The 55,430-nt window shown below is 60.6% G+C and carries 56 protein-coding genes, 3 tRNA genes and 1 pseudogene (2 of these 60 only partly in view); 32 read left to right on the forward strand and 28 right to left on the reverse strand.

What is annotated here, in order from left to right:
* The 3 genes and pseudogenes from AB4Z53_RS14810 to AB4Z53_RS14820 form a co-directional block, all read right to left on the reverse strand.
* Positions 1-554 carry the 5' end (the start) of a metallo-hydrolase/oxidoreductase gene (locus AB4Z53_RS14810; RefSeq protein WP_441596448.1) on the reverse strand. The gene continues 694 nt to the left of window position 1, outside the view, so the window shows 554 of its 1,248 coding nt (coding positions 1-554); its start codon is at positions 552-554; the stop codon falls past the left edge of the window.
* 3 nt (positions 555-557) lie between these two features.
* Positions 558-1,895 carry a restriction endonuclease subunit S gene (locus AB4Z53_RS14815; RefSeq protein ID WP_441596449.1) on the reverse strand — a complete coding sequence of 446 codons (1,338 nt, stop codon included), beginning with the start codon at positions 1,893-1,895 and terminating at the stop codon, positions 558-560.
* Positions 1,892-2,671 (reverse strand): annotated as a pseudogene (locus AB4Z53_RS14820) (HsdM family class I SAM-dependent methyltransferase); the annotation flags it as partial. The gene AB4Z53_RS14815 and the pseudogene AB4Z53_RS14820, both read right to left, overlap by 4 nt.
* Before the next feature lie 286 nt (positions 2,672-2,957).
* Here AB4Z53_RS14820 and AB4Z53_RS14825 point away from each other — a divergent pair.
* On the forward strand, positions 2,958-3,407 hold the full coding sequence (locus tag AB4Z53_RS14825) for a terminase small subunit (protein WP_441596450.1): 450 nt from the start codon (positions 2,958-2,960) through the stop codon (positions 3,405-3,407).
* A 305-nt stretch (positions 3,408-3,712) separates the two neighbouring features.
* Complete coding sequence (locus AB4Z53_RS14830; protein ID WP_441596451.1) at positions 3,713-3,997, forward strand: hypothetical protein; 285 nt, start codon at positions 3,713-3,715, stop codon at positions 3,995-3,997.
* Positions 3,998-4,015: 18 nt separating this feature from the next.
* On the opposite strand, the gene AB4Z53_RS14835 is transcribed toward AB4Z53_RS14830, so the two are convergent.
* From AB4Z53_RS14835 to AB4Z53_RS14855, 5 genes are all read right to left on the reverse strand, one after another.
* Complete coding sequence (locus tag AB4Z53_RS14835) at positions 4,016-5,170, reverse strand: hypothetical protein (RefSeq protein WP_441596452.1); 1,155 nt, start codon at positions 5,168-5,170, stop codon at positions 4,016-4,018.
* A gap of 171 nt (positions 5,171-5,341) precedes the next feature.
* Entirely contained in the window at positions 5,342-5,587 is a 246-nt protein-coding gene (locus AB4Z53_RS14840) for a hypothetical protein (protein ID WP_441596453.1), read from the reverse strand.
* Positions 5,584-5,775 carry a hypothetical protein gene (locus AB4Z53_RS14845; protein ID WP_441596454.1) on the reverse strand — a complete coding sequence of 64 codons (192 nt, stop codon included), beginning with the start codon at positions 5,773-5,775 and terminating at the stop codon, positions 5,584-5,586. Before AB4Z53_RS14845 ends, AB4Z53_RS14840 begins: the two co-directional genes overlap by 4 nt.
* 673 nt (positions 5,776-6,448) lie before the next feature.
* Positions 6,449-7,051: a hypothetical protein gene (locus AB4Z53_RS14850; RefSeq protein WP_162768715.1), complete on the reverse strand. Its 603-nt coding sequence runs from the start codon at positions 7,049-7,051 to the stop codon at positions 6,449-6,451.
* Positions 7,052-7,176: 125 nt separating this feature from the next.
* Positions 7,177-7,809, reverse strand: a complete 633-nt coding sequence (locus tag AB4Z53_RS14855) for a hypothetical protein (protein ID WP_441596455.1) — start codon at positions 7,807-7,809, stop codon at positions 7,177-7,179.
* 368 nt (positions 7,810-8,177) lie between these two features.
* Between AB4Z53_RS14855 and AB4Z53_RS14860 the strand changes: the two genes are divergently transcribed.
* Positions 8,178-8,429: a hypothetical protein gene (locus AB4Z53_RS14860; protein ID WP_291154094.1), complete on the forward strand. Its 252-nt coding sequence runs from the start codon at positions 8,178-8,180 to the stop codon at positions 8,427-8,429.
* A 225-nt stretch (positions 8,430-8,654) separates the two neighbouring features.
* Entirely contained in the window at positions 8,655-9,380 is a 726-nt protein-coding gene (lexA, locus tag AB4Z53_RS14865) for a transcriptional repressor LexA (RefSeq protein ID WP_441596456.1), read from the forward strand.
* A gap of 84 nt (positions 9,381-9,464) precedes the next feature.
* Here lexA and AB4Z53_RS14870 read toward each other — a convergent pair whose 3' ends face one another.
* Positions 9,465-9,797 carry a hypothetical protein gene (locus tag AB4Z53_RS14870; protein WP_291154098.1) on the reverse strand — a complete coding sequence of 111 codons (333 nt, stop codon included), beginning with the start codon at positions 9,795-9,797 and terminating at the stop codon, positions 9,465-9,467.
* Between the two features lie 383 nt (positions 9,798-10,180).
* Here AB4Z53_RS14870 and AB4Z53_RS14875 point away from each other — a divergent pair.
* A tRNA-Cys gene (locus tag AB4Z53_RS14875) sits at positions 10,181-10,254 on the forward strand.
* Positions 10,255-10,497: 243 nt separating this feature from the next.
* Here AB4Z53_RS14875 and AB4Z53_RS14880 read toward each other — a convergent pair.
* Complete coding sequence (locus AB4Z53_RS14880; protein ID WP_441596457.1) at positions 10,498-10,854, reverse strand: hypothetical protein; 357 nt, start codon at positions 10,852-10,854, stop codon at positions 10,498-10,500.
* Positions 10,855-10,950: 96 nt separating this feature from the next.
* Between AB4Z53_RS14880 and AB4Z53_RS14885 the strand changes: the two genes are divergently transcribed.
* Positions 10,951-11,640 carry a methyltransferase family protein gene (locus AB4Z53_RS14885; RefSeq protein WP_441596458.1) on the forward strand — a complete coding sequence of 230 codons (690 nt, stop codon included), beginning with the start codon at positions 10,951-10,953 and terminating at the stop codon, positions 11,638-11,640.
* A gap of 228 nt (positions 11,641-11,868) precedes the next feature.
* Here the strand turns inward: AB4Z53_RS14885 and AB4Z53_RS14890 are convergent, their stop codons facing one another.
* Complete coding sequence (locus tag AB4Z53_RS14890; RefSeq protein ID WP_441596459.1) at positions 11,869-12,591, reverse strand: thermonuclease family protein; 723 nt, start codon at positions 12,589-12,591, stop codon at positions 11,869-11,871.
* 183 nt (positions 12,592-12,774) lie between these two features.
* Complete coding sequence (locus tag AB4Z53_RS14895; RefSeq protein ID WP_113537249.1) at positions 12,775-13,068, reverse strand: hypothetical protein; 294 nt, start codon at positions 13,066-13,068, stop codon at positions 12,775-12,777.
* 158 nt (positions 13,069-13,226) lie between these two features.
* On the opposite strand from AB4Z53_RS14895, the gene AB4Z53_RS14900 reads away from it, so the two are divergent.
* From AB4Z53_RS14900 to AB4Z53_RS14920, 5 genes are all read left to right on the forward strand, one after another.
* Positions 13,227-13,301: transfer RNA gene (locus AB4Z53_RS14900), tRNA-Asn, on the forward strand.
* A 95-nt stretch (positions 13,302-13,396) separates the two neighbouring features.
* Positions 13,397-14,845 carry a cryptochrome/photolyase family protein gene (locus tag AB4Z53_RS14905; RefSeq protein WP_441596460.1) on the forward strand — a complete coding sequence of 483 codons (1,449 nt, stop codon included), beginning with the start codon at positions 13,397-13,399 and terminating at the stop codon, positions 14,843-14,845.
* A gap of 93 nt (positions 14,846-14,938) precedes the next feature.
* Positions 14,939-16,192 carry a class I SAM-dependent methyltransferase gene (locus tag AB4Z53_RS14910; protein WP_441596461.1) on the forward strand — a complete coding sequence of 418 codons (1,254 nt, stop codon included), beginning with the start codon at positions 14,939-14,941 and terminating at the stop codon, positions 16,190-16,192.
* 80 nt (positions 16,193-16,272) lie between these two features.
* Positions 16,273-16,644 (forward strand): SMR family transporter, encoded by a 372-nt coding sequence (locus tag AB4Z53_RS14915; protein ID WP_223727297.1) that lies wholly within the window; start codon positions 16,273-16,275, stop codon positions 16,642-16,644.
* Positions 16,631-16,957, forward strand: coding sequence for an SMR family transporter (locus AB4Z53_RS14920; RefSeq protein WP_113537221.1), 327 nt, complete (start codon positions 16,631-16,633; stop codon positions 16,955-16,957). Before AB4Z53_RS14915 ends, AB4Z53_RS14920 begins: the two co-directional genes overlap by 14 nt.
* On the opposite strand, the gene AB4Z53_RS14925 is transcribed toward AB4Z53_RS14920, so the two are convergent.
* Positions 16,945-17,784: an SDR family NAD(P)-dependent oxidoreductase gene (locus AB4Z53_RS14925; RefSeq protein ID WP_441596462.1), complete on the reverse strand. Its 840-nt coding sequence runs from the start codon at positions 17,782-17,784 to the stop codon at positions 16,945-16,947. The genes AB4Z53_RS14920 and AB4Z53_RS14925 overlap by 13 nt on opposite strands.
* A 305-nt stretch (positions 17,785-18,089) precedes the next feature.
* Between AB4Z53_RS14925 and AB4Z53_RS14930 the strand changes: the two genes are divergently transcribed.
* The 5 genes from AB4Z53_RS14930 to AB4Z53_RS14950 all read left to right on the forward strand — a co-directional run bounded on the left by AB4Z53_RS14930 (position 18,090) and on the right by AB4Z53_RS14950 (position 21,886).
* Positions 18,090-19,130, forward strand: a complete 1,041-nt coding sequence (locus tag AB4Z53_RS14930; RefSeq protein WP_441596463.1) for a cysteine synthase A — start codon at positions 18,090-18,092, stop codon at positions 19,128-19,130.
* 7 nt (positions 19,131-19,137) lie between these two features.
* Entirely contained in the window at positions 19,138-19,887 is a 750-nt protein-coding gene (locus AB4Z53_RS14935; protein ID WP_113537218.1) for an alanyl-tRNA editing protein, read from the forward strand.
* 16 nt (positions 19,888-19,903) lie between these two features.
* Positions 19,904-20,758 (forward strand): 3-mercaptopyruvate sulfurtransferase, encoded by an 855-nt coding sequence (gene sseA / locus AB4Z53_RS14940; RefSeq protein ID WP_441596464.1) that lies wholly within the window; start codon positions 19,904-19,906, stop codon positions 20,756-20,758.
* A 4-nt stretch (positions 20,759-20,762) separates the two neighbouring features.
* Entirely contained in the window at positions 20,763-21,326 is a 564-nt protein-coding gene (locus AB4Z53_RS14945) for a GNAT family N-acetyltransferase (RefSeq protein ID WP_441596465.1), read from the forward strand.
* A 92-nt stretch (positions 21,327-21,418) separates the two neighbouring features.
* Positions 21,419-21,886 carry a DUF1203 domain-containing protein gene (locus AB4Z53_RS14950; RefSeq protein ID WP_441596466.1) on the forward strand — a complete coding sequence of 156 codons (468 nt, stop codon included), beginning with the start codon at positions 21,419-21,421 and terminating at the stop codon, positions 21,884-21,886.
* A 44-nt stretch (positions 21,887-21,930) separates the two neighbouring features.
* Here AB4Z53_RS14950 and ald read toward each other — a convergent pair whose 3' ends face one another.
* The gene (gene ald, locus AB4Z53_RS14955) at positions 21,931-23,049 is read right to left on the reverse strand and encodes an alanine dehydrogenase (protein ID WP_113537216.1); all 1,119 of its coding nucleotides are present in this window, start codon (positions 23,047-23,049) and stop codon (positions 21,931-21,933) included.
* Between the two features lie 157 nt (positions 23,050-23,206).
* Here ald and AB4Z53_RS14960 point away from each other — a divergent pair, with 157 nt between their 5' ends.
* Positions 23,207-23,668, forward strand: a complete 462-nt coding sequence (locus AB4Z53_RS14960; protein ID WP_057255972.1) for an Lrp/AsnC family transcriptional regulator — start codon at positions 23,207-23,209, stop codon at positions 23,666-23,668.
* A 15-nt stretch (positions 23,669-23,683) separates the two neighbouring features.
* Here the strand turns inward: AB4Z53_RS14960 and AB4Z53_RS14965 are convergent, their stop codons facing one another.
* Positions 23,684-24,931, reverse strand: coding sequence for a GGDEF domain-containing protein (locus tag AB4Z53_RS14965; RefSeq protein ID WP_113537215.1), 1,248 nt, complete (start codon positions 24,929-24,931; stop codon positions 23,684-23,686).
* Positions 24,932-25,170: 239 nt separating this feature from the next.
* Here AB4Z53_RS14965 and AB4Z53_RS14970 point away from each other — a divergent pair, with 239 nt between their 5' ends.
* Entirely contained in the window at positions 25,171-27,144 is a 1,974-nt protein-coding gene (locus AB4Z53_RS14970) for a bifunctional 2',3'-cyclic-nucleotide 2'-phosphodiesterase/3'-nucleotidase (RefSeq protein ID WP_441596481.1), read from the forward strand.
* A gap of 167 nt (positions 27,145-27,311) precedes the next feature.
* On the opposite strand, the gene AB4Z53_RS14975 is transcribed toward AB4Z53_RS14970, so the two are convergent.
* Complete coding sequence (locus tag AB4Z53_RS14975; RefSeq protein ID WP_113537214.1) at positions 27,312-27,632, reverse strand: HlyU family transcriptional regulator; 321 nt, start codon at positions 27,630-27,632, stop codon at positions 27,312-27,314.
* 181 nt (positions 27,633-27,813) lie between these two features.
* On the reverse strand, positions 27,814-29,061 hold the full coding sequence (ilvA, locus tag AB4Z53_RS14980; protein ID WP_441596467.1) for a threonine ammonia-lyase: 1,248 nt from the start codon (positions 29,059-29,061) through the stop codon (positions 27,814-27,816).
* Between the two features lie 154 nt (positions 29,062-29,215).
* Here ilvA and AB4Z53_RS14985 point away from each other — a divergent pair, with 154 nt between their 5' ends.
* From AB4Z53_RS14985 to AB4Z53_RS15005, 5 genes are all read left to right on the forward strand, one after another.
* Positions 29,216-30,670, forward strand: a complete 1,455-nt coding sequence (locus AB4Z53_RS14985) for a TrkH family potassium uptake protein (RefSeq protein ID WP_441596468.1) — start codon at positions 29,216-29,218, stop codon at positions 30,668-30,670.
* A gap of 80 nt (positions 30,671-30,750) precedes the next feature.
* A complete protein-coding gene (locus AB4Z53_RS14990) occupies positions 30,751-31,341 on the forward strand; it encodes a hypothetical protein (RefSeq protein WP_441596469.1) in 591 nt (196 codons plus the stop codon).
* A gap of 4 nt (positions 31,342-31,345) precedes the next feature.
* Positions 31,346-32,050, forward strand: a complete 705-nt coding sequence (locus AB4Z53_RS14995) for an HAD family hydrolase (protein ID WP_441596470.1) — start codon at positions 31,346-31,348, stop codon at positions 32,048-32,050.
* Positions 32,051-32,176: 126 nt separating this feature from the next.
* Positions 32,177-32,434: a hypothetical protein gene (locus AB4Z53_RS15000; protein ID WP_113537211.1), complete on the forward strand. Its 258-nt coding sequence runs from the start codon at positions 32,177-32,179 to the stop codon at positions 32,432-32,434.
* Positions 32,435-32,503: 69 nt separating this feature from the next.
* Positions 32,504-32,588: transfer RNA gene (locus AB4Z53_RS15005), tRNA-Leu, on the forward strand.
* Between the two features lie 83 nt (positions 32,589-32,671).
* Here the strand turns inward: AB4Z53_RS15005 and AB4Z53_RS15010 are convergent.
* From AB4Z53_RS15010 to wrbA, 3 genes are all read right to left on the reverse strand, one after another.
* Positions 32,672-32,890 carry a hypothetical protein gene (locus tag AB4Z53_RS15010; RefSeq protein ID WP_077961275.1) on the reverse strand — a complete coding sequence of 73 codons (219 nt, stop codon included), beginning with the start codon at positions 32,888-32,890 and terminating at the stop codon, positions 32,672-32,674.
* A 79-nt stretch (positions 32,891-32,969) separates the two neighbouring features.
* Positions 32,970-33,212, reverse strand: coding sequence for a DUF2188 domain-containing protein (locus AB4Z53_RS15015; protein ID WP_113537144.1), 243 nt, complete (start codon positions 33,210-33,212; stop codon positions 32,970-32,972).
* Between the two features lie 229 nt (positions 33,213-33,441).
* Positions 33,442-34,041 carry an NAD(P)H:quinone oxidoreductase gene (gene wrbA, locus AB4Z53_RS15020; protein ID WP_113537143.1) on the reverse strand — a complete coding sequence of 200 codons (600 nt, stop codon included), beginning with the start codon at positions 34,039-34,041 and terminating at the stop codon, positions 33,442-33,444.
* A gap of 166 nt (positions 34,042-34,207) precedes the next feature.
* Between wrbA and AB4Z53_RS15025 the strand changes: the two genes are divergently transcribed.
* Positions 34,208-34,963: a competence/damage-inducible protein A gene (locus tag AB4Z53_RS15025; RefSeq protein WP_441596471.1), complete on the forward strand. Its 756-nt coding sequence runs from the start codon at positions 34,208-34,210 to the stop codon at positions 34,961-34,963.
* 230 nt (positions 34,964-35,193) lie between these two features.
* Positions 35,194-35,691 (forward strand): xanthine phosphoribosyltransferase, encoded by a 498-nt coding sequence (gene gpt, locus AB4Z53_RS15030; protein WP_034791068.1) that lies wholly within the window; start codon positions 35,194-35,196, stop codon positions 35,689-35,691.
* An 83-nt stretch (positions 35,692-35,774) separates the two neighbouring features.
* Here gpt and AB4Z53_RS15035 read toward each other — a convergent pair whose 3' ends face one another.
* On the reverse strand, positions 35,775-37,250 hold the full coding sequence (locus AB4Z53_RS15035) for an NAD(P)H-hydrate dehydratase (protein WP_441596472.1): 1,476 nt from the start codon (positions 37,248-37,250) through the stop codon (positions 35,775-35,777).
* A 343-nt stretch (positions 37,251-37,593) separates the two neighbouring features.
* Here AB4Z53_RS15035 and AB4Z53_RS15040 point away from each other — a divergent pair, with 343 nt between their 5' ends.
* From AB4Z53_RS15040 to hspQ, 3 genes are all read left to right on the forward strand, one after another.
* Positions 37,594-37,932, forward strand: coding sequence for a P-II family nitrogen regulator (locus AB4Z53_RS15040; RefSeq protein ID WP_003528058.1), 339 nt, complete (start codon positions 37,594-37,596; stop codon positions 37,930-37,932).
* 64 nt (positions 37,933-37,996) lie between these two features.
* A complete protein-coding gene (gene glnA / locus AB4Z53_RS15045; RefSeq protein ID WP_034791062.1) occupies positions 37,997-39,406 on the forward strand; it encodes a type I glutamate--ammonia ligase in 1,410 nt (469 codons plus the stop codon).
* Between the two features lie 293 nt (positions 39,407-39,699).
* A complete protein-coding gene (gene hspQ / locus AB4Z53_RS15050; protein ID WP_057255944.1) occupies positions 39,700-40,029 on the forward strand; it encodes a heat shock protein HspQ in 330 nt (109 codons plus the stop codon).
* A gap of 73 nt (positions 40,030-40,102) precedes the next feature.
* Here the strand turns inward: hspQ and AB4Z53_RS15055 are convergent, their stop codons facing one another.
* Positions 40,103-40,732 (reverse strand): invasion associated locus B family protein, encoded by a 630-nt coding sequence (locus tag AB4Z53_RS15055; RefSeq protein WP_441596473.1) that lies wholly within the window; start codon positions 40,730-40,732, stop codon positions 40,103-40,105.
* 306 nt (positions 40,733-41,038) lie between these two features.
* On the opposite strand from AB4Z53_RS15055, the gene AB4Z53_RS15060 reads away from it, so the two are divergent.
* Positions 41,039-42,820 (forward strand): extracellular solute-binding protein, encoded by a 1,782-nt coding sequence (locus AB4Z53_RS15060; RefSeq protein ID WP_441596482.1) that lies wholly within the window; start codon positions 41,039-41,041, stop codon positions 42,818-42,820.
* 89 nt (positions 42,821-42,909) lie between these two features.
* Entirely contained in the window at positions 42,910-43,572 is a 663-nt protein-coding gene (locus tag AB4Z53_RS15065) for a DsbA family oxidoreductase (RefSeq protein WP_113537138.1), read from the forward strand.
* Between the two features lie 61 nt (positions 43,573-43,633).
* Here the strand turns inward: AB4Z53_RS15065 and mfd are convergent, their stop codons facing one another.
* Positions 43,634-47,137 carry a transcription-repair coupling factor gene (gene mfd / locus AB4Z53_RS15070; RefSeq protein WP_441596483.1) on the reverse strand — a complete coding sequence of 1,168 codons (3,504 nt, stop codon included), beginning with the start codon at positions 47,135-47,137 and terminating at the stop codon, positions 43,634-43,636.
* Positions 47,138-47,143: 6 nt separating this feature from the next.
* The gene (locus AB4Z53_RS15075; protein WP_113537137.1) at positions 47,144-47,449 is read right to left on the reverse strand and encodes an FAD assembly factor SdhE; all 306 of its coding nucleotides are present in this window, start codon (positions 47,447-47,449) and stop codon (positions 47,144-47,146) included.
* Positions 47,450-47,776: 327 nt separating this feature from the next.
* Here AB4Z53_RS15075 and recG point away from each other — a divergent pair, with 327 nt between their 5' ends.
* Positions 47,777-49,882 carry an ATP-dependent DNA helicase RecG gene (gene recG, locus AB4Z53_RS15080; protein ID WP_441596474.1) on the forward strand — a complete coding sequence of 702 codons (2,106 nt, stop codon included), beginning with the start codon at positions 47,777-47,779 and terminating at the stop codon, positions 49,880-49,882.
* Between the two features lie 51 nt (positions 49,883-49,933).
* Here the strand turns inward: recG and AB4Z53_RS15085 are convergent, their stop codons facing one another.
* The 4 genes from AB4Z53_RS15085 to glmU form a co-directional block, all read right to left on the reverse strand.
* Positions 49,934-50,623, reverse strand: a complete 690-nt coding sequence (locus AB4Z53_RS15085) for a DUF502 domain-containing protein (protein ID WP_441596475.1) — start codon at positions 50,621-50,623, stop codon at positions 49,934-49,936.
* Between the two features lie 19 nt (positions 50,624-50,642).
* The gene (locus tag AB4Z53_RS15090; RefSeq protein WP_441596484.1) at positions 50,643-51,140 is read right to left on the reverse strand and encodes a GNAT family N-acetyltransferase; all 498 of its coding nucleotides are present in this window, start codon (positions 51,138-51,140) and stop codon (positions 50,643-50,645) included.
* The gene (gene glmS / locus AB4Z53_RS15095; RefSeq protein WP_441596476.1) at positions 51,140-52,966 is read right to left on the reverse strand and encodes a glutamine--fructose-6-phosphate transaminase (isomerizing); all 1,827 of its coding nucleotides are present in this window, start codon (positions 52,964-52,966) and stop codon (positions 51,140-51,142) included. Before glmS ends, AB4Z53_RS15090 begins: the two co-directional genes overlap by 1 nt.
* Before the next feature lie 197 nt (positions 52,967-53,163).
* Positions 53,164-54,525, reverse strand: coding sequence for a bifunctional UDP-N-acetylglucosamine diphosphorylase/glucosamine-1-phosphate N-acetyltransferase GlmU (glmU, locus tag AB4Z53_RS15100; RefSeq protein WP_441596477.1), 1,362 nt, complete (start codon positions 54,523-54,525; stop codon positions 53,164-53,166).
* A 245-nt stretch (positions 54,526-54,770) separates the two neighbouring features.
* Here glmU and AB4Z53_RS15105 point away from each other — a divergent pair, with 245 nt between their 5' ends.
* Positions 54,771-55,430: the 5' end (the start) of a hypothetical protein gene (locus AB4Z53_RS15105; RefSeq protein ID WP_441596478.1), read on the forward strand. The gene runs 1,098 nt beyond the window's last position; only the first 660 of its 1,758 coding nucleotides appear in the window; the start codon lies at positions 54,771-54,773; its stop codon lies off the right edge, out of view.

Consider the following 55,430-nt stretch of genomic DNA (forward strand, 5'->3'; position numbering starts at 1 on the left):
ACGATTTTGTGAGGCGATTTGGCGCCGCTGAGGAGATGGCGCGCGGCGCGGCTTTTATCGATTGCACGTTCTGGAAACTTGCAGGCCTCTGCAATCGCCTGCCCTAGAGCTCGCTCATTTCCGACTGCTGCGCCGACTGGGCTCAGGGGGCTATCGCCTTCCGAGAACAGATAACGGATTTCGTCCAGGACAAAGGGCACGATTTCGTCATAACCAGCGTCTCCGAGTGAAGACGCCCAAGCGAAAGGTCCCGGCTTCTTCCCTCGCGGCAGTAAGTTGATCCGATACCACTGACCATCGCGAATGCCCCCAATATCTGCAAGGTATTGAAATTTCTCGGCGGTCGTCAAAATCTTCAGCACAACCAGGCGAGACCGATCGGCTCTGTCCGCTATGGTGGCCAGTGCTTCGTCGGCACTCATCCTCGCGTCAATCGAATCGAACTCGAAAGCGACACGATTGGCTTTCTGCAGGACCAAATCGTCGTTGGTGAGAGCCTCTGACCGAACCAACCGTGCGATCAGAGTAATCGGTTCCTCCCTCAAGAAACTCATCACTCAGCCCCCATTGTTTCCTCGCCCGCGCTTTACCTTTGGTCCCGCCTCGTGCTCGGCGCGGATGCGCTCCATTAGAAAGTGTGCCGGCTCGTCATTTTCGTCCTGCGGGACCAGTTCGCCGCGGAAGGCCTTGGCGAGGATCGCCTCGTCCAGCTTGCCCACGAGGTCCAGCGCGCGCCTGGCTTCCTCTGCCAGCCGGTCGATTTTGGCAAAGGCGGATTCGATKCGGCGAACGATTTCGTGTTGCTCTTCGAGGGGAGGATAAGGCACGGCGACTTGCCGAATGTCATCTAATCCCAAACCCGCTCGGGTAGCTCCGCGATTGTTCTTGTGTAATTGGCTTTGTCCCTCTTCGCTGACGAGGTACCAAGCAATGAGAGGTGCGGCCCGTCCATCCTTCAATCTGAGTAAGGCAAGATGCTGGTTGACGTATGCTTCTCCGATATCGTCGCCAATCAAACCAATTCGCCCGAGATCGGCGGTGATCGTTACGACAATATCGTTCGATTGCACTCGCGTGCGAATTCCCTCGGCACCTTCAGGTGGTGTAACGCGCTGTATGTCGCTTCGGTCCAGGCCAACGGCACCTCGAACTGTGTTGCCAATACGGATGAAAAAAGGGCCCGTATCGGAATAATATCGAGCCCAACCGCGGGAGCCACTTGTCACAAATTGGGTGAGGCCGAGCAGCCTTCTGCTTTCAGTATTGAGTTCGCTAAACGCCTTACTGAGCACGACCTGCTTGTAGCGGGAGACGAGGGTTTCGATGCGGGCGAGCTCCGTGCGGGCGCAGGCGGATTTCGCGTTCAGCACATCCAGCTTGGTCACGATGCGCTTTTGCTCGGCGAGGGGTGGGAGGGGAACGTGCATTCTTCGGAGATCGGTTAGGTTCACCCTCAAGCGGCCGACGCCATGGGCCTGCTCTGACAAATGGCGCGCCGCCACCTCCGAGTTCATCCAGCTCACAAAGAAGCCTGGATCGATAGCCACTCCCAAGCGTATTCTGAAGCAATCCGCCTTCACCATCGCGGGGAGCAGATGGGCAGGAACCAGGCAACACCGCCCGATCGGGTCCCCGAGCGCGGCCATCACGATGTCGCCTTCACGGACCTCATGTTTTTGAAGCTCGCGAAAATATTCGCGCGATATGAAGGCTTCCGCCGACGATAGATACCGCCCTCGACCAATGTTCCCCAAGCGGACGACACGTACTCCGCTGTCCGTGTAATGCGAAGACTTCAACTTGCTTCCGTAAGGGCCGTCAGCAAGAGAATTCTTGTCTGCCCCCACAACATCGCTAACGGTTGCCGCAACCCATCCCTTCGGCAACTCGCTCATTCCGCCGCCTCCGGAAACTCGTCGCCTAACTCCGCCATCAGCGCCTCGATCTCTAGCGTTGCAGCCTGCAGATGGCCAAGAATGGCTGCGGCGATGTCGTCGGGTTCGGTCAGGCCCTCTTCCGCCTCGTCCTCCGCCTCGCGCAGCCAGCCGATGTCGAGATTGTCGCCTCGCACCGCGATATCTGCGCGGGTGAACTTACGCCAGCGGCCGGCCTCGCCTTCATCCGGGCCGCGCTCGGCCCCATAGGGGCTCGTGCCGAAGGCCCTCTCGAAGCCTTCAAAATGGGCTTCCGTCAACGGGGTGGTCTTGCCGAATTTCGGCATCTGGGCGCGCAAGTCATAAATCCAGGTGGCCCGGGTGTTGCTGGTATCCGTCTTGCCGCGCGTGAGGAAGATGACATTGGTCTTCACCCCCTGAGCATAAAAGATGCCGGTCGGCAGGCGCAGGATCGTGTGTAGGTCGCACCAGTCCATCAACATCTGGCGCAGTTGCCTGCCGCGCCCGTCTTCGAACAGGACATTGTCCGGGACGACAATGGCTGCGCGTCCTCCGGGCTGAAGCGAACGAATGCAATGCTCGACAAAGGGAAGCTGGTAGGAAGAGACGGTAGCAGTGACAGAAAGATCATCACGCGTCGGCGCGCCGCCTGCAGGCCCGAAGGGCGGATTGGTTAGGATCAGGTTTGCGCGGCCAAGCCCCTTGCCTTTGTCGGAGAGCGTGTCGCCGAGATCGACATGGTCGCTGTCGATGTCGTGCAGGTAGAGGTTCATCAGACGTCATGGGAAATAGATCACAATGCCCCAATTGCGACTTTTCGGAGCTGACCTTAGTGGGCGCAACTCTGGCAAGCAATAGGATTGTGGCGACGATTGCGCATGCACCGATGTTTCAGAACTCGCGAGCCGGTTCGCAACGCGCCCATTGCCGCTTTCGGTCTTTCAGATTGGCGCGCCGGTCGCCCTTGCCCGCCCAATCCTCGGCCCTCAATAGCTTGGCTCAGGACGGGCATCCTTGCACGAGCAAATGGCATTCCGTTGATCGAGCGACTATCCTCGTGCCATGCACAAGCTCACACCGAGACAGGAAGCCTTCTGTCGTCACCTCGCCGAGGGACGCTCGCAGCGCGACGCCTACATCGCCGCTGGCTATTCTGTCGGCACCGGAACCACTGCCTACGAGAATGCTTGCAGGTTAGCAAAAAATGACAAGGTCTCGGCTCGCCTCGCCGAACTGCAGAGGGAGGTGGCGGCACTCAGCGTAAAAACGACGGCTTCACTGGTTGCCGATCTCGACCGGGCGCTGGCCATAGCGGAGGCGGATCGCGATGGGCGGGCGATGGTCGCGGCCATCCTCGCACAGGCTCGATTGCTCGGATTGCTGGACAGCGATCGGTTGGACGAACAGGCGTTGGTGCCGAAGCCGGCCAGCTGGCCAATCGATGTTACCGAGATGTCGCTTGCAGAGTGGCAGGAACGGTTCGGTCCGAAAACTCCGCTGCAATGCCCTTGAGGCTGTCCTGAGCGCGTTTCGACCTTGCCCGGTCATCGGGTCCATCGAGGACGCAGAACCGCCTTTAGGACGCGTTGCGGAGCGACTTCTGCCAAGTCGGCAAACGTCGTCACTTTTGGCGGCATTCTCGCAAAATCCTCGGGCGCGCGAGCCCCGACCGCGAAGGCAATATCAGGCGTCAAAAGCACCTGAAGAACCGCAATCCATAATGGCAAACGGCGTCATCTTCCCAGCCTCCCGTTCGCCCCAAATAATGGATACTTGGCGAGGACGCTCGCGCTCGCCTCCTCAATCAACGAACGAATATGCGCGCGGGCGTCTTCAATTGTCATGGGTTTGTTGGGAAGTTCGAATTCCCCGGTCCGGTGACGAAAGATCGCATTGGCGGTGCGCGCAAAGTGCTTGGTCACACTGTCACGCTTGGTTACGAATTCCCCGGCTTCGAGACATTCGAGGTGAGCGTGAAGATGCGCCCGCCTCACCTCAAAGGCTATCTGATGTGGCGCTGGAACTGGGACCAAGCAACGGACTTTTGGCCGACGGCGGTCGTCGTCGGCGCCGTCGCGCTTCTCGTTCGATTTGCGCTGTAACGTCTGCGAAAGCCGTTGCTATGTATCGCTGGGGTGAAACATTGACCGGGTCACCTGATGTCGCGCCTGCGAGGGCGTAAACATGTTGGGACTATGCCACCTCTCAGCCGTGAAGATGTCGCCCATACCCTTTTCCTCGGCTTCACCGATGATGTTGCGCATGTCCCAGTAGTTCTCGTTCATCGTCCAGGGGTGGTGAGAGATATCGTGCAACAGCCGGATGAACGCCGGGTACTTGGTCTCGGTTTCCCCTCGAAGGAAGTCATAGACCCTGTCCTTCGTCAGGAGGTTCACATACACGTCATCGACGGCGCCAAGCCGCGACAGCATTCGATGACAACCGATGATGTAGTGAAGCTGTTCCTGGTAATGCATGAACGCGAGCGGGTGCCCGGAAAACTGGTGCTGATCGTTGATGAATGAGTAGCGCACGCCCTCTGGATACGCAAGAAACTCAGGTGTGAGGTAGCGGCCAAGTGGCGGGTCTCCCCAGGCATGCGCAACAAACGGCGGACAGGCGAGCTTTGGCCGTCTATCATCGGGAATGTTGTAGAGATCGCCGTAGTGAACAGCGAACGACGCAATTTTCTCTTCGTCGAGATCGGAAGCCTTCTCGACGGACGACAGTTCCCAGTGATGAATATTGTGCTGTCGCGAGAACGACTTGATGTGCTCGACCGCAGCTTCGGTGTTCGTGTTCAGATAGTCCACGATCTCGGTATACGACCGCAGGAAGTCGTCGCTGATCAGCACGAAACACGTGCTGTCCGGGTAGAAGAAATCGATGCCGCTGCGGTCAAGGATGTCGATCGATCCGCGGTTAATGACGATATCGCCGTCGACGCTCAAACGCTTCTTGCCCGTAAGGAACTTGTCGAGCACGAACCAACGCATCGTGTTGTTGAAGAAGAAGTTTCCCCGGTTGTCGTGGGAGAACATCGCGCGGACGTTGGCATATTTCTTTTCGAGTTCGGAAAAGTACGGCGCGCAGTCAATGACCTCATAGCCGTATTTTTCACATTGGGTCTGCTTGAAGAGTTCGTATCCGCTTAGGCAAAGAAGCTTGATCTTGTAGCCGCGCCGACGGTGCACCCGGGCGGCGTCATCGATCGCCAGCCTCGTCGTAATATAGTCCAGGCTGTTAGCCCAAACGACAACACCAATATCCACCACTCGGGTTACTCCCTCGAATATCACTGCCATCGGTTTTATATAGATTGCAGTGATCGGCGCAACCTCTGATAATCCTACCTCAACTTGCGGCCACGCTGCCGTCGGCATCGAGCATCGCCGCGAAACAAATCGCGACCTCAGGCACCAGACCAGAGGCTCCTGCCAATTGCTTCAAGGTGGGGATTTGCTCAGGCTTGATGTCCAGGCGTCGCCCTTCATGCATTCACGAATAGTGAGACGCTCATCGATATCGGCCGACGTAAGTGGCCGGGGCATCCCGAATTGATCGCCTCGATCGAACAATGCCGGCTCCCTTAAGCTGTGCTTGACGATATCCGCGATCGTCAATGGCTTCCCGTTGTCTTCAAAGGTCTGGCCGTCGAAGCCAAGTACAGGAGTGCTCAGTTCAAATTTCATTTGGATCGTTCCTTTTCAGTTAGCGTCTGGGCTACCGCCCCGACACGAGTTGCATTTCGAAGTGCTATTTCTCGAAGACCGTGCACCGCATGAAGATCCTCAATCTGCTTTTTGAGGCCTTCATTTTCGGCGAAGAGCTCCTCATTACTTGGCTCCAGAGGGGGCTGCTTGTCAGTGATGCCAGACATTAAAGTGTTCCTCTTTCCGTGCAGAATGCTGCGATCGCTACGCGCTTCCAGCCGCCGCTCGTCTTCACATAGATGAAGTTGGCATCAGCCACGATTTCGCGCGTGGCACCGTTGGCGTCTGCGGTTCCGGTGGGCGTGTAGGATGTGCGTGCCAAACACAAGATTGTAGATCGTCATCTTGCCGGCAGTGTCGATCTTGAAGGGCCACTGGCTGGTGGCGTTCTGGAACAAACCGAAATCGACCGTACCGTTTCCGCCTGTGTCTGACGCCAGTACGTAGCTTCCAGCGAAGCCTAGACCGAATCTCTTCGACGTAGCGTGGGCGTTTTCAGCGAGATAGATATTCAGGTCGAACGCCCCTGAAATGGCGCCCACTCCCATACAAAACCCATTGGTTACGGAATTTATGATAAACCTCAGTGAGATATGGACCAAATATCCCAAGAAAATTGCGGAGCAGCGGACACCCTGTCCGCCATTTCCCMAAGGAAATATAGCCCCACCAACGACCACAACCCGTGGCGCTGTTTCATCTCGATGGGCTCGCGTAGGCAAGGTTGAGTTGATTTTCCGATACAGCGGCTGGTTCGCCGCCGGCAGATGAATCGGCGTTCTCCGTCCTAACCTCAAACCGATTGCCGGAGGTCTGCAAGAAGTCCGGATTTCGACAATGCTAGAGGCTGAACGGGTCGCGTGCTGAACGCTTCTCGCCCGGCGCATTGAACGGATCGGCCTTCTTCTCCTTGGACTTGCGTCCTTCGTCGGCGATGATCTCATCCACGGCCCGCTGGCACTTCATGAGTTCGTCTGCCGCCGGACCGGTGCCACGCAGACTGAGGTTTACGATGACGCGTTCGTCGAAGGCGATCGCCAAAGCCCGTTTGCGCACGAAGCCTGTGAGGAATTCGGGGTCGGTGACATTCACGAAGAGGAATTTGCCGTTCTCGTCTCCGGCGGCGGTCGCCGAAGCGCTCCAGGGATCGCTCTTGTCGAAGCGAAACGTCAGGTCATAGTCCTTGCCGATCTCGAGCGACTTCCAGTCGTCGCTGGCAAAGCTCATGTAGAGTGGCGATTCGGAGCCCTTGGGATAGAAACCCAGGCGCAGCCTGACCCCGCCCTCGAACATCGACGTAATGAAACACGAGCCTTCCATCGACGTGTCGGAAGCAACAATCCAGCCGCCGACCTCCTTCCACTTGATGATCTCGGACTCTTCAGCCGCGGCTGGCCCCGTCACCATCAGACAGCTCATCAACCCGAACAGCAATCTACGCATGCAAAGCCCCCGTTTGCTCGCATTTTGATGGGTCGCCGCGTGACTGTCGAGGGTGGGCGACCCGTACCCACGCAATATTTTAGGAATATTCACCTCTCGCGCGGACCGGTGCTCACGCCAAGGAATTACATGGCGAAGGGATCCTTCGACGACTTGCTCTGCCCGCCGCCCGCAAACGGGTCATTGTTCGGCGCATTGTTGCCGGCGCCCGCAAACGGATCGGCGGCCTCCCCCTGTCCGCCGCTCGGCATCAGCGTGTTCACGGCCTCCTGGCATTTGAACATCTCGCTGACGGCCTTCATCGAATCACGCAGGCTGAGGCTCGCCACCACACGACCTTCGAACGCCAGCGCCAGCGTATTCTTGCGCACGAATTCGGTGAAGAAGTCGGTATTGGAAAAATTGACGACCAGAGCCTTCGAACCCGTGAGGTCCACGCCGAACGCAACGGCCGGCCACTGGCGGCCGCGGTCGAGCTGCAAGGCAACGTCATACTCTCTTTGCGGCTCGATCGATTTCCAGGTGGCATTGCCGATCGAAAGAAACGCCAGGTTCGCCGATCCCTTTGGATAGAAGCCGATACGAAGAATCGCGCCGGCGTCATAGCTCGTCGCCGCGTAGCACGAGCCGCCCAAGGACGGATCGGAACCGACCGTCCAGGCGTTGATCCGCTTCCAGATATTCGAACGGCCCTCTTCAGCAGAGGCCGCTCCGGCCGCCACCAACAGACCGAGAACCGCCAACGACAATCTATGCATGCAACCACCCCACTTTCCCCGCAAAGTTATCGTATTTTTGCAACCTGTCGAGACAATGCGGCGCGATCACAACAGGGATTTGCGCACTCCAACAGGGAGGACATTGACTGGCACAACCGATGCGAATGCGGGTCGGCCGATCGCACCAGGATCAAGGGCCTTGCCGCCGCGCACCTCTGGCGCAAAACGGTCACAGCCTGAACTCAAAGACCTGTTGAACACATGAGAGTGATCGCCAAGTTTGCTGGACTTCGGAACGAAAGCGCGGTTCACATCGTTAACCGCCCCGTAGTCCCACCCTTGCCTCAAAGTGGACGATCACCGTGCTTGCCGCCCTGCTTCTCGCTTCGATAGTCGCATCGCCTAACATGCCTGACGTCAAGCTCAGTGCCGCCACGGTCGATGAACTGCAGACGGACTTCGAAAGCGCCGTACCCTGCCACCAGATTGATGGACGCAACGTGTGGAAGGGCGCCATTGCGTTCTACATCCAGTCGTTCGTCTATGACGGCGACACGCCCGTGGCAACCGATGCGGCGGACGCGGTGCTTCCCGAAGACAACAGCGCCGAGACGGTGAAGGAATTCGAAGACGCCTGCGCCGCCACGCAGCCGGCCTGACCCTCGCCATCAGAACGCTCGCGATTCGCCCGATGCGGTCCAATGCGGCCGTTGCCGGCCACACAATCATCACCCAAACCCGCTTTGCTCCCGTAAAAGTGACCAATCAGCACGCGCAGTCGCGCCAATTGACTGAATTCACGGAATTTTAGGCACTTGCAGAACACATATGGAACAGATAGTGTCTGTTCTTGATTTGTTTCACGCCTTCTGGAGCGACGTGCCATGCTGACCCGCAAGCAACAGGAATTGCTTCTGTTCATTCACGAACGCATGAAGGAGTCGGGCGTCCCGCCGTCATTCGATGAGATGAAGGATGCGCTCGACCTGGCGTCGAAGTCCGGCATCCACCGTCTGATTACCGCGCTCGAAGAACGCGGGTTCATTCGCCGTCTTCCGAACCGGGCCCGCGCGCTCGAGGTCATCAAGCTTCCGGAAGCCTACGCGTCCAGCCAGCAGCAGCCGCGTCGCGGCTTCTCGCCGAGCGTGATCGAGGGAAGCCTCGGCAAGCCGCCGGCGGCAGCCCCTGCCGCACCACCGAAGCCGGCGCCGGTGGCCGAAAACACATCAGTTTCCGTGCCGGTCATGGGCCGCATCGCTGCCGGTGTGCCGATCTCGGCGATCCAGAACAACACGCACGACATCACCGTTCCGCTCGACATGATCGGCAACGGCGAACACTACGCCCTCGAAGTCAAGGGCGACTCGATGATCGAAGCCGGCATCTTCGACGGCGACACCGTGATCATCCGAAATGGCAATACCGCCAACCCCGGCGATATCATCGTGGCGCTCGTGGATGACGAGGAAGCGACGCTGAAGCGATTCCGACGCAAGGGCGCATCGATTGCGCTTGAGGCCGCAAACCCTGCCTACGAGACACGGATCTTCGGGCCTGATCGTGTGAAGATCCAGGGCAAGCTCGTTGGGCTGATCCGCCGCTACCATTGACCTCCAGAAAAAATCGGCACTCTGAAGAGCCTCGCTGCCGCTTGGGGTAGCGAGGCTCTTCTTGTTTATCCGATAACGCGCCGCTTACTCGTGGATGGTGTATTCACCGAGTTCGCAAAGGTCCTGCGTATCTTCGGTCGTATCAAGGCCCGAGTCCTCTTCGAATTCGAAGCGCATGTCGTACTTGCAGACATCCCGACCGTCAGCGATGGTGATCTCCATGTTCTCGCCGGGGTTCAGAACCTGCCGGCCGAATACATCGTCTTCCCACTCGTTGACGCCCACCGGCGACGTGTAGAAGTTAGTCAGAACTGCATTTGTGTTGTTCTTCAGCTTGAAAACCAGGTCCTCTGCCCGCGCCTCGAATGTGGTCGCAGCAAAGAGGGCCAAGGCCGTCAGGACAAGTTTCGTTTTCATATAAGCCATTGCCTCCGCTTGATGATGACGGACGCTATCGATGCGGCTGATGTCAGCGGAGTCATCGTTCCCCCTCTACCGATTTCACCGAAGCGATAAGATCCGCAGGGGATTTAGAAGACGTGGCTTGTGCGGGCGTGTGGCACGCCTGAGCGAAAGCTCCCAGGTGTCTCAACCCGGAGTAAGCTGAGGAAGGCAATCGTTCCGACCTCCTCTTGAAGCATTGCTGCACGCTGGGCAGGAGCAATCGACATTGCCAGACGTTCTGCCTGTGGAAAGCGCCCGAACCGCAAATTCGCTTTGTGCTTTTTCCGAAAATGCCTCTTGCGGATTTTCTGCAATCATTCTAAATCCCCGCCAACGCTCGGTTATCCGAGCCGTGAGGCCTCGTGGCGGAGTGGTGACGCAGAGGACTGCAAATCCTTGTACCCCGGTTCAATTCCGGGCGAGGCCTCCAAATACATTCACCAATATAATCAATATGTTGCAGTCGTCGCGAAGCGGAAAAACACCGCTTCCGCGTAACGCGATGTTGCTACGAGATTCCCTTGCTTTCCCTGCACTTCCACGCGGCGACGGCGGATCCATACGACATGAAATGCGACATGTTCACAGCGAATCCTGAGCCAGAAACCCGCTCACCAGCTGCAGGTGCTTGAACCCCGCTTCTCCTTCGCGCCGCCTACGAACACGTCGCAGGTCACTGTCTCTGCGGAAGGCTGTCATAGCGCCCTCCGGGCCGCCCTGTGAGCGTCCATGAGGGTCGCGACGGGATCGGTCGCTGCCACTTCATCGCCTTCTGCAAGAAGCGCTCGTCCCTCACATCGATCTCGGCGAGCGCGATTCTGACGACAATCTCGCCGATCTTTTCGAGGCTCAGCACGTACTCCCGATGCTGTCTGCCGCCCCTAAAGAGGCGCGGCCCCTTGTCGAACTTGGACGTGGCGCGGAAAGAGCTCCCACACACCAAACCCTTCAAAGAACGCATAAATCCGTCGACGACGTATTTCGACATCGTGGCCAACAAAACATAGTCGTGCTGCGGCGGCCACAACATGGCGTCGACCTTCCGAATTAAGCAACTTCTAAAGTTACGCTTGAAGCCGCTCGCAACCGTGGCATTCTTACCGGCGATCGAGGGGGAGGTATTTGGATGCTGAAGGGTAGAACGTTGCTCTTCGCCGACATCATCGGCAGGTTCGGTATCTGCGCGTATTTCGCAATCGCGATGTTGCGGCGCATCGTTCACGCCGCGCAAATCGTGGTGAAAGACGAATGGCAGTCGGCTGACGTCTTGGCGTTGACTTCAACCGCCGCCACCGTCCTATTCCTCGGAATGGTCTGCGTGGTAGCCATTACGCGCTTGCCCCCGATCAAAGCAGCCACTGGCTTCGAGCCCTATTTGACCGCGATGGCAGGAACATTTCTTCTCGGGCTGATCGCATACTTACCCGAGCCCGCCGATACAGGCTTGGCGCTTCAAATGGCCGGCACGGCTATGATCGTGGTCGGGATGGTTTCGTCAGCCTTCGTTCTTTTCTGGCTCGGTCGCGCCTTCAGCATCATGCCGGAGGCCCGGACCTTGATAACGGGCGGCCCCTACTCGGTTGTTCGCCACCCGCTCCATCTAACGGAAGAGATCGCCATCATCGGCTTGATCGTCCTCAATCTTTCTGTCTGGTCAGTACTTCTTGGGGGTGTCCAGTGGCTGCTGCAATTTCGCAGAATGATCAACGAGGAACGAGTATTGCAGACCGCGTTCCCCAGTTATGGCGCCTATGCACTCGACGTCCCGCGCATTCTTCCATTCATGAACGCGGGTAAGCTGCGATCAGCACAGTGAAGCCAAGGTGGGATTTGCTCGTTCTGATACCGGATGAACGCGACGCCGGAGCCGTTGCCGCCATAACCGGTTGAGGCGGCGGATCGGCGAGACAGGCGGGATCCAGTCAGAAGGCCATCAGCACACCACCACCGCGTGAGCTGCGGCCTCCGAAAAATCACCACATTGGTGAAGCGTGCTGCGGCAATGTCTTCCTTCGAAGGCATTGCGGTTCTGCAAATATCGGCCTCAGCACCAGGGCGTCGTGTGTCCCGTCCACGGCCGCACCAGTCCCTCGTTTACGAGGACGCGTCCGATGGATTGATCGCCGCGAGTGACCAGCCGCAGCTTTTCACCGGCCTTGGCGTCCTGACGACTGTTCGCCGTTTCCAGCCTGAAGTCACCTGCGTTCAGCAGTTCGCGCAGGCGCTGCTTGGCGTAAAAGCCGCGCGAACGTTCCTTGTCGCAGCTTGCCTGGCGAATACGCGGTGCATCGACGTCCGCCACGCGGATCGTGTCTCCGTGGTAGAGGAAAGTGGCGCCGTCGATCACGCAGTTGTCGTTGCGAATCCCACAGAAATAAAACTGATCCGTGCGGATCGATGCCGTTTTGACTTCCTCATTCGGCCGCACCGCGGGTGTCGGCGCGTTCGCGCCGACGTCCACCGACGGCACGGGAGCTGCAAGCGCAACTCTTGTCACGGGGGTTGGCTTTTGCTTCTCCGCTTGCTGCGCGGGACGCCCGTCCGCTTTCTGCGCGACACGTGCGGGCTTCGGCTTCGAATCATGACGGGACGTGAACGCCACCACATCCGATACCACCGGCCAGTGCTTCAGTTCGGCGCGATGATCATAGGCGACTACGCCGCCGACGATAGCCGCGGCGGCCAGATACCACGGCGCCATACCGCCTTGCTTGCCCTTGCTCCGGCCGGAATTCCTGCTTCGACGTTTCGTAGTGGCTTTGGCCATGCGTCCTCATCCTGATTCGCGACCGCATTATGCGTTTGATGCGTTGCCGAAAAGTTTTCGGCCGCCCCCTCAATAGGCAGATGCAGGTTCGGAATCAGGCGGCAGAAGAATCGAACGAGACAGGTCGGTGCGGTTCGGCGCTGACGAAGACGGCCACCGAGAGACGGAAGCGACGATTTTGGCTCACGACCCCTTCGACGAGTTTGTGCGCCCGCGCCAACGCGCCCACCAGACCGCCAGACGGCGGCGGCGGCGGCGGACGGATGGGAGATCGTGCGAAAGAACGATGAGGCCCAGCGGTATCATCCAGAAGCCGAGCACCGGCAGAAAGCCGAGAAAGCCGCAGAACACCAGGAGCGAGCCCAACAGGATACGCAGCAGTGGCGATTCCGGCAGCGTGATGCGCCATTTGCCGAGCACGATCTGTCGTGTCTGCGGATCGATCCCGAAATGCATCTGCTTCCTGTTTTTGTTCATCATTCCCTATCCGGCGTCTTTTCCCACAATTGGGGACTTCTCCACAGCCTCGCAACCGAACTTGTCACTTTTTTTGAAAAAACCGCTTGGCAAATCAGAAAAGCATGCGTATTAGCAGCCTCACTTCTGAAGCGCACAGCAAACAGCGGCGCGGATGATCCCTGGTAGCTCAGCGGTAGAGCATTCGACTGTTAATCGACAGGTCGCCGGTTCGAATCCGGCCCGGGGAGCCACTTTCTAAAAGAGCCATTTGCAGAGATGCAGATGGCTCTTTTTCATTTTGCACCTAAGTTCCCCGGGTGAGCAATCCCAAACCTAGACGGTATTCATGACAAAGGCGGCGCCCATCATCGTCTGGTTCCGCAAGGACCTGCGTCTTGCCGACAATCGCGCCCTTGCGGCCGCGGTCGGTGAGGCTCCCGTCATTCCGCTCTATATCCGGGAGCCGGACGAAAGCGGCAACGGTCCGCTGGGGGCTGCGCAGCGATGGTGGCTGCATCATTCGCTGGAGGCGTTGAGGGCTCGCCTCGCCCAATTCGGCTCGCAACTCATTTTCCGCTCCGGCGACCCGCTGGACGTGCTCACCGACGTGGCGCGCAAATCAGGAGCGCAGCGCGTTCATTGGAATCGCCGCTACGATCCCTCGGGCATCGCCACCGATACCACCTTGAAGAAGGCGCTCTCAGCTCAGGGGATCGCCACCGAGAGTTTTGCCGGACAGTTGCTGCATGAACCTATGCGCCTGCTGACGACGACCGGCGGCCCCTATCGCGTGTTCACGCCCTTCTGGCGCGCCCTCGATTCAAAGTTTGAACCGGCTCCGCCAATCGACGAACCGCAACAAATCGTGTCACCGGAAACCTGGCCGTCGTCCGAACCGCTTGGCCAATGGTCGCTTCTGCCAACAAAACCGAACTGGGCGGCCACGTTCAGCGAAATATGGACGCCGGGAGAAAAAGGCGCGGCCGCTCGCCTCGACGAATTTATCGACGAAAAGCTCAAAGATTACAAAGTTCGCCGGGACCTTCCTGACGCTGACGGCACGTCCCTGCTCTCTCCCCACCTTGCCCTCGGGGAGATATCGCCGGCGCAGATTTGGCACGCGACACAAGGGTTACAGACCGAAGGCGGTGAAGGTGTCGCCACCTTCCGAAAGGAGGTCGCCTGGCGCGAGTTCTCCTACCATCTGCTGTTTCACTATCCCGAACTCCCCCGGCGCAACCTCGATCGCCGATTCGATCATTTCCACTGGCTTGACCACGAAGGCGACTTTTACCTGTGGTCCAAGGGCCTGACCGGATTTCCGATCGTCGATGCCGGCATGCGCCAGCTCTGGCGGCATGGCTATATGCACAACCGCGTGCGGATGATCGCCGCGTCCTTCCTCATCAAGGATCTCCTGATCGACTGGCGAAGGGGAGAAGCCTGGTTTCGCAACACGCTGGTGGATGCGGATCCGGCAAATAATGCAGCAAGCTGGCAATGGGTCGCGGGATCAGGCGCCGATGCGGCACCGTTCTTCCGAATTTTCAATCCGGTTCTCCAGGGCGAAAAATTCGACCCGGACGGCGCCTATGTAAAGCGCTTCGTGCCGGAACTCGAACGTCTGGAGCCGCGCTACATCCATCGCCCCTTTGCTGCTCCGGCCGCACTCCTCGCAGATGCCGGCATCGAACTCGGCGCGACCTATCCAAAGCCGATTGTCGACCATGCCATGGCCCGGGACCGCGCGCTCGCGGCGTTCCGCGAGATCACAAGCGCGCCGAGAGAACCGTAGCGAATACAGGCCCCCGGTAGAATTCCACGGTTGGCGTCTCAGGCGAATGCCGCTACGCTCACCCTACGGATGCAACAGCTGAGGGGGTGGTGTATGCGTGAGCTGGAAGCAAGTCTCGCCGCGTTCAACGGCGCACAGGAGCTTTCTGCCGAGAATCTCTCGATGGTCCTCAGGGACTTCCCATTGAAGGCACGGATGGTGCTCGGCGCGCTCGTGCATCTTCAGGCCGGGGTCTTGATGCTCACGGCTCCGGATGGCCGCAAACTTGTGATCAGGGGCAAGAGAGCAGGCCCGAGCGCGATCCTCACGCTGAACAACTGGAACCTGCCGCAACGCGCCGTGACAGGCGGCACCATCGGCGCTGCCGAGAGCTATATCGACGGCGACTGGGACAGTCCCGATGTGGGCGCCTTTCTCGAACTCTTCCTCATCAATGCCGAGATCGGCAAGCATTTCCCGAACCGGGCGCGCGGCCTGCTTCAGCTGATCGAAAAGTTCCTGCATTGGCGCAATGCCAACACGAAGTCCGGCGCGCGTCGCAACATCTCCGCTCACTATGACCTCGGCAATGCCTTCTACCGCGAATGGCTCGACCCGAGCATGACCTATTCATCGGCGCTCTACGCAACCGGCGCCAACGATCTCCGCTCCGCGCAGGCGGCCAAATATCGCGCGCTGGCAGAAGCGACCAACCTTCGCGCCGAAGACCACGTGCTGGAGATCGGCTGCGGCTGGGGAGGCTTTGCAGAATTTGCCGCGGGCGAAATCGGCTGCAAGGTGACGGGATTGACGATCAGCCGCGAGCAACTGGCCTTCGCCCGCGAACGCATCCACCGGGCAGGTCTTGCCGACCGCGTCGAACTCAAATTCCAGGATTATCGCGAGGAGAAAGGCACCTATGACCGCATCGTCTCGATCGAGATGTTCGAGGCCGTCGGCGAAAAATTCTGGCCGACCTATTTCTCGCAGCTCAAGCGATGCCTGAAGCCGGGCGGCAAGGCCGGACTGCAGATCATCACCATCAAGCCGGAAGCCTATGAGGAATACCGCGCCAACCCGGACTTCATCCAGAAATACGTCTTCCCCGGCGGAATGCTGCCGACGCGCGAACATCTCATCGATCTCGGTCGCCATGTCGGCCTGCGCATGAGCAACGATTTCGGCTTCGGCATAGACTACGCCCGCACACTTGGCGAATGGCGCCAGCGCTTCTGGTCGGTCTGGAACAAGATCGAGCCGCTCGGCTTCGACCTTCGCTTCAAGCGGCTGTGGGAATTCTATTTCTACTACTGTGAAGCCGGGTTCCGGGCCCGAAACATCGACGTCCGGCAGATCGTGTTCGAATAAGAACGCATCCGGCGCGTCTTTACCGCGCCGCGCGTAGCGCTTAAGAGGCGGTCTATCCAATTCTCAATTGAAGGTTCCGCATGCGCCTTGCATGGTTTTTCCTCGCGCTCGCCATCGCGACCGAAGTGGTGGGCCTGACGGTGATGAAGGCCGCGTCCTCGAGCGGCTCTTATCTCGGCCACATCGTCATGTATGTCTCGATCGCGCTTTCCTACGTCTTCCTCGCCAAGGCCGTGAAGACGATCTCCGTCGGCGTCGCCTACGCCATTTGGGAGGGTTCGGGCGTCGCGATCATCACGCTCGTTTCTGTCTTCGTCTTCGGTCACGTGCTGACCGGACGCGAGATTCTCGGGCTTTCGATGGCGATCGTCGGCATCCTGCTCGTCAATGCGGGAGAGCGCCACGACGAGGAAGAAGCCGCGGCGGAAGGAGCAGCCAATGAGCGCGCCTAACATCTATTTTGCGCTCGCCGTGATGGCAGGCATTCTCGATGTCGCCGCCAACCTGGCCTCGACGAAATCCGAAGGCTTTGCCCGCCGCGGCTGGGGCGCGCTTTCCATTCTGCTGGTGCTTGCCGCCTTCGCGCTCCTCGCCGAGGCAATCAAGGGCATGGAACTCGCGATCGCCTATGCTGTGCTTGGCGCGACCGGCATCTTCGGAACGGCCATCTGCGGACGGCTGCTCTTCGGGCAGAAGCTGAAACCGATCGGCTGGGTCGGGCTTGCCCTGATCTTCGGCGCCGTGCTTGTGCTTCACACCGCCTGACGCCGGCGCTCGCCGGAGCCCGCATGCTTTTTCGCTTCCCTTGCCTCGGCCACGACACCCGTCAGCCGCCGGACAAGCGCGAAATAGAGACTATAGGGCAGCAGACGCAGGAGCTTTACCGCGTAGGTGAAATGCCGCGGGAAGCTGATTTCAAAGCGCCGCGACTTCAAACCCGCAATGATGCGATCCGCGGCCTGCTCGGAACTGACGAGAGCCGGACGTGGAAAGCGTATCCGCGCCGTGCCGGGCGTATCGATGAAACCGGGGCAGATGATCTGCAGGCGGATACCGATCCGATCGAGATCGAACTTCAGGCTCTCGGCCATGTTGATCAGCGCAGCCTTTGAAGCGCCGTAGGCGGCGCTGGTGGGCAGCCCGCCGTAACCGGCGACGGACGACACGATGGCAATGTGGCCGAAGCCCTGCGCCTTCATATGGGCAACGGCCGGCAGAAGGCAGTTGACCACCCCATTGAGATTGACTGCGAAACTCTTCTCGAAGGCTTCGCGATGAAGATCATCGCCGCGCACGGGAACGGCCACTCCGGCATTGAGGATCACCAGCGACAGGTGGCCATGGTCGTACTCGATCGCCGCCAACACGCGCTCCATGTCCTTGGGGTCGGTGACGTCGCCGTCGAGAACCGTGATCCTTCCCTCGCCTGCTGCCTCGTGCTGCAGGTCCACCAGCTTTTCGTGGCTTCTGGCGGTGACGACCACCGAATAACCCTCGCGCACCAACTTGAGCGCCAAAGCCCGGCCAACGCCGACGCTCGCGCCGGTAACCCAAGCCAGTTTATGTTCGGATTTCGCAGACTGAATACTCATCACTCACTCCTCGGCACGCGCCGGGAAACACGCACGCATCTCCTTGTGGGCGAAAAAGACTTGCCCGGCCCTTCATCGCGGCAACGCTTCCTTGCCGCTGAGCCCCACATGCCTTGGAGACGATTTTTGTTCGGGACAGAGCGGCGGTGAAACGCTATTTCTTGCCTGAAGTGCAGGCTGAGCCGAAAACACGCCAACATTTCGGCGGTCCGGGATCGTTGTTGATTTTCGTCAGTCGCCGTTCGTCTTTCCCTGGTACTCGTCGCCCTGTTCCGGCGCCTGTCCTCAAACACGAGGTTCTGAAAATGGCCATTCTACCGTCCGTCCTCGAAGCGATCGGCAACACACCCTTGATTCGGCTGAAGGCCGTATCGGAGGCCACCGGCTGCGCGATCCTCGGCAAGGCCGAGTTTCTGAACCCGGGGCAATCGGTCAAGGATCGCGCCGCGCTGTCTATCATCCGGCATGCGGAAAAAACCGGGCAGTTGCGCCCCGGTGGCGTCATCGTCGAGGGCACGGCCGGCAACACCGGCATCGGCCTGGCGCTCGTCGGCCATGCGCTCGGCTATCGGACCGTCATCGTCATCCCGGAAACCCAGAGCCAGGAAAAGAAGGACGCCTTGCGCCTGCTTGGTGCCGAACTGGTCGAAGTGCCGGCGGTTCCCTACAAGAACCCCAACAACTACGTGAAGATCTCCGGCCGGCTTGCCGAACAACTGGCAAAGACTGAGCCGAACGGCGCCATCTGGGCGAATCAGTTCGACAACGTGGCCAACCGCGACGCGCATGTGGAAACCACGGCGCCGGAGATCTGGCGCGACACGGATGGCAAGGTCGATGGCTTCATCTGCGCAGTCGGATCCGGCGGCACGCTCGCCGGCGTTGCGCAGGGATTGAAGGCGAAGAACCCGGCGATCAAGATCGGCCTTGCCGATCCGCAAGGCGCCGCACTCTACAATTTCTACACCAATGGCGAACTGAAGGCCGAGGGCAGCTCGATAACCGAGGGAATCGGCCAGGGCCGCATTACCGCCAATCTCGAGGGCTTCACCCCGGATTTCTCCTACCAGATTCCGGATTCGGAAGCCGTGCCCTATGTCTTCGACCTGATCGAGCAGGAAGGCATCTGCGTCGGTGGTTCCACGGGCATCAACATTGCCGGTGCGGTCCGTCTCGCAAGGGAACTCGGTCCCGGACATACGATCGTGACGATCCTCTGCGACTATGGTAACCGCTATCAGTCGAAGCTCTTCAACCCGGACTTCCTGGCCTCCAAGGGGCTGCCTGTGCCGGCCTGGTTGAAGACGTCTTCCAACATTGCCGTGCCATACGAATCAGTGGGATAGGAATGCGATGACCAGGACCGTGACTGCCCTCTTCCGTGACGATTTCTACCTCTCGACCTGCGAAGCGAGCGTGACGGGAATTCTGGAGGACGGCGGGATCGAACTGGATCAGACCTGCTTCTACGCAACGTCCGGCGGCCAACCCGGCGACACCGGTTTTCTGGAGCGTGCCGACGGGAGCCGCATCGACATCGCGGTCGCGCGCCATGGCGCGACCAAGGACATCATCGTCCATGTACCGGCTGAAGGACAGGCGGTACCGGACATTGGCGAGAAACTCGTCCTTCACATCGACTGGCCGCGCCGCTACCGCCTGATGCGGATGCACACCGCCTGCCATCTGCTTTCGGTCGTCTGCCCCTTCCCCATCACCGGAGCCTCGGTCGGCGAGGACGAGAGCCGTGTCGATTTCGACATGAGCGAGACGATCGACAGGGACGATGTCACCGCGGCGCTGATGAAGCTCGTCGAAGAAAATCACCCCGTCTACGTCCAGTGGATCACCGACGACGAACTCGCCGCCAACCCTGGCATCGTCAAATCGAAGAATGTGCGCCCCCCAATGGGTCTAGGGCGCGTCAGCCTTGTCTGCATTGGCGAGAATTCGGCGATCGACAGCCAGCCCTGCGGCGGCACACATGTGTCGGAAACGCAGGAAGTCGGCGCCATCCACATCGCCAAGATCGAGAAGAAGGGCAAGGAAAACCGTAGGTTCCGTATCCGCTTCGGCACGCCCGAAGATCGCGCATCAGTTTGAGTAGGGAGTTGCGACCGTGACCAACAACAAGAGCGCCTTTGTCGTTTCCGCCGATTGGCTGCAGGAGCGCCTTGGCGATCCCTCGATCCGGATCCTCGACGCTGCCTGGTACCTGCCGGCGCAGAACCGCAACCCGAAGGCGGAATACGATGCCGGCCACATTCCCGGCGCCGTGTTCTTCGATCAGGACGTTATTGCCGACCACACCAGCGGCCTGCCCCACACACTGCCCTCGCCGGAAGCCTTCGCGTCGGCGGTCGGCGCACTGGGCGTCAGCGAAAAGGACACGATCGTCGTCTATGACGGTCCCGGCATCATGACCGCGCCGCGCGTCTGGTGGATGTTGCGCATCATGGGCGCCAAGGACGTCTACGTACTCGACGGCGGAATGGACGGCTGGAACAAGGAAGGCCGCCCCGTCACCACCGAGGTGCCCTCACCCAAGCCGGCGACGTTCAATGCCCATTTCAATCCGGCGGCCGTGACCTCCTTCACGCGGATGACGGAAATCGTTGCGGATGGCTCGATCCAGATCGCCGACGCCCGCGGCGCCGGACGTTTCTACGCCGAAGAGCCGGAGCCGCGCGCCGGCATGCGCTCTGGCCATATGCCCGGCGCCCATAGCCTTCCGTCCGGCACCTTTTCGGAGAACGGAAAATTTAAGGATCTGGCGAGCCTGCGTCAGATGTTCGCCGACGCAGGCGTCGATCTTGCGAAGCCGGTGGTCACGACCTGCGGCTCGGGCGTCACCGCTGCCATCATTACCCTGGCGCTGCAATCGCTCGGCCATACGCAGAACACGCTCTATGACGGCTCCTGGTCGGAATGGGGTGGCCGAGCAGACACGACGATCGTGACCGGTCGAGAGTGATATCATGCGCTCGCCGAAGCTCACCTCCCTGACAGCGCACGTAACCGAACTCGAAATGACGGCGCCGCCGAAGCAGAGCCTGCCGATGCCGGTCAATATCCAGACCGCGATCCTGCGCGTCTCGGACATTCCGCTCAGCTACTACCGCTTTCTGTATCTGCGTGTCGGCCGCCGCTGGCACTGGACCGAGCGGCTGCGGATGGGCGACGAGGACCTTGCCGCGGTGCTTGCCGACAAGCGGACGAGCGTCACGGTGCTTTATGTGAACGGCGCACCGGCTGGCTTCTTCGAACTGCACCAGCGCGAAGACGACGTCGTCGAGCTCGTCCATTTCGGCCTGATGGAACACGCTCTCGGCCTTGGCCTCGGCAAGTGGTTCCTGCTCCAGACGCTTTTTGCCGCCTGGGCACTGAACCCAAGCAAGCTGACGGTCACGACCAACAATCTCGACCACCCGCGCGCGCTGCAACTCTACCAGCAATTCGGCTTCTCGCCGGTCGCTACCCGCGAGACCGCGGTCGAACCTCTGACCGACGACGAACTGCTGGCGCTCGCAAAAAATCTTTGACGAACACCATCCGGCAAGTTCCGGGTGTCTTGGTGAACGCGGCCAGTGCACTCTCCTGATCGAACAATTCAAGCCGATCAAGGAGATACACCATGCCGTTGCGCTACATTCCCATGTCCGACGATGAAGCCCGCCGGATGAGAGAAGGCGGGCCAGATGCATATGGCAATCCGCCAGAACGGGAGATCTCCGATGGAGACGGCGTTCCCTGTCGGCATTGCCTGCGCAATGTCGGAGCCGGCGAGCCCTACCTGATCTTTGCGCTGCGGCCGTTTTCCTCGTTGCAGCCCTATGCTGAGACCGGCCCGGTGTTCATGCATGCCGAAGAATGCCCGGCGCATGACGGCAACGCGCTTCCACCGATCCTGGCCTCAAGTGTCAGCTATCTGTTGCGCGGTTATGGCGAGAACGAACGGATCGTCTACGGGACAGGCGGTGTCGTTCCGACGGAAAAACTGCAGGCGCAGGCGGAAGAACTGCTGGCGCGACCGGACGTTTCGTCCGTCCATGTGCGTTCAGCCAAGAACAATTGCTACCAGTGCCGGATCGAAATGCTCTGACATGAATTGGCCCGGCATCGCTGCCGGGCCGAAAGGATCAATCGTCAGGCGACGCTCAGGACGGCCTCCGGCGCGTAGGCATCGTAGCCGAGCGCTTCGGCGACCGGCGCGTTGGTGACGCGACCACGGTGCACGTTAAGGCCGGCGCGCAGGTGTCGGTCCTCGGCAATCGCCTTCAGGCCCTTGTCGGCGAGTTGCAGGCCATAGTGGAGCGTGGCGTTGTTCAGCGCATGCGCCGACGTCACCGGCACGGCGCCCGGCATGTTCGCGACGCAATAGTGCACGATACCGTCGACCTCGTAGGTCGGGTCGGAGTGCGTCGTCGCATGGGACGTTTCAAAGCAGCCGCCCTGGTCGATGGCGACGTCAACGATGACCGCCCCCTTCTTCATGCCGGTCAGCATTTCCCGGGTCACGAGCTTCGGTGCCGCAGCACCGGGGATGAGCACAGCGCCGATCACCAGATCGGCTGAGAAGACTTCCTCCTCCAGTGCATCGATGGTCGAGTAGCGTGTGTGCACGCGACCGGCGAAGAGATCGTCGAGCTGGCGCAGGCGCGGGATCGAGCGATCGATAATGGAGACATCCGCGCCGAGACCTGCCGCCATGCGTGCAGCATGCAGACCGACGACGCCACCGCCGATCACAGTCACCTTCGCCGGAAGCACGCCCGGCACGCCGCCGAGCAGGATGCCGCGGCCGCCATTGGCCTTCTGCAGTGAGGTTGCGCCCGCCTGGATCGCCAGGCGTCCGGCAACTTCGGACATCGGCGCAAGAAGCGGCAACCCGCCGCGGTCGTCGGTGACGGTTTCATAGGCGATCGCCGTGACGCCGGAATTCAACAGGCCCTTGGTCTGTTCCGGATCGGGCGCAAGATGGAGATAGGTATAGAGAATTTGGCCTTCGCGGAGCTGCACCCATTCGGAAGGCTGCGGCTCCTTGACCTTGACGATCATGTCCGACTTTTCGAACACGTCCTTTGCCGTCGCGACAATCTTCGCGCCAGCGGCACGGTAAGCATCGTCATCCGCGCCGATCCCTGCCCCGGCCTTGGTTTCCACGATCACCTCGTGGCCATGGGCAACATATTCACGCACCGAGCCGGGCGTCAGGCCGACTCGATATTCATGGTTTTTGATTTCCTTCGGGCAACCGACACGCATCCTTGCGTTCCTCTCCTGTTATAGGCTTTGCGCCACTTTTGACGAGGCATTCAGCAAAACACGCCGTGAATCGAATGTCCTTGCAAAGACGAAACCCAAGGCGCATTGATTTCGAAGAATATTGCGTGGAGTGATGCATGATTGGCGGAAATCACGATTGAGCGAACTTGATGCCATCGATCATGCGATTCTGCGCATACTTCAGCAGAACGGTCGGATTTCGAATGCCGACCTCGCGGCGAAGGTCGGACTCTCCCCATCTGCCTGTTCGCGGCGGGTCGACATCCTGGAGAAATCGGGAACGATCGCCGGCTACCATGCCCGCATCGCCCACAAGGCGCTCGACTACCAGATCATGGTGATCGTGCATATTTCGCTGTCGGGCCAGTTCGCCAAGACGCTCGCGGAGTTCGAAGCGGCGGTAAAACTCTGCCCGAACGTGCTTGTCTGCTACCTGATGTCAGGTGAATACGACTACATCCTACGCGTCGCGGCCAAGGACCTGCAGGACTACGAGCGTATTCACCGCGACTGGCTCTCGGCACTGCCCCACGTGGTCAAGATCAATTCCAGCTTCTCGCTGCGCGAAGTGATCGACCGGCCGAATGTCGGCATTTGAGCGAATGGATTCGGCCTAACGGCCGACGACGCAATTGCGGCCACGCCCCTTGGCGGCGTAGAGCCGAAGATCGGCCTCCGACAACAGGTTCTCGACCGCAGCGCCATCGTCCGGCGTCGAGGACAGGCCGATGCTTGCCGTCACCGGCCGCCCATCCGGCGTCGAGACGAGATCCGACACGGCAATTCGAATCTCGTCCGCGCGCCGCAAGGCATCGCCGTGAACCATGGCCGGGCAGAGGATCACGAACTCCTCGCCGCCATAGCGAAACAGCCGGTCGACCGGACGCAGCTTCGACTTCACCGTCTCGACCAGCCGCTGCAGCACGCGGTCGCCCTCCTGGTGGCCGAAGCGGTCGTTGACGCCCTTGAAATGATCGACGTCGATGATCATCAGCGTCACGGCCGCATTGTCGGCGCTCGCCGCACGCAGCATTTCCGGCGCTTCGACCTCGAACCGGCTGCGGTCGAGCGAGCCCGTCAGCGTATCCTGCCCGGAGCGCGACAGCAGGTCCTCGTAGCGTTCGCGGAAGGTCAGCGTGTTGAAGATATCGCCAAGCGGCCGGTCCGACATTGCCAGCGACGGGTGGCGCGACAGGTTGAGATAAAGACCGACGGCGACGGCATAGAAAGGTGCCGCCAGCATCTTCGCCATCCAGCCGCCCCAGAACACCTCGGCCGGCGCGCCGTTCCACCAGCGTAGCGCCGCATAGAACGCCGCCTGATCGAATGTGAGCACAACGACACCGCAGACCAGGAACCGGATGGTCACGAAGCGCCGCAGCCACCGACCCAGGCGCTCGTAAAGCAGGATGATCATCAGCGAATCGAAATAGAGGATCGTCGTCCCCCAGACCATCAGCCAGCCCATCTCATCGATGAAGGCGAGGTCTGCGGATCGCTCCGCCACGATCGAAACGGTGTCGTGCTGACGCAGCAGGAGGCTGAGCGCGACCGTGAGGAAGTTGCCGGCGAGCAGGCCGTAGATCGGCTGGCGAACGGTCGCCGCGTCCTCTTTCACATAGAGCAGCAGGATCATCATCAGCTTGCCGGAGAACAGGACGGCAGAGCCTGGCGAGATCACGCCGAATGGCAGTTGCACATAGAAAACCGCGGCGAGATAGGTCTCGATGAAATGCATGACGCCGAGCGCGGCGACGAAGACGCCAAGCCCCAGCCGCGCGCGAAGATGCAGCAGCCCGATCATCGCCGTAACGTAGACCAGCGCCTCGCCGACGAAGAGAAGAAGGTTGGCGTTTGGCATGTGCTTGAAAAAGTTCCGTTTCCCGAAGCACGGTTAAACCGGAAGTTTGAAGAAAACTTTAGCGAAGCCGGCGATTGCCGGGCTTCGAAATGCGAAAATCTGCTGCTTTCGAAAATGTCGCCTTTCCGGCATAGTCGCCGCCAACCCACCGTGGTTCGCGCGTCTGCGAACAAAACTCCGGATTGCACTCGTCTCGGGAAAACCGGGATCCTTGATAAATGGAGGACCGCATGCCAACGATGACATCCCCGCTCCACCTCACGCGCCGCTCGCTTCTCGCAGGGGCCGCGGCCTCCTCGGCGCTCGTCATGCTGCACCCGTTCTCCGTCAGCGCCGCCGCTAACCAGGCGCATCTCAGAATCATGGAAACGACGGACCTGCACGTTCACGTCTTTCCCTACGACTACTATGGCGACAAGCCGAACGACACGGTCGGTCTTGCCCGGACCGCCTCGATCATCGACGCCATCCGCGCGGAGGCGACGAACTCGATCCTCGTGGATAACGGCGACTTTCTCCAGGGCAATCCGATGGGCGACTACATCGCCTATCAGCGCGGCATGAAGGATGGCGACGTCCACCCGGTTATCGCCGCGATGAACGTGCTCGGCTATGATTGCGGCACGCTCGGCAACCACGAATTCAACTATGGCTTAGACTTCATGTTCAAGGTCCTGAACGGCGCGAACTTCCCGCTGGTCTGCGCCAACCTGACAAAAGGGGCGCTCGCCGCCAATGCCCGTCAGGATGAACTGTTTCTCAAGCCCTATGTCATTCTCGACCGCAAGGTGAAGGACGGTTCCGGCACGGAGCACCAGATCCGCATCGGCCTCATCGGCTTCGTTCCGCCGCAGATCATGACCTGGGATGCCAAGAACCTCGAGGGCAAGGCCAATGCCCGCGACATCGTCAAGGCGGCCGAAGCCTGGGTGCCGCAGATGCGCGAAGAAGGCGCCGACATCGTCGTCGCCCTCTCCCACTCCGGCATCGGCCAGCAGGTCTATGCGGAGAACCTCGAAAACGCGTCCGTTCCGCTTGCTGCGATCGCAGGCATCGATGCGATCGTTACTGGTCACAGCCACCTCGATTTCCCCGGACCGAAGTTCGACGGCATCGCGGGCGTCGACAACAAGAAGGGCCTGATCTCCGGCAAGCCCGGCGTCATGGGCGGCTTCTGGGGCTCGCATCTCGGCCTGATCGACCTGCTTGTCGAACGCGAAGGCGGCTCATGGCGCGTCGTCAGCTCCACGAGCGAGGCGCGACCGATCTACCGCCGCGAGGAAAAGAAGGTGATCGCCCAAGTCGCCGACAAGCCGGAGGTGCTGGCTGCGGCTCAGAAGGATCACGAGGCGACGCTGACCTATGTGCGCACACCGGTCGGCAAGACCAGTGCGCCGCTCTATTCCTACTTTGCCCTGGTCGCCGACGACCCGTCCGTGCAGATCGTCAGCCAGGCGCAGACCTGGTACATCAAGGACATGCTGAAGGACACCGAGTACCGCGACCTGCCGGTGCTTTCGGCAGCGGCTCCGTTCAAGGCCGGCGGCCGTGGCGGCGCGGACTACTACACCGACGTCCCGGCCGGCGACATCGCGATCAAGAACGTCGCCGACCTCTATCTCTATCCGAACACCGTCCAGGCCGTTGTCATTACCGGCGATCAGGTGCGCAACTGGCTGGAGATGTCGGCCGGTATCTTCAATCAGGTCGAAGCGGGTGCTTCGGACGCGCCGCTGATCAACGGCAGTTTCCCGTCCTACAATTTCGACATCATCGACGGCGTCACCTACCAGATCGATCTTTCGCAGCCGCCGAAGTTCGACAAGGACGGCGCCACGATCAATGCGTCTTCGAACCGCATCAAGAACCTGCAGTTCAACGGGCAACCGATTGACCCTGCACAGAAATTCGTCGTCGCCACCAACAACTACCGGGCTGGCGGCGGTGGCAATTTCCCCGATATCGCCGCCGACAAGGTGGTGTTCGTAGCGCCCGATACCAACCGTGATGTTGTGGTGCGCTACATCATCGGCCAGGGCACGATCAACCCATCGGCCGACGCCAACTGGACCTTCGTGCCGCTCGCCAATACCAGCGTGACCTTCGAAAGTGGCCCGAAGGCCCGCCAGTTCCTGGCACAGGTGAAAGGTGTGACGATTGAAGATGCGGGCGATGCTGCCGAAGGCTTTGCCCGCTTCCGGATCAAGCTCTAAGCGTCAAGCAAACGAAGGCCGGGCCGCCCGTCTGTGGCGGCCCACCATTTCAACCGGATGCGCGAGAATTCGCCGACCCTTCTGCAGGGCGCCAAATGCGAACGCGAGACATTAGGAATGTCCGCTATCTATCTGAGGAAATTTGCTTACGCCGCTGGCGCGATTGATCAAACCTGGCGCGACTGGGCGTCGTCGGAAAACAACGACGGGCCGGTCTGGTCGATGATCTGGCGTCCCTTGCGCAGGGTAGCGTCGATCGCGTCCTGCTCGGAGGTGAAAAGATCGGCGCGAATAAAGCTGCGGATCTTGGCTCCGCCATCGGCAGAAGCCTTCTCGATGCTGCCGGCCAGGCGAAATTGTGAGCCCTCGCGCATGGGCGTCGCGCGAATTGTGCATTCGGCATAGGCCTCGGTCTTGCCGGGCGCAGCCTGCGTCTGGTTTTCAGCGGGGCCGGAACGGCCGAACAATTTCGAGAAAAACGATGCCATGCCCAAGACTTAGACGCCGCGACCGGCACTGTCAAAGCATAAGTGCCGATTTTCAGCGACGACGCACCTCCACCCTCACCGGAAGTGCCGAGCATTCAGCCGGACGCATCAAAGGCGCTCCGGCATTTTGACTCCCGAGCGCCTTTTTGCTTTCAACTGTTCGGCACGAGAGCAAAAGGCTCTAGATGATCAGATTGGAAAGGATCTCGTTCTCGGTGATGTCCTGGTAGCGCAGCCCGGCAGCGTCGAAACGCGCCTTCAAGACCGGGAAGTTCTCGGCATGTTTGGTTTCGATCCCGATCAGGATGGAGCCGAAATTGCGCGCAGACTTCTTCAGATACTCGAAGCGCGAGATGTCGTCCTCGTCGCCGAGCAGATTGAGAAAATCGCGAAGCGCCCCCGGTCGCTGCGCCATGCGCAGGATGAAGTATTTCTTGAGCCCGGCATGACGCATCGCCCGTTCCTTGACGTCGGGCAGGCGATCGAAATCGAAATTGCCGCCGGAGACGACGGCGACGACCGTCTTGCCCGCAAGTTTCTCGGGACCAAGCGCCTCCAACGCTGAAACCGACAGGGCGCCGGCGGGCTCCAGCACGACACCTTCGACGTTCAGCATATCGACGATCGTCAGGCAGATCGCGTTCTCCGCAAGCAGCATCACCTGATCGGCCGAGAAACGTCGAAGCGCTGCGAAATTGAGGTCGCCGATCCGACCGACGGCAGCACCGTCGACGAAATTGTCGACCTGATCCAGCGTCACGACGCTACCGGTTTCGAGACTCTCGCGCAGGCTGGGCGCGCCGACCGGCTCGCAGAAGATGAAATGGTCCGGTGCAACCGCATCCTTGAGATATCCCGTCACGCCTGCAGCAAGGCCGCCACCGCCAACCGGCAGCACGACGAGATCCGGCGTAACACCATCAGGCAGCTGCCAGGCGATTTCCGCCGCGACGCTTGCCTGACCTTCGATGATATCAGCGTGATCGAAAGGCGGCACCATGACGCCGCCGATCGCCTCCACGTGGTCCCGCGCTGCCTTGTAGCATTGGTCGAAGATATCGCCGACGAGGCGGATGGTGATGAACTCGCCGCCAAACATGCGGGTCTTGTCGATCTTCTGCTGTGGCGTCGTCACCGGCATGAAGACGACGCCCGGCACGCCGAAATGACGGCAGACAAAGGCGAATCCCTGGGCGTGGTTGCCGGCCGAGGCGCAGACGAAGGTCTTGCCGGAAGCGCCGGCGCCAAGTGCCTTGCGGAAGAAGTTGAAGGCGCCGCGGATCTTGTAGGAGCGCACGGGCGACAGATCTTCGCGTTTTAGGTAGATGTTGGCGCCGTAGCGGGCGCTAAGGTGCTCGTTGAGCTGCAGCGGCGTCGGCGGGAAGATCTCCCGCAAGGCTTCGGTTGCGGCTTCAACATCCTGCTTCATCGCGTGCGGTCTTCCGTTGAGTTGGTCGATGGCCGTGGCTATTGCACATTGCAACGCGCGAAGCCATCGCTTTGACTCGAATCGACCGCCGTGAACAATACAGTTGCATCCCTTCGGCCGGGACGCCCGCAACACTTTCCGGGAAATTGAACGCTTGAACGCAACTTTGATCCGGCATGCTGTACATATCGCGGCGATCCTCGGCATCTACCTCGCATGCGCGATGCTCGTGCCGGCGACGGTCGACCTCTACTATGGACACCCGGACTGGCGCATCTTCACTGCGTCCGCCTTCATCGTCGGCGGCCTGTCGCTAACCACCTTCATGGCCACGCGCATGGGGCCGCCACCATTTTCCAAGAAATTCGGTTTCGTCCTCGTCAACATGCTGTGGGCCGTGTTTTCGGTGGTGGGCGCGATCCCGCTCTGGCTGTCGTCGCTGAAACTCGACTTTGCCCAGGCACTGTTCGAATCCGTATCGGCGATCACCACGACCGGCGCAACCGTGATCGTCGGTCTCGACGATTCGCCGCCGGGACTGCTGGTCTGGCGCTCGCTGCTCTGCTGGCTCGGCGGCATCGGCATCGTCGTGCTCGGCCTGTTCATCATCCCCTATCTCAGGGTTGGCGGCATGTCCTTCTTCAAGATGGAATCCTCCGACACCAGCGACAAGCCGTTTGCACGCCTCGCAAGCTTCAGCCGCGCGTTCCTCGTCGTCTATGTCGTCATCACCCTTCTGTGCGCCATCGGTTACTTTCTGACCGGCATGAACCGGTTCGACGCGATCAATCACGCGATGTCGACGGTTGCGACCGGCGGATTCTCGACCCACGACGCATCCTTCGCCTATTTCGGCAGCATCCCGCTGCTCTGGACGGCGACCTTCTTCATGGCGCTTTGCAGCCTGCCGTTCTCGATCCTGATCGTGCTTGTCGCCCGCGGCCGTCTCGATGCTCTGCGCGATCCGCAGATCATCGTCTTCCTCGGGTACCTCACGGCCTTCTCGATCGCAGTGGCCATCTATCACCGCCTTGCCAATGGGGTCGAATTCCACCTGGCACTGGCGCATTCCTTCTTCAACATCACCTCGATCCTTTCGACGAGCGGCTATGCCAGCCAGGACTACAGCCTCTGGGGGCCTTTCGTCGTCATGGCCGCCTTCGTCGCCACCTTCCTGGGCGGCTGCTCCGGGTCGACCGCCGGGGGCATCAAGGCTTACCGTTTCATCGTGCTCTTCAACGCGATCCGGTCGGGGCTCAACAAGCTCGTCTATCCCAACGCGATCTATGCGGTGCGCTACGGCAAGAATACCGTCGATGCCGACACGCAGCGCGCGATTTTCCTGTTCTTCATCACCTATATCCTGCTCTGGGTCTTCGGCAGCCTCGCCATGGGCGCGCTCGGCTACGACCTGGTCACGGCGACGTCGGCGGTCATCACCTGTCTCTCCAATGTCGGGCCCGGACTTGGCCCCATCATCGGACCGGCCGGCAATTTTTCCACGCTCGGCAATCCCGAGCTCTATCTGCTGTCGCTGATGATGCTTCTCGGCCGTCTGGAAGTGCTGACCGTGCTCGTGATCCTGACGCCGGTCTTCTGGAAGCATTGACCAATGGCCGGGCGGCCCTATCGTCTTGACTCGATGCGGCAGATGCCGAAAGTCGGTGTCATCCGGCGATGGGGGACGTCATGGTGAAACATATGCTTCTTCTGGCGACAATGACCGTCGCCACGACACTTTCCGGGAATACCACCACCCACGCCGGACCGCTGACCGATGCGGCGGCGCAGGCGGAGAAACTTGCCGCTTCGGGCGATGCGGCAAAGGCGCGAGACCTGCTTCTCCAAGCGATGAGCGACTTTTCACAGACGCTGCCCTTTGCGATCGGCAAGGCGATCTTCGTCTCCAAGCAGCCGACGGGCTATGCAATGTACGAACCGCGCGAAGGCTCCGTCTTCAAGGAAGGCGAGTCGCTGATCTCCTATATCGAGCCGGTCGGACTTTCCTGGAAGAATGCGGCGGAGAAGGGCAAGCTCGAGAGCCACTTCACCGTCGATTTCGATATTCTCAATCCGAAGGGTGACGTTCTCGCCGGGCAGAAGGCCTTCGGCGACTTCACCTTCACCGGTTACCTCCGAAACCAGGAAATTTACTCGACGCTCACCATCGATGTTTCCGGAGCGCCGGCCGGCGATTACGTGCTGCGCTTCCATTTCAACGACGTCAACAGCGGCAAGAGCGCCAGCGTTGACCAGCCATTCAAGATTGCCGGACCGTAAGACCATGCCCCATGCAATAACGACTGTTGGTTTCGATGCCGATGATACGCTTTGGCAGAACGAGCAGTTCTTCCGCCTGACCGAGACGCGCTTTGCCGAACTGCTTGCCCCCCATACGGACACCGAGCACCTCTCCGAGAGGTTGCTTGCCGCAGAGAAGCGCAATCTCGGCCTCTACGGCTTCGGCATCAAAGGCTTCGTTCTGTCGATGGTCGAGACCGCGGTGGACGTGACCGACGGAAAGCTCCCATCCTCTGTCATTGCTGAAATCCTCGCCGCCGGACGCGACATGCTCGTCCATCCAGTCGAACCGCTGCCGCATGTCAGGGAAACACTCGACGCACTGCGTGGGCAGTTTCGTCTTGTCATGATCACCAAGGGTGACCTCTTCGACCAGGAGCGCAAACTCGCCGCCTCCGGCCTCGGCGACTACTTCGACGCCGTCGAGATCGTCAGCGACAAGAATGCGAGCACCTACGACCGCATCTTCAAGCGTCACGGCGACGGCGCGTCCAAGAGCCTGATGGTCGGCAACTCGCTGAAGTCCGATGTCGTGCCCGCGCTTGATGCGGGCAGCTGGGCTGTCTATGTCCCGCATGCCTTGACCTGGGCATTCGAGCACCACGACAAGCCCGAGAGCCATCCACGGTTCCGAGAGATCAACGACCTCGGCGGATTGCCGCCGATCCTCGAACGATTGCCGCTCTAGCCACATCACGTGGCGGACGACCGCTCGGTGGGGAAGGCTAAACAAAATCCAAGATTGAACCCACCAACCATTGCACGCGAATCAGCGCGATAATGTCGCGCGATTTCGTCAACGGAGAGTGAGGGAATGGCCCAGATATTCGGCGCGACAATATTGATGGTGCTGCTCGGAATGCTGATCGGATGGCTGCTGCGCAAGGTCTCCGCGCTCAGCGTGCTCTCGTCCCGTCTGGCGGGACTGATCGTCCTGGCCTTCGCGGCTCCCGCCATCTACTCGGCCAATTCCGGCCGGCCCTACCTCGAAATGCTTGTGCCCTATGGTATCGTCGCGCTCATTGCTGCCGTCGTTTTATACTTCCTGAAGCCGAGGCAACAGGCCGCGTAGCCATCAATGCGCCTTTCACCCGTCTGGTGCACTTGACTGTTCGCCTTGAGTGATTGATCTAGGGAACATGCGGGCGTGGCGAAACTGGTAGACGCAAGGGACTTAAAATCCCTCGGCCTTGGCTGTACGGGTTCGACCCCCGTCGCCCGCACCAGACACCGGTTTCGATGATCATTTGGCGGCTGGCGCCTAACTGTCACTCAGTCGCGACAGGTTCACGCCGGAAAGAGCAGCCGCTCAGCTGTTGTAGTAATAGCAATCGCATTCGGCCTGGTAGGCGTCATCGTGCCATACCCGCACCGCGAGCTTCGTTGCGCATCCCTGGTTCTCAAGCCTGAGGCCGAGAAGCGAGACCGCTGCCGCCTTGGAATTGGGGGCGTCCACCTCGATCGCCGATCCAACCTGGTGGACTCCCTGCCGCGGGGTCCAGGTGAAGATCTGAACGCTGTAGTGCATCGAATATCCTCCGTGGAGAGATGATGTGCACGCAATACTAATGCTTGTGTTCGGATTGAGCTCTTTGCCTTGAAGCGAACTAGCCGTCATCTACGGTCGCTTCCGGCCGATCACCGCCGTCTGTGTGTTCGAAGTGCCAGTGACCTTCTTCATCCTGGAAACTGATATCTTCGTCGTCGCCACCGACCTGTTGCTCGGCGGCGGCAGCCTTGGCAGCGGCTAGCGCCATCTCGCGGCTGGGAAAGGGCTCCGAATATGCATCGGCGGCCTTATAGGCCCATCCTCCGTCATGAGGAACGATGGTGTAAGTGATCCGCGCCATACTTCCCTCCCAGCAGTCCGAAAACGCTTCGGTCTTCGRCGGACCGTTGCCGCACGGCCCTTCTTTCCTCCTCGTCAAAGGCATGCTCATGCCGAACGCCGCGGATATTACCACAGGTATGGTGCGAATTGCCACCTTCGCGAATCACTTGGATCTGGCCCGCGTCGATTCAAAAAGGCGGCCCCTTTCGGAGCCGCCCTTGATCAAAAATTCCAATATCTTAGGTCGATCAGCCGGCGAGCTTCGCGGCGATCTTGGCGACGTGTGCGCCCTGGAACCGAGCGGCTTCGAGCTCGACCTCGGAGGGCTGGCGCGCACCGTCGCCGCCGGTGATGGTCGAGGCGCCGTAGGGCGAGCCGCCCTTGATCTCATCGAGACCCATCTGCCCCTGGAATGCATAAGGAAGGCCGACGACGACCATGCCGTGGTGCATCAGCGTCGGGATGAAGCCGAGGATCGTGGACTCCTGGCCGCCATGCTGCGTCGCCGAAGATGTGAAGACCGAACCGACCTTGCCGACCAGCTTGCCCTTGGCCCACAGGCTGCCGGTCTGATCGATGAAGTTGCGCATCTGCGAGGCGACGGTGCCATAGCGCGTGCCAGCGCCGAAGATGATCGCGTCATACTGCGCCAGCTCTTCGACATTGGCGATCGGCGCCGCCTGGTCCAGCTTGTAGTAAGAAGCCTTGGCGACTTCTTCCGATACGAGTTCGGGAACGCGCTTCACGTCCACTTCGGCGCCGGCCGACTTCGCGCCTTCGGCCACCGCATAGGCCATCGTTTCGACGTGTCCGTATGCCGAATAATAGAGAACAAGAACCTTGGCCATAAAATGCTCCTTTGGATTCAAGCGATCCCACTTGATCACCGCTGCCGGGAAGATTTATCAAAATGCGGCCGCTTGCCAGGAGCTGTCCGGGAAACAGACTGTTCTCGCCCGTCGAACAATAAACAATCACTGTTAAACTATTAGCTGAAATAAATAGGGATCACCGATGCGCAGCACAAAAATCGTCACCGCCGCGATGGTCGCCATCGGCGACGAACTCCTGTCGGGTCGCACCAAGGACAAGAACATCGGCCATCTCGCCGACATGATGACCATGGTCGGCATCGACCTGCGCGAAGTGCGGATCGTCGCCGATGACGAACCTGCCATCGTGGAAGCCATCAACGCCGTACGTAGCCGCTACGATTACGTCTTCACCTCGGGCGGCATCGGCCCCACCCATGACGACATCACCGCCGACGCGGTCTCGCGCGCCTTCGGGGTCGAATGCATCTACGAACCCGAGGCAATGGCCCTGCTCGGCGCGATGTACGAGCGTCGCGGCATGGAGTTCACCGACGCGCGCAAGCGCATGGCGCGCATGCCGCTCGGCGCACGCCATATCCCGAATCCCGTTTCCACCGCGCCAGGCTTCGCCATCGGCAATGTGCATGTCATGGCTGGCGTGCCGCAGGTGTTCCAAGCCATGCTCGATGCCTTGCTGCCCGGCCTCGAGGTCGGTTCGCCCCTCCTTTCCCGAACCGTGCGCTCGCCCTTCGGCGAAGGCGACATCGGCAGCCCGCTGACAGAAGTCCAGAAGAACCACCCGGAAACCAGCATCGGCTCCTACCCCAAGTTCGACGGCAAGAATTTCTCGACCGATATCGTCGTGCGCGCCCGTGATCCGAAGGCGCTGGCCGCTGCCGAAGCCGACGTGCAGGCGATGATCCAGGCAATCACGGAAGCGCGCGCGAAGGCCTGATTGCTGTTGCATTTTTCCCTGGATCAGCATCGATCCAGGGAAATCAGGTGGAAGGTTCCGACGTTACAGTGGTCTTGAAGCGTCTTGGGAGACGTGAGGCGCTGTAGAGCCTTGCGCTCAGGGCGCCATTGCCGCTATTGCATGTCGGCAAATCAGGATGACGCGTTCCCGCCTGCCCGATCTGCCGGACGCTTCGCCTTTACCTTATACAGACAAGCCGGAGCCCACTGATGTCGCTGCCCGATAAAGCCTTTCCCGTCTCCTGGGACCAGTTCCACCGTGATGCGCGCGCTCTTGCGTGGCGCCTCGCCGACAACGGCCAGGAATGGCGCGCCATGGTCTGCATCACCCGCGGCGGCCTGGTTCCGGCCGCGATCATTTCCCGCGAACTCAATATCCGGATGATCGAAACCGTCTGTGTCGCTTCCTATCATGACTACGATACGCAGGGGCAGATGAAGGTACTGAAAGGCATTACGCCTGAAATTACCAAGGATGGCGGCGAAGGCGTGCTGATCGTCGACGACCTGACTGACACCGGCAAGACCGCAGCCGAAGTGCGCGCCATGCTGCCGAAGGCGCATTTCGCCGCCGTTTATGCCAAACCAAAGGGCCGGCCGCTGGTCGATACCTTCGTTACCGAAGTCAGCCAGGATACCTGGATCTATTTCCCCTGGGATTTGGGCTTCACCTACCAGGAGCCGATTGCCAAGGGCACCCGCGGCTAACAGCCAGGCGAACATGTATCAAAGACGCCTCGAGTAGCTCCTTCCATGAAGTCCGGCTGCTCGAGGCGCTTTATCTTTCGGCTTCACGCCATTGGCGGTATCGCGCCAATCAATGTCTCGGCCGTAAGCCCCTGCCCGGCCCGATCGCCGGCAGCACCATGTCGCCATACGGCGGCGGCTGCCGCCTCGAAGGCCGGCATCCCTTGGGCAAGATGCGCACCGGTGATGCCGGCGAGCACGTCTCCCGAGCCGGCCGTTGCCAGCCACGGCGGCGCATTGTTGTTGACGACGGCCCGTCCGTCCGGTGCAGCGACCACCGTGTCCGCCCCCTTGTAGACGATGACGGCATGGCTCGCGCGGGCCGCCTTCTGCGCCTTTTCGACCTTCGAAAGTTTGCCGTCGCCGGCAATTTCGGGAAAGAGGCGGGCAAACTCCCCCTCGTGCGGCGTCAGAACCATCCGACCTCCGCCCCTTAGGAGCGCGGCAAAGAGTTCCTCGCGGTTCGCCTGAAATGATGTGATCCCATCTGCGTCGAGTACCAGCGACCGATCGCAAAGGGCGAGTGCAAAGTCCCTCGCCTTCTTGCCGACACCGAAACCAGGCCCCAGAACGAAGCTACCCAGGCGGTGATCCTGCAGCCATTTCGTCAGGTCGCGCTTACCCTCTACTTCCTTCACCATCACCGCGGTCAATTGGGAGGCATTGATCCCGAGCGCTGCCTTTCCCGTTGCCACCGTGACCAATCCGGCGCCGGCCGCGAGACCAGCCATGGCCGCCAGGCGTGCGGCGCCCGTCGCCTGTCGGTCGCCTGAGAAGACGACCAGGTGACCACGCCTAAATTTATGCGTCGATGCTGCGAGGTCACCTCCCCAGCCCGACCAGACCGCCGGTGCGTTCAGACGCAGCGAGCCGGCCCCGGAGAACACGACGCGGGCTGGAATGCCGATATCGAAGACTTCGAGCGTGCCGCACAGGGCGCGCCCGGGCAGAAGCCAGTGGCCCGGCTTCGGCACCATGAAAGTTACCGTATGGCGGGCCGCGAATGCAGCGCCGCGGATCTCGCCGGTCCGTCCGTCGATGCCGCTTGGCAGATCGACCGCGACCACCGGGAGCCCGCTTGCGTTGACGCGCTCAATGAGCTCAACGACATCGCCCGGGAGATCACGCGAGAGCCCGGCGCCGAACAGCGCGTCGATGACGACGTCGCCGGCCTGGGGATCGAATGCCGCAAGCGGCGCCACCGGCGCGTTCCATTTCGAACGAGCACGCGCGGCATCTCCTTGAAGTGCTGCTGCGTCGCCGAGTGTGAAGACCGCGACGTCCGCTCCACTTCCCGCCAGACCGCGGGCTGCGATGTAGCCATCACCGCCATTGTTGCCTGGCCCGCAGAGAACGACGAAGCGGGCGGCATCCGGGAAGTGTCGTAGCGCCGCCGCGGTCACGGCCAGGCCGGCGTTGCGCATGAGCGTAAAGCCATCGATGCCGGATCGGGCGGCGGCCTGATCTATTGCCGTCATTTCCGAGGGCGTGATCAACAAGTGCTGAAGTTCGGAGTGCATGCACCAGACTTATCCATGCCCGACGGCATGAAGCAAGGTCCCACGCCCACTACGCGTATTGCCCTATAAATGTGCATATGCACATATTTGTTGCTCAAATAACGTGCGTTGCCGTATCGACGACAACAGACCACGGTCAAAGTCGAGCATGTTTCAATCGAAAATTACAAAAATTAGGCAGATTACGGCCCGGAATGGCATGGAAACCCAGCGATCGCGGTTCCGGCAGTAGATTTTTTGTCGTTCTGACAGATTTTCGCAGAAAAACTGGCATGCAACGTGCATATTCAAGGCGAGCGGGCATGATCCTGCTTTCAAGGGAGAAGCGGAGAGACATTTTCTCATGAAAAAGATCGAAGCGATCATTAAGCCCTTCAAGCTCGACGAAGTGAAGGAAGCCCTTCAAGAAGTCGGCCTACAGGGCATCACCGTCACGGAAGCCAAGGGCTTCGGGCGGCAGAAGGGTCACACGGAGCTGTATCGCGGCGCTGAATACGTGGTGGACTTCCTGCCGAAGGTTAAGGTCGAAGTCGTGTTGGCGGATGAAAACGCGGAGGCCGTCATCGAGGCGATCCGCAATGCCGCGCAGACCGGCCGCATTGGTGACGGAAAAATTTTCGTTTCCAATGTGGAAGAAGTCATCCGCATTCGCACGGGCGAAACCGGCCTCGACGCCATCTGATATCACGGGCCGTCCGGCCCGGTTCTTTTCAAACCTCGTCATCTCACACAGGGAATAACGGCAAATGACGACTGCAAGCGATATTCTGAAGCAAATCAAGGACAACGACGTCAAGTTCGTCGACCTGCGCTTTACCGATCCCAAGGGCAAGCTGCAGCACGTAACGATGGATGTGGTCTGCGTCGACGAAGACATGTTCGCCGACGGCGTCATGTTCGACGGCTCCTCGATTGGCGGCTGGAAGGCCATCAACGAATCCGACATGGTGCTGATGCCCGATCCGGAAACAGCGCATATGGACCCGTTCTTCGCGCAGTCGACGATGGTCATTATCTGCGACATTCTCGATCCGGTCTCGGGCGAATCCTACAACCGCGACCCGCGCGGCACGGCCAAGAAGGCGGAAGCCTACCTCAAGGCATCCGGCATCGGCGACACCGTCTTCGTCGGCCCGGAAGCCGAATTCTTTGTCTTCGACGACGTGAAGTACAAGGCCGATCCTTACAACACCGGCTTCAAGCTCGACTCCTCGGAACTGCCGTCGAACGACGACACCGACTATGAGACCGGCAACCTTGGCCACCGTCCTCGCGTCAAGGGCGGCTACTTCCCGGTTCCGCCAATCGACAGCTGCCAGGACATGCGCTCGGAAATGCTGACGGTTCTGTCCGAGATGGGCGTAACGGTCGAAAAGCATCACCACGAAGTCGCTGCCGCTCAGCACGAACTCGGCGTCAAGTTCGACGCGCTGGTGCGCAACGCCGACAAGATGCAGATCTACAAGTACGTCGTGCACCAGGTCGCCAATGCCTATGGCAAGACCGCAACCTTCATGCCGAAGCCGATCTTCGGCGACAACGGCTCGGGCATGCACGTGCACCTGTCGATCTGGAAGGACGGCAAGCCGACCTTCGCGGGCGACGAATATGCCGGCCTGTCGGAAAGCTGCCTCTACTTCATCGGCGGCATCATCAAGCATGCCAAGTCGCTGAACGCCTTCACCAACCCGTCGACGAACTCCTACAAGCGTCTCGTCCCGGGCTACGAAGCCCCGGTTCTGCTCGCCTACTCCGCCCGTAACCGTTCGGCCTCGTGCCGCATTCCGTTCGGCACCAACCCGAAGGCCAAGCGCGTCGAAGTCCGCTTCCCAGACCCGACCGCCAACCCCTACCTCGCCTTCGCGGCCATGCTGATGGCTGGCCTCGACGGCATCAAGAACAAGCTGCATCCGGGCAAGGCCATGGACAAGGACCTCTATGACCTGCCGCCGAAGGAACTGAAGAAGATCCCGACGGTTTGCGGCTCGCTGCGCGAAGCACTCGAAAGCCTCGACAAGGACCGCAAGTACCTGACTGCCGGCGGCGTGTTCGATGACGACCAGATCGACTCCTTCATCGAACTGAAGATGCAGGAAGTGATGCGCTTCGAAATGACCCCGCATCCGGTCGAGTACGACATGTACTACTCGGTCTAAGGCCGTGCCGGCCGGCAGCGAGATCGCTTCCGGCCGGGCAACCTATGCAGAAGGCCGGCGCTTCGATCGACGCGCCGGCCTTTCTTTTTGGCCCGTTGCCCCCACCTGGGAGACACTGCATCTCAGCGGTCGACAGCACGCCTTGCAGAATTGTGTGATATTATGCCTACGGCAACTTTTGCGCGTCTAGATGGATACCCAGCGCAGTTGTCCAACGGCGGACGGAAGGGAGATCCCTATTGATGTTTTGGGTTCGCCAACCCAGATAATCTCCTGAAAGGATGTGTTGCGTCATGAAACAAAGAAACGCCAAATTCGAGATCGGACAGGTGGTTCGCCATCGGATTTTCCCGTTCCGCGGCGTCATTTTCGACGTCGATCCGGAATACGCCAACACCGAAGAATGGTGGAACGCCATTCCGCAGGAGATCCGCCCGAGCAAGGATCAACCCTTCTACCATCTGTTCGCCGAAAACGATGACAGCGAGTACGTCGCCTACGTTTCCGAGCAGAACCTGGAGTTCGACGACAGCGACCGACCGATGCGCCACGCACAGGTCGATGCGCTGTTCGACAAGGATGGTGTCGGCCACTACAGGCCAAAGGCGGCGTTCCGACATTAAGGCATCGCCCCGGACAAATAAAAAACGCCCGGACACAAAGTCCGGGCGTTTCTTTTTGAGATCGTGAGATCGCTTAGTTCTGCTTGGCAGCCTTCTGGGCTTCCTCAAGCTTCTTGCGGGCGTCTTCAGCCTTCTTCTGCATTTCTTCCTGCAGGAGGCGTTGACGCTCTTCGAGCTGCGACTGTTCCATCGGCTCGCCATCGAAGATGCCGGTGAAGCCCGTGAGAGCCATCTTGATCGGGTTCGGAGCGCGCTGGTAGTTGACCGAGGTGAAGACCACCTCGTTGCCCTTCTTCAGGCTGGCGATCAGCTGGTCGGACAGCGGCGCTTCAGCGACGCACTTGTCCGGCATGCAGATTGCGTAGTCGAGCTTGACCGGCTTGCCACCGTCGATCTGCATCTGGACACCCGTCGGGATCAGGCGCGCGGACGGTACGGAAACCTGCAGGACCTTGCGGTTGACCTTGCCGCTTACGGTGATGAGGCCGACAGCGGTCACGAGCTGACCATTGTTGGCGGTCAGGAGGTTCTGAACGATGCAGACGTCATTGTCTTCCTGCTTGGTGCAGATCTTGAACCAGCCCTGCGGAGGCTTGCCACCTGCCTGCTGGGCGGACGCAACACTCGGTACGCCCGCAGCAGCTACAGAGAGCGCCAGCGCTGCCATACCCGAGCGTTTGCTAAAATTCGACTTGAAGATCATTGTGATTCCGTCTCCTGAAATCCGGTAACGGAACACATCGTTCCGCAGGTGAGTATCGTCAGCCGCCGTTGTCCTGTTGGCCAAATAAGGCAAATGCATGACCCCGTTTCCGGAAACACCTGTTACATTGGCTCGCTTCGTTTATCCAGTGTTTCCTGTCATTTTTTGAATTGCTACTGGGCGGAATTTGGGCGGCTGATCGGTTGGATTCATCGGTCACCATTGGTAACGTTCAGGGAATCGGCCTGTTGATACCCCTCACGGGAGGTGACTTTGCGTGCAATTCTTTCCGGTCTGGCCCTGCTCATGACCGTCACTTCGTTCGGCAACGCTGCGGTAGCCGCGCCAGTGCATGCCATTGCCATGCACGGCGAGCCGGCGCTGCCCGCCGATTTCAAGAACTTCCCGTACGTCAATCCGAACGTGAAGAAGGGCGGAAAGATCTCCTATGGCGTCGTCGGCAGCTTCGACAGCCTCAATCCTTTCATTCTGAAAAGCATGCGCACGACAGCGCGCGGCATGTGGGACCCGGAATACGGCAACCTCGTCTACGAATCGCTGATGCAACGCTCGCGGGACGAAGCCTTCACCATGTATGGCCTGCTCGCCGAGTCGGTTGAATGGGACGATGACCGGACCTTCATCCAGTTCAACCTGAACCCCAACGCCCGCTGGGCCGACGGGCAACCGGTCACAGCCGACGACGTCATCTTCACCTTTGAACTGTTGCGCGACAAGGGACGTGTACCCTTCAGCAACCGCCTGACAAAAGTAGCAAAGATGGAGAAGGTCGGCGACCGCGGCGTGCGCTTCACCTTTACCGAGGACGTCGACCGCGAACTTCCGCTATTGCTCAGCCTCTCTCCGGTCCTGCCGAAGCACGCCATCGATGTTGCTACCTTCGATCAGACGAGTTTGAAGCCGCCGCTCGGCTCCGGCCCCTATCGTGTCGCCGAGGTGAAGCCCGGTGAGCGCATCGTCTACAAGAGAAACCCGGACTATTGGGCGAAGGACCTGCCGTCCAAGGTCGGCCAGGACAATTACGACGAAATTTCCGTCGAGTATTTCCTCCAGGAAAACTCGCTGTTCGAAGCGTTCAAGAAGGGCGAAATCGACATCTACCCGGAAGGCAGTGCTACCAAGTGGGCGCGCGGCTACGACTTCCCGGCCGTCCGCTCCGGCGATGTGGTCAAGGAAACCTTCAGGCCGAAGACGCCATCCGGCATGCTCGGCATCGTGTTCAACACCCGCAAACCGATGTTCGACAATCTCAAGCTGCGCCAGGGGCTGGCTCTGGTGTTTGATTTCGAGTGGGTCAACAAGAACCTCTTCGATGGTGCCTATACACGCACCCAGAGCTACTGGCAGAACTCGACACTCAGCTTCCTCGGTGCGCCGGCTGACGATCGTGAACTCGGCCTCATCGGCGATGCACGCGACCGTATCAACTCGGCCATCCTCGATGGCACCTATCGGCTGCCGGTAACTGACGGCTCCGGGCGCGATCGCAATGTGCTGCGCGTCGCCGTCTCGCTGATGCGCGAGGCCGGCTTCCAGATCAAGGACGGCAAGATGGTGGACGCCAAGGGTTCGCCGCTAGCCTTTGAAATCATGAGCCAGAACGCGGGTCAGGAAAAGATTGCGCTCGCCTATCAGCGCTTCCTCGCCCCGCTCGGCATCCAGGTGTCAGTGCGCACCGTCGACGATTCGCAATATCAGCAGCGCAGCCAATCCTTCGACTATGACGTGATCATCAAATCGTTCCCGTCGACTCTGTCACCCGGCGTCGAGCAGTCCGGGCGCTGGTCGTCCCAGGCGAGAGACCGGCAGGGCAGCGACAATTTTGCCGGCGTCGCCGACAAGGATGTCGACCGCATGATCAACAACATTCTCCAGGCTCGCACGACCGAGGACTTCACGGCTGCCGTGCGCGCGCACGACCGGCTGCTGATTAACAACTCCTACCTGGTTCCGCTCTATCACCTGGACGCACAGTGGGTGGCGCGGCGCAAGCATATCGGCCGTCCCGATGTGTTGCCGCTCTATGGCTACCAACTTCCGACCTGGTGGGATCAAAACGCTCAATAGGGGGTTGGTTCCCTTTTGGTAACGCATTGAAAGCCGGATGAAACCGGCTTATCTCGCCGATATACCGAACAAGGAAAGGCACCCGCACCATGCAAACCGTCAGCATCGATATCGTCTCGGACGTCGTCTGCCCCTGGTGCTATCTGGGCAAGGCAAGGCTCGATCAGGCGATTGCCAATGTCCCGGACGTGCTCGTCACCGTCAACTGGCGTCCCTATCAGCTTAATCCCGACCTGCCGCCGGAAGGCATCGACCACAAGAAGCACCTTGCCGAGAAGCTTGGCGGCCAGGCGGCCGTCGATCGCGCGCATGACATGTTGAGCGAACTCGGAAACGCCGACGGCATCGCCTTCGACTTCGATGCCGTGAAAGTCAGCCCGAACACGCTTGACGCCCATCGGCTGGTCCGCTGGGCCGCAACCAACGGCCAGGCAGCGCAGTCAGCTGTTGTCGGCCTGCTGTTCAAGGCGAATTTCGAAGAAGGCCGCAATGTCGGCGATCACGCCGTGCTGCTCGATATCGCCGAGAAGGCCGGCCTCGATCGTCCCGTCATCACGGCGTTGCTCGCCTCCGATGCCGACAAGGACGCGGTCAAGGAAGAGGTCGGCATGGCCCGCGAGATGGGCGTAACCGGTGTGCCCTGCTTCATCATCGAGGGACAATATGCCGTGATGGGAGCGCAATCCGTCGACGTGTTGACGAATGCGCTGCGCGAAATCGCGGAGATGAAAGCCAGCGGCAAGCCGAACTGAGCCGCCGCAATCCTGACGCTGCCGCAACAGGCGGCAGCGTCAGCGCGATTTCTAACGCCGGCTATTTCGCCAGTCCGGCGAGCTGCGTCATCACCATCGCAGCACCCGAAAGACGCTTCTCCGGCGTCGCCAGTTCCCTTTGGAAGAAGATGCTGTGGTCCGGCCGGATCTTCGCAAGCGTGCCCTGCTTGGCGATGTAACCGACAAGTGCCGCGGGGTTCGGAAACTCCTTGTTGCGGAACTGCACAACGACGCCCTTCGGTCCGGCATCGAGCTTCTCGACATTCGCCGTACGGCACAGAGACTTGACGTAGACGATCTTCAAGAGGTGCTGGACCTCGATCGGCAATGGCCCGAAGCGGTCGATCATCTCGGCGCCGAAGCCGTCGATTTCCTTGAGATCCGTGAGTTCGCCGAGACGGCGGTAGAGACCGAGCCGCAGATGCAGGTCCGGCACGTAGTGTTCGGGAATCATGACCGGGGTTCCGACCGAAATCTGCGGCGACCAACCGGTATCATGGATTTCTTCCTCACCCTTGAGCTCGGCGACCGCCTCCTCCAGCATCTGCTGGTAGAGCTCGAAGCCGACCTCCTTGATATGGCCCGATTGCTCCTCGCCGAGCAGGTTGCCGGCACCGCGGATATCGAGGTCGTGGCTGGCAAGCTGGAAGCCGGCACCGAGCGTGTCGAGCGACTGAAGCACCTTCAGCCGGCGTTCCGCGGTTCCAGTCAACGTCTTGTTGACCGGCAGTGTGAAGAGCGCGAAGGCACGCACCTTCGAGCGACCGACGCGACCGCGCAGCTGATAGAGCTGGGCGAGGCCGAACATATCGGCGCGGTGCACGATCAGCGTATTGGCCGTTGGGACGTCCAGACCGGATTCGACGATCGTCGTCGACAGAAGCACATCGTATCGCCCGTCGTAGAAGGCGTTCATGATGTCTTCGAGCTCGGTTGCCGGCATTTGGCCGTGCGCAACCGCGACCTTCAGTTCCGGAACGTCCGATTTCAGGAAATCGTGGATTTCCGACAGATCGCTCAAGCGCGGGCAGACATAGAAGCTCTGACCGCCGCGATAATGTTCGCGCATCAGTGTTTCGCGGATCACCAGGGCATCGAAGGGCGAGATAAAGGTGCGCACCGCCATGCGGTCGACCGGCGGCGTCGTGATCAGCGACAGTTCGCGAACACCGGTCAAGGCGAGCTGCAAGGTGCGCGGTATCGGCGTCGCCGAAAGCGTCAGCACGTGCACGTCGGACTTCAGTTCCTTCAGCCGCTCCTTGTGCTTGACGCCGAAGTGCTGCTCCTCGTCGATGATCAGGAGGCCGAGATTGGCGAAGTTGACCGACGTGCCAAGCAGTGCATGCGTGCCGACCACGACGTCCGTCTTGCCATCTGCCACCTCCTTCTTCGTCAATGCCAGTTCCTTGGAACCGACGAGACGCGAAGCCTGCTGGATGCGGATCGGCAAACCACGGAAACGCTCGGAGAAAGTCTTGAAATGCTGGCGTGCCAAGAGCGTCGTCGGTACGACGACGGCGACCTGTACGCCATTCATCGCGGCGATGAAGGCAGCACGCAGGGCCACTTCCGTCTTGCCGAAGCCGACATCGCCACAGACAAGGCGATCCATCGGCCGGCCACTGCCGAGATCATCGCGTACGGCCTCGATCGAGTTCAGCTGATCTTCGGTCTCGTCATAGGGGAAGCGGGCCGCAAATTCGTCGTAGACGCCGTCCTGAGCGATCAGAGCCGGTGCCCGGCGCGTATGCCGTTCGGCGGCGATGCGGATCAGACCGCCCGCCATATCGAGCAGCCGCTTCTTGAGCTTGGCCTTGCGCGCCTGCCAGGCAACGCCACCCAGCTTGTCGAGGATCGCATCGGTCCCTTCTGCGCCGTAGCGCGACAGGAGTTCAATGTTTTCGACCGGCAGGAACAGTTTGGCGTTCTCCGCATAGACGAGTTCGAGGCAATCATGCGGCGCGCCAACAGCCTCGATGGTGCGCAGGCCAACGAAGCGGCCGATACCGTGTTCGGCGTGCACCACATAGCTGCCCTCGTCGAGGCCTGCCACCTCGGCGATGAAGTCGGCACCACGCTTGCGCCGCTTCGAGCGGCGCACCATGCGGTCGCCCAGGATATCCTGTTCGCCGATAATGACGAGATCGCCTGTCTCGAAACCGGCCTCGATGCTAAGAACGGTCGCACCCGCCTCGCCCGGCTTCAGGCTCTTGACCTCGGCCAGCGCCTTGATCGGCTTGATGTTGCCGAGCCCGTGCTCAACCAGCACCTGCAACAGGCGGTCCAGCGACCCTTCGCTCCAGCCCGAGATTATCACCTTGGCGCCGTTTGAACGCCGCTCGGCTATGTACTTGACCGCCTGGTCGAAGACGTTGACGCGTTCGCTGTCCGTCTCCCCCTCGCCCGCCGACTTTGCCCAGCGCATCCCTTGGCGCGCATCGACCGAGATCACCTGACGCGCTTCACCTTCATGCTCGTTGAACGGTGACAAACGAATGGCATCGCGCGAGGCGAGCGCAGCGTTGAAGCCTTGCGAGTTCAGGTAGAGCAGTTCCGGCGGGACCGGCTTATAGGGCGTGCCCTGGGTGGTCTGCGTCTTGCCGGGAGAGGCCGATGCCAGGCGGGCGTCGTAGTAGTCGAGAATGAGTTTCGAGCGCTCTGCGGCGGCTTCGCGCGCCAGGTGATCGGTGACGATGCGGAAACCATCGAGATAGTCAAAGACTGTTTCCAGCCCGTCAAAGAACAGCGGCAGCCAATGTTCCATGCCGGCGTAACGTCGCCCTTCGGAAACCGCCTGGTAAAGCGCATCGTCGCGGTTCGTCGCGCCGAACAGCGACAGATATTGCTTGCGGAAGTGGCTGATCGTCTCCGGTGTCAGCGACACCTCGCTCATCGGGTTGAGATCGAGAGAGCGAACCTGGCCCGTCGTGCGCTGGCTTGCGGGATCGAAGGAGCGGATGGTCTCGAGTGTGTCGCCGAAGAAATCAAGCCGCAGAGGCTCGCCGCTGCCGGGCACGAAGACATCCAGAATGCCGCCGCGCACCGCGTATTCGCCGACCTCACGCACGGTCGCGACCCGCTCAAAGCCGTTGCGCTCAAGCCGCATCGCGATGTCATCCATGCGCACCTGATTGCCGGGACGGGCCGAAAACGCCAGGCTCTCGATCACATCCTGAGGCGAGATTTTCTGCAGGGCAGCGTTGACGGTCACCAGCACGATCGCCGCATGCGGCTTCTTCTTGTGTGCGATGAGTGCGCTCAGTGCTGCGAGGCGACGCGCAGACGTGTCGGCGCTCGGCGATACGCGGTCATAGGGTAGGCAGTCCCAGCCGGGCAGCGTCAGCACCGGAATATCCGGCGCGACGAAGCCGAGGACCTGCTCAAGATCCGCTATCCGTTGACCATCCGACAGAATATAGGCAACCGGCTGACCGGCACGCGCAAGTTCGGCGAGAACCAGTGCCTCGGCACCGGAGGGAACCGGCCCGATCGTGATCTCCCGCTGCGCTTCGACAATTTTCTTCGGATCAAGGCCAGCCAGCATCATCGGTTACTTTATCTCTTCGGGAAGCTTCTCGAAATCGGGACGATAGGCGGCAATCCGCTCGAACATCGACGTCTGATATTGGGGCGGCACCGGCTGTTCGCCAGTGATCCACCTGACGAGATCATTGTCCTCTTCGCGCATGATCGTCTCGAGTTCATCGAGGTCCGCATCGGAAAGCAGCGAAAGCTCGGCTTCTGCAAACTGCCCGAGAATCAGATCCATCTCGCGGATGCCGCGATGCCAGGCGCGGAAAAGGATCCGCCGTCGACGCGGATCAAGATCGGCGCTGGTACGTGAAATGCCAGTCATGGGAATTCCTTCCTGCCGCCTGCTACAGCGCCGCGCGCCTTCCCAGGCGCACGAAAGTCGCTGTAGCACTTTAAGTTGCTGCATGGTTTTGTCCTTAAATCGGATTGATCCAAGGAGAAAGAAGACATGCAGGAGAGCACCGCGCGTTCGAACGATCACGCGAAAATGCTCTAGCACCTTGTTTCCAGAGCATCTTGTCGCCTCCAGTGATATCACTTGAACGCGGGACGCTCTAGGCTACGGTTTGTCGTCACAGCGCTCTATAAACGCTGAATAGGTGATTGTCAGCCTTGCCAAAGCCCGATTTATCATCGCAATTTCATCGCCATGCGCCCCGCCCTGCTCGACCCGCTCTTCTCACCGCTCGACACGCTTCCAGGCATCGGCCCGAAGATCGGTGAACTTTATGCCAAACTTCTCGGCCGTGAAGCGATCGACGACTGCCGTGTCGTCGATCTCGTCTTCCATGCGCCCCATTCGCTGATCGACCGCCGTCAGCAACCGGGCATTGCCCACGCCCCGCAAGGGGTGATCGTCACGATTACCGGCCGGGTCGATCGCCACCAGCCGCCGCCGCGTGGCAAATCCAACCTGCCCTACCGCGTATTCCTGCATGACGAGACCGGCGAGCTGGCGCTCACCTATTTCCGGGTCAAGGGAAACTGGCTGGAAAAGTCCCTTCCGGTTGATGAGACGGTGATCGTCAGCGGCAAGGTCGACTGGTTCAATGGACGACCATCCATGGTCCATCCGGATTACGCGGTTCGGGCAAGTGAGGCGGAAAACCTGCCGCTGGTCGAGCCGGTCTATGGTCTCACCGCCGGGCTTTCGCCCAGGACATTGCGCAAGTCGATCGAGGCGGCGGTCGCACGCGTTCCGGAAATGCCTGAATGGGGGGACGACGCACTGCTGACCAAACAAGGTTTCAGCAGCGCCGCCGAGAGTTTCCGGGCGATGCACGATCCCCGTGACGCGACGGATATAGATCCGCAGGCGCCCGCGCGCCGCCGCCTGGCCTATGATGAATTTCTCGCCGGCCAACTGTCGCTGGCACTCGTGCGGCAGCGGCTGCGAAAGGTTGCGGGAACGCCAGTTCACGCCACGGGTGCGCTTTCCCGGCCGGTCATCGACGCGCTTCCCTTTTCGCTGACAGCAAGCCAATCCACGGCAATTGCCGACATTCTCAAAGATATGTCTGGCACCGAACGCATGCTGCGGCTGCTCCAGGGCGACGTCGGCTCCGGCAAGACGATGGTGGCGCTGATGTCGATGCTGGCCGCCGTCGAATCCGGCGGCCAGGCCGTGCTGATGGCGCCCACCGAAATCCTCGCCCGCCAACACCACGCTACCCTCGCCAGGATGGCGGCCCCTGCCGGCATCACGATTGACGTCTTGACCGGTCGCACGAAAGGCAAGGAACGCGACGCCATCGTCGAGCGCATAGCATCCGGCGAGACGCGGATGGTGATCGGCACGCATGCGCTTTTCCAGGACACGGTGAACTACAAGGAGTTGACGCTGGCGGTGGTGGACGAACAGCATCGCTTCGGCGTTCACCAACGCCTGCGTCTGACCGCCAAGGGGATCTCCCCGCATATGCTCGTGATGACGGCGACGCCCATCCCGCGCACGCTTGTGCTCGCGGCCTTCGGCGACATGGACGTTTCGAAGCTGACGGAGAAGCCAGCGGGCCGGAAGCCGATCCAGACCGTGACGATCCCGACCGAACGTACGGACGACATCGTCGATCGACTGGACGCGGCGCTTCGCGAAGGCAAGAAGGCCTACTGGATCTGCCCGCTCGTCGAGGAGTCGGAAGCTGTCGACGTCATGTCCGCCGAAGAAAGATACGAGGGCCTCGCCAAGCGCTTCGGTAACAATGTCGGCCTCGTACATGGCCGGATGAACGGAGCCGAGAAAGATGCCGTCATGCTCGCCTTCAAGACCGGAGAGATCCGTTTGCTGGTCGCAACCACCGTCGTCGAAGTCGGCGTCGACGTGCCGGACGCGACGATCATGGTCATTGAACATGCGGAACGCTTCGGTCTTGCCCAGCTTCACCAGTTGCGCGGACGCGTCGGCCGGGGCGACGAAGCGTCGACCTGCATTCTGCTCTACAAGGGACCGCTCAGCGAAAATGGCCGATCACGGCTTTCGATCCTGCGCGACAGCGAGGACGGCTTTCTGATTGCCGAAGAAGACCTGAAACTGCGCGGTGAAGGCGAGTTGCTCGGGACACGCCAGTCCGGCACGCCCGGCTTCCGCATCGCCAGCCTGGAAGCGCATGGCGACCTCCTGGAAATCGCCCGCAAGGACGCCGCCTACGTAATCGAGAGGGATCCGGACCTGACGTCGGAACGAGGTGAAGCGCTCCGGACGCTGCTCTATCTCTACCGGCGCGACGAAGCGATCCGCTTCCTGCGTGCAGGCTAGACGTTTCCCAGGATATCTGCAGTGGCTTGCATTCGAGGGGACGCCGAGGTGTCAGGCGGTCTTCTGCTGGCCGATCTTCAGCGGTGCATTGGCGAGCGGCTTGTAGTCGGGCGTCACGAGGCCACCGGATATCAGCAGCTTGGCCGCATCCTCCGCACTCATCTCAAGCGGAATGATCTTGTCACGCGGGATAAAGAGCAGAAATCCCGCTGTCGGGATCGGGGTCGGCGGCAGGAAGACAGCAACCATGTCCATGCCGCGTTCATCGAACTTCGCGGCGATCTCGCCCTTCACATCCGTTGCAATGAACACCAAAGACCAGATTCCCGGGCTCGGGTACTCGATCAGTCCGGCCTTCTTGAAGGAGGACGATTGCTCCTGCAGCACCGTCTGGAAGATCTGCTTGGTGGATTTGTAGATCGTGCGGACGAGCGGCGTCCGGTTGACGAGGGATTCGGCGAGATTCACGATCGAGCGACCGACGAGGTTCGCGGTCATGAAGCCGACGAAGGTGATAACGAAAATGGCGACAAGCAGACCGAAGCCAGGAATGGCTACGGGTGAATAGGTGTCCGGATTATAGAAGTTTGGAAGATACGGCTTTACCCAGCCATCGGCCCAATCAATGAACGTTCGCACGAGCCAAACGGTGATTGCCACCGGCGCACAGATGATCAAGCCGGTCAGGAAGTAGTTGCGCAGCCGCGTCGCGATGTAGCTGCGTTTTGAATGTTCCGTCATGCTTTCTTCCGTCTCAACCTCACTCGACGCCGAAGGCAGGATTATAAACGACGGTGCCCGCCGCCATCGCGCCGGAAAGAGCCAGCGCCATGAAATATTGCGGCGCACAACCGGCGAATACAAGAGCCGATTCGTTGCGGAAACCGAACTTTTGATAATAGGCGGGATCACCGACGACGACGCAGCCGGCTGCCCCTTCGGCCCGCAGCCATTCGAGCCCCTCAAGGACCAGCTGCCTGCCGATGCCTTGCGCCTGAACGTCCGGCTTCACAGAGACTGGCCCGAGCCCGAACCAGCCGGTTTCTGCCGGCGTGAGAGTGACGGGCGAAAAGGCGATGTGACCGACAATCTCGTCGTTCATCTCAGCGACCAGCGACACGCTTAGCGCGCCTGCTTCGCGCAGGCGTTCAATTATCAAGGGCTCGCTCTGGTCGCTGTGCGGGTGCCCTTCGAAGGCGGCCGCGGTCACGTCGCGGATCGCCTTCTCGTCTCCCGGGCGTTCATGCCGGACATAGATCATTCGACGGTCACCGATTTGGCGAGGTTGCGGGGCTGGTCGACGTCGGTGCCCATGAACACCGCCGTATGGTAGGCAAGAAGCTGGATCGGCAGCGAGAAGATCATCGGCGCGATGATTTCGTCGACATTCGGCAGCACGATCGTCGCCATGGTTTCGAGCTTGGAGGCCGCAGCCCCCTTCTCGTCGGTGATGAGAATGATGCGGCCGCCACGAGCCGCCACTTCCTGCATGTTGGAAACGGTCTTCTCATAGAAGCGATCATGCGGCGCGATCACGATGACCGGCATGTTTTCATCGATCAGCGCGATCGGCCCATGCTTCAACTCGCCGGCGGCATAACCTTCGGCATGGATGTAGGAAATTTCCTTGAGCTTGAGCGCACCTTCCATGGCCAGCGGGAAGCTGGTGCCGCGACCGAGATAGAGCACGTCGCGGCACTTCGAGAGTTCGCGAGACAGAAGCTCGATCTTCGGCTGAATGGCGTTCAGCACCTGGCCCATGATGCGCGGCATTTCGGCAAGGTAGCGAACCAGCGCCTGCTCTTCCTCTGCACTCACGGTGCCGCGGGCACGTCCGGCGCCGATGGCCAGCGAAGCAAGCACGGCGAGTTGGCAKGTAAAGGCCTTGGTGGAGGCCACACCGATCTCCGGACCCGCAAGGATCGGGAACACGGCGTCAGACTCGCGCGCGATGGTCGATTCGCGCGTATTGACCACCGCGCCAATCTTCAGGCCCAGCTCCTTGCAGTAGCGCAGCGAGGCGAGCGTGTCGGCGGTTTCGCCCGACTGCGAGATGAACAGCGCGCCTGCCTCAGGCGACAGCGGGATTTCGCGGTAGCGGAACTCGGACGCGACGTCGATCTCGACCGGCAGGCGGGCATAGCGCTCGAACCAGTATTTGCCGACGAGACCCGCGAGATAGGCGGTGCCGCAGGCGGAGATCGCGAGGCTCGGCACCTTGGCAAAATCGATCGTGCCGGGGTGTGCTTTGATGCGGTTGCCGGCAAAGTCGATGTAGTGGCTGAGTGCGTGCGCGATCACCTCCGGCTGCTCATAGATTTCCTTCTCCATGAAGTGCCGGTGGTTGCCCTTGTCGATCATGTAGGCGGCAGCCGAAGACAGCTGCTTCGGCCGGTCGACGACATTGCCTTCGATATCGAAGATATGCACGCCGTTTGCGCCGATGACCGCCCAGTCGCCGTCGATCAGATAGGTGATCTCGTTGGTGAAGGGCGCAAGCGCGATAGCGTCGGAGCCGAGGAACATCTCGCCCTTGCCATGGCCGATCGCCAGCGGCGGACCGTTGCGTGCCGCCATGATCGTCGACGGGTCGTCCTGGTAGAGCACCGCCAGCGCATAGGCTCCGGTGACGCGCTTCAGCATCGCGTGCATCGCCTCGCGCCGACCAAGGCCTTCACGACGGAACTTGGAGAGCAGATGGGCGACGACCTCGGTGTCGGTCTCGGTCTCGAACCTGGCGCCACTGGCGATCAGTTCGTCCTTCAGGTCGGCGAAGTTCTCGATGATGCCGTTGTGGACGACGGCGACACCGTCGGTGAAATGCGGGTGGGCATTGCGCTCGGTTGGCGCGCCATGGGTCGCCCAACGCGTGTGAGCAATGCCGATCGTGCCGGCGAGCGGCTGTTCGCGAAGCCGAATCTCGAGATTGACGAGCTTGCCCTCGGCGCGCCGGCGCTCCAATGCGCCACCGGTGATGGTCGCGACGCCGGCGGAATCATAGCCGCGGTATTCGAGACGCTTCAGCGCATCGACCAGTCGCTCCGATACCGGCTGGTTGCCCACGATGCCAACAATACCGCACATAGTCGTCTCCGATTTGTCCCCGCGCCGGTCGTGGCGCCTCAGCCTAGGGGCGGATCTCCCGCCCCTAGGCTGCCTTGGTAAAGCATTTGCCGGGCGAGGCAATCCGCCCCGATTTCACTTTCGGTTTCAGTATTTAATGCGCTGCAGGTTTCCCTGAATCGCAGCTCAAGCAGGCAGAAATCAGCCGCGCTTTGGGCCTATTCCGCAGCCTTCTTGGCCGCCTTCACCGCCTGGTAGCGCTCGCGCAGCAGTCGTGCCCGGCCCGGCTTGATCTCCTGGCGCGCGCGGCCGAAAGCGACGGCATCCGCCGGAACATCCTCCGTGATCACGCTACCCGAGGCAACCAGGGCGCCGTCCCCGATCGCCACCGGTGCAACCAGCGACGAATTCGAGCCGATGAAGGCATTTTCGCCAATCCTGGTCTCGTGCTTGTTCACGCCGTCGTAATTGCAGGTGATCGTGCCCGCACCGATGTTGGTGCCCGCGCCGACGAAAGCATCGCCGATATAGGTCAGGTGATTGACCTTGGCGCCGGCACCGATCTCCGCTTTCTTGACCTCGCAGAAATTGCCGACCTTGGACTTTTCGCCGAGATCTGCGCCCGGACGCAGTCGCGCGAACGGACCAACCGTCGCCCCTGCCCGGACCGTCGCACCCTCGACATGCGAGAAGGCATGAATGATCGCGCCGCTCTCCACCCGCGCGCCGGGGCCGAAAACGACATTCGGCTCGATCAGCACATCCTGCTCGAGCACCGTGTCCCAGGCGAGGAACACCGTTTCCGGCGCGATCATCGATACGCCCGACAGCATCAGTTCGTGGCGGCGGCGCTGCTGCCACAGCCGCTCGATGAAGGCGAGTTCCGCGCGCGTGTTGCACCCGGTCAGTTCTTCTTCGGGGGCCTCGACGGCCATCGCCCGGCCGCCGATTTCGCGCACGATCTCGACGAGGTCGGTCAGGTAGTACTCGCCCTTGACGTTGGCGTTGCCGATGCGGCCGAGCAGATCGAGCGCCTTGCGACCGTCGATCGCCATCAGCCCGCCGTTGCAGTAGGTGATGCGGCGCTCTTCTTCGGTCGCATCCTTGTGCTCGCGGATGGCGAGCAAGGCACCGTCCTTGACGATCAGACGCCCATAGCCGCTCGGGTCCGCCGCCTCGAAGCCGATCACCACCACGTCATTGCCGGCGGCAAGGCCGTCACGGGCCGCCTTGAGCGGCTCCGGCGTGATCAGCGGCGTGTCGCCGAAGACGACGAGAATGTCGTCATAGCCTTTTGCAATGGCGTCACGCGCGGCCAGCACCGCGTGCCCCGTACCCAGCCGTTCCTTCTGCAGATAGGAAGAAACCGACACACCGCCGACATCCGCAGCCGCCGAAACCGATTCCGCATCGCGGCCAACCACCAGGGCGATATCGGAGATCGAGGCGCTTGCCAGCGCCTGAACGACATGCGCGATCATCGGCCGGCCGGCAACCGGATGCAGCACCTTCGACATGGACGATTTCATCCGCGTGCTTTCACCAGCAGCCAGAATGATGGCCAGGCACGTGCGTTCCATACAATACTCTCCTTGGTCTTTCCGAGGCTGAAGCCCCTCGCACAATTCCTTAAATCGAAATCGGCTCAAGTACAAAATCACGCTCGATTCGGCGCGGTGGTACCGCCAAGATATTGCGAGAAGCATAATTCTCACAATCATGTCGCATTAACCGGCTTAAAACCGGATGATGGCATAAGAAGGCGCGGAGCCTGTGTCAGCAAGCAGTGCGGGTGCATCGCTCCCCCGGGGGAGCGAAACCGCAAATGCATAGCTGCACCGAACTGGATGTACAGGCACGACCGACGAGCGTGGCCCTCAGCTTCGTCCGCTCACCGTTGTTCCTGCTTGCCTTCTCCCTTGGCGTGCTCGCGCTGCTGCTGTCCATCACGATCCCGCAGCCGATCGGCCCGATGTTCTGGGATCACTATCTCTATCTCGATGCCGCCAACCGAATTCGAGACGGCCAGGTGCCGTCGGTCGATTTTTTCACGCCCGTCGGCGCGCTCGGTTACTACCTGTTCACGGGTCTGCAGGGCATCTTCCCCAACGGCCAGCCCCTGTTGCTGGCGAGCTGGTGTCTGCTGCTCGTCACCGGGCCGGCGATCGCACTCGTCGTCTTTGACATCCAAAGGCGCTCGACGCTGCTTGCCTATGCGATCCTGCTGCCGTTCCTCGCTTTCTCGGTGCTGCCGTTCAACACCGGTGATTTCTATCCCTACCCCGGCTCCGATGGTTTCGGCATCTACAACCGGCAGGTCTGCCAGCTCCTTTACGTGCTGGCAGCGGCAGTGGTTCATGTCCGCGACCGCGGTATCCTTGTGCTCGTGGTTGCAGCGGCGATGGCCGCCCTCTTCTTCGTGAAGATCACCGGCGTTGTCGCCGGTACTGTCCTTTGCCTGATGGCCTTTGCCGCCAGCCGTATC

Origin of the sequence: Ensifer sp. 2TAB8, from assembly GCF_052115125.1 — a bacterium.
Taxonomy (GTDB): domain Bacteria; phylum Pseudomonadota; class Alphaproteobacteria; order Rhizobiales; family Rhizobiaceae; genus Ensifer.

Bases quoted from the DNA above. Each gene is read 5' to 3' on its own strand.
- AB4Z53_RS14825 (WP_441596450.1), top strand. From the start codon at position 2,958: ATGCACAAGCTCACACCGAGACAGGAAGCCTTCTGTCGTCACCTCGCC.
- AB4Z53_RS14830 (WP_441596451.1), top strand. From the start codon at position 3,713: ATGCGCGCGGGCGTCTTCAATTGTCATGGGTTTGTTGGGAAGTTCGAA.
- AB4Z53_RS14840 (WP_441596453.1), bottom strand. From the start codon at position 5,587: ATGAAATTTGAACTGAGCACTCCTGTACTTGGCTTCGACGGCCAGACC.
- AB4Z53_RS14845 (WP_441596454.1), bottom strand. From the start codon at position 5,775: ATGTCTGGCATCACTGACAAGCAGCCCCCTCTGGAGCCAAGTAATGAG.
- AB4Z53_RS14850 (WP_162768715.1), bottom strand. From the start codon at position 7,051: ATGCGTAGATTGCTGTTCGGGTTGATGAGCTGTCTGATGGTGACGGGG.
- AB4Z53_RS14855 (WP_441596455.1), bottom strand. From the start codon at position 7,809: ATGCATAGATTGTCGTTGGCGGTTCTCGGTCTGTTGGTGGCGGCCGGA.
- AB4Z53_RS14860 (WP_291154094.1), top strand. From the start codon at position 8,178: ATGCCTGACGTCAAGCTCAGTGCCGCCACGGTCGATGAACTGCAGACG.
- lexA (WP_441596456.1), top strand. From the start codon at position 8,655: ATGCTGACCCGCAAGCAACAGGAATTGCTTCTGTTCATTCACGAACGC.
- AB4Z53_RS14870 (WP_291154098.1), bottom strand. From the start codon at position 9,797: ATGAAAACGAAACTTGTCCTGACGGCCTTGGCCCTCTTTGCTGCGACC.
- AB4Z53_RS14880 (WP_441596457.1), bottom strand. From the start codon at position 10,854: ATGTTGTGGCCGCCGCAGCACGACTATGTTTTGTTGGCCACGATGTCG.
- AB4Z53_RS14885 (WP_441596458.1), top strand. From the start codon at position 10,951: ATGCTGAAGGGTAGAACGTTGCTCTTCGCCGACATCATCGGCAGGTTC.
- AB4Z53_RS14890 (WP_441596459.1), bottom strand. From the start codon at position 12,591: ATGGCCAAAGCCACTACGAAACGTCGAAGCAGGAATTCCGGCCGGAGC.
- AB4Z53_RS14895 (WP_113537249.1), bottom strand. From the start codon at position 13,068: ATGAACAAAAACAGGAAGCAGATGCATTTCGGGATCGATCCGCAGACA.
- AB4Z53_RS14905 (WP_441596460.1), top strand. From the start codon at position 13,397: ATGACAAAGGCGGCGCCCATCATCGTCTGGTTCCGCAAGGACCTGCGT.
- AB4Z53_RS14910 (WP_441596461.1), top strand. From the start codon at position 14,939: ATGCGTGAGCTGGAAGCAAGTCTCGCCGCGTTCAACGGCGCACAGGAG.
- AB4Z53_RS14915 (WP_223727297.1), top strand. From the start codon at position 16,273: ATGCGCCTTGCATGGTTTTTCCTCGCGCTCGCCATCGCGACCGAAGTG.
- AB4Z53_RS14920 (WP_113537221.1), top strand. From the start codon at position 16,631: ATGAGCGCGCCTAACATCTATTTTGCGCTCGCCGTGATGGCAGGCATT.
- AB4Z53_RS14925 (WP_441596462.1), bottom strand. From the start codon at position 17,784: ATGAGTATTCAGTCTGCGAAATCCGAACATAAACTGGCTTGGGTTACC.
- AB4Z53_RS14930 (WP_441596463.1), top strand. From the start codon at position 18,090: ATGGCCATTCTACCGTCCGTCCTCGAAGCGATCGGCAACACACCCTTG.
- AB4Z53_RS14935 (WP_113537218.1), top strand. From the start codon at position 19,138: ATGACCAGGACCGTGACTGCCCTCTTCCGTGACGATTTCTACCTCTCG.
- AB4Z53_RS14945 (WP_441596465.1), top strand. From the start codon at position 20,763: ATGCGCTCGCCGAAGCTCACCTCCCTGACAGCGCACGTAACCGAACTC.
- AB4Z53_RS14950 (WP_441596466.1), top strand. From the start codon at position 21,419: ATGCCGTTGCGCTACATTCCCATGTCCGACGATGAAGCCCGCCGGATG.
- ald (WP_113537216.1), bottom strand. From the start codon at position 23,049: ATGCGTGTCGGTTGCCCGAAGGAAATCAAAAACCATGAATATCGAGTC.
- AB4Z53_RS14965 (WP_113537215.1), bottom strand. From the start codon at position 24,931: ATGCCAAACGCCAACCTTCTTCTCTTCGTCGGCGAGGCGCTGGTCTAC.
- AB4Z53_RS14970 (WP_441596481.1), top strand. From the start codon at position 25,171: ATGACATCCCCGCTCCACCTCACGCGCCGCTCGCTTCTCGCAGGGGCC.
- AB4Z53_RS14975 (WP_113537214.1), bottom strand. From the start codon at position 27,632: ATGGCATCGTTTTTCTCGAAATTGTTCGGCCGTTCCGGCCCCGCTGAA.
- ilvA (WP_441596467.1), bottom strand. From the start codon at position 29,061: ATGAAGCAGGATGTTGAAGCCGCAACCGAAGCCTTGCGGGAGATCTTC.
- AB4Z53_RS14990 (WP_441596469.1), top strand. From the start codon at position 30,751: ATGGTGAAACATATGCTTCTTCTGGCGACAATGACCGTCGCCACGACA.
- AB4Z53_RS14995 (WP_441596470.1), top strand. From the start codon at position 31,346: ATGCCCCATGCAATAACGACTGTTGGTTTCGATGCCGATGATACGCTT.
- AB4Z53_RS15000 (WP_113537211.1), top strand. From the start codon at position 32,177: ATGGCCCAGATATTCGGCGCGACAATATTGATGGTGCTGCTCGGAATG.
- AB4Z53_RS15010 (WP_077961275.1), bottom strand. From the start codon at position 32,890: ATGCACTACAGCGTTCAGATCTTCACCTGGACCCCGCGGCAGGGAGTC.
- AB4Z53_RS15015 (WP_113537144.1), bottom strand. From the start codon at position 33,212: ATGGCGCGGATCACTTACACCATCGTTCCTCATGACGGAGGATGGGCC.
- wrbA (WP_113537143.1), bottom strand. From the start codon at position 34,041: ATGGCCAAGGTTCTTGTTCTCTATTATTCGGCATACGGACACGTCGAA.
- AB4Z53_RS15025 (WP_441596471.1), top strand. From the start codon at position 34,208: ATGCGCAGCACAAAAATCGTCACCGCCGCGATGGTCGCCATCGGCGAC.
- gpt (WP_034791068.1), top strand. From the start codon at position 35,194: ATGTCGCTGCCCGATAAAGCCTTTCCCGTCTCCTGGGACCAGTTCCAC.
- AB4Z53_RS15035 (WP_441596472.1), bottom strand. From the start codon at position 37,250: ATGCACTCCGAACTTCAGCACTTGTTGATCACGCCCTCGGAAATGACG.
- AB4Z53_RS15040 (WP_003528058.1), top strand. From the start codon at position 37,594: ATGAAAAAGATCGAAGCGATCATTAAGCCCTTCAAGCTCGACGAAGTG.
- glnA (WP_034791062.1), top strand. From the start codon at position 37,997: ATGACGACTGCAAGCGATATTCTGAAGCAAATCAAGGACAACGACGTC.
- hspQ (WP_057255944.1), top strand. From the start codon at position 39,700: ATGAAACAAAGAAACGCCAAATTCGAGATCGGACAGGTGGTTCGCCAT.
- AB4Z53_RS15055 (WP_441596473.1), bottom strand. From the start codon at position 40,732: ATGATCTTCAAGTCGAATTTTAGCAAACGCTCGGGTATGGCAGCGCTG.
- AB4Z53_RS15060 (WP_441596482.1), top strand. From the start codon at position 41,039: ATGACCGTCACTTCGTTCGGCAACGCTGCGGTAGCCGCGCCAGTGCAT.
- AB4Z53_RS15065 (WP_113537138.1), top strand. From the start codon at position 42,910: ATGCAAACCGTCAGCATCGATATCGTCTCGGACGTCGTCTGCCCCTGG.
- mfd (WP_441596483.1), bottom strand. From the start codon at position 47,137: ATGCTGGCTGGCCTTGATCCGAAGAAAATTGTCGAAGCGCAGCGGGAG.
- AB4Z53_RS15075 (WP_113537137.1), bottom strand. From the start codon at position 47,449: ATGACTGGCATTTCACGTACCAGCGCCGATCTTGATCCGCGTCGACGG.
- recG (WP_441596474.1), top strand. From the start codon at position 47,777: ATGCGCCCCGCCCTGCTCGACCCGCTCTTCTCACCGCTCGACACGCTT.
- AB4Z53_RS15085 (WP_441596475.1), bottom strand. From the start codon at position 50,623: ATGACGGAACATTCAAAACGCAGCTACATCGCGACGCGGCTGCGCAAC.
- glmU (WP_441596477.1), bottom strand. From the start codon at position 54,525: ATGGAACGCACGTGCCTGGCCATCATTCTGGCTGCTGGTGAAAGCACG.